Genomic DNA, 56,508 nt, shown 5'->3' with positions numbered 1-56,508 from the left:
CGCCACGATCGGCATCGTCTCGACCGGACCGGGCTACACGTTGTTCGGCCTCTGGATGATGCCTGGGCCGGACGGTGGCGGCCTTTTCGGTACGGCGGCGGAAAAGGCGTACATCTTCTTCGGCCTGTTGATCGGCGTGGCTTTCGGGCCGGTGCAGGCGTCGTCGCGGTCCTACATGGCGCGCAGCGTCACGGCGGCAGAATCCGGCCGCTATTTCGGCATTTATGCGCTGGCCGGGCGGGCTACCAGTTTCCTGGCGCCGTTCATGGTCGCATCCGTCACCCTGGCCAGCGGCTCGGCGCGGCTCGGCATGGCGGTGATCGTGCTGTTCCTTGGGATCGGCATGGCGATCCTGGTCAAGACGCCCTATCCGGCGGACCGGCCAAGCCAATAGCTGCTTTTCCTTCTCCCATGTGGGGGAAGGAAAAGGCGCTAGACTAATGCCGGAAATGCCTGATCCCCGTAAACACCATGGCGATGCCGTGCTCGTCGGCGGCGGCGATGACGTCCTTGTCGTTCATCGAGCCACCCGGCTGGATGACGGCGGTGGCGCCGGCGGCGATCGCCGACAGCAATCCGTCGGCGAAGGGGAAGAAGGCGTCGGAGGCGACGACCGAGCCCTTGGTCAGCGGTTCGGCGAGGCCGGCGGCCTCGGCGGCGTCGAGTGCCTTGCGGGCGGCGATGCGTGAGGAATCGACCCGGCTCATCTGGCCGGCGCCGATGCCGACGGTGGCGCTTTCCCTGACGTAGACGATGGCGTTGGACTTGACGTGCTTGGCGATGCGGAAGGCGAATTTCAGGTCGGCCATTTCGGCCGGCGTCGGCGCCCTCCTGGTCACCACTTTCAGTTCGAGGTCGTCGACGACGGCGTTGTCCCGGCCCTGGACGAGCAGGCCGCCGGCGACGGATTTGACCGTCGTGCCCGGCGTGCGTGGGTCCGGCAGCCCACCGGTGACCAGCAGGCGCAAATTCTTCTTCGCCGCGACGATGGCCGCTGCCTCGTCGGTGGCGCCGGGCGCGATGATCACCTCGGTGAAGGTCTTGACGATCTCTTCGGCCGCCTCGGCGTCGAGGATGCGGTTGACGGCGATGATGCCGCCGAAGGCCGAGACGGGGTCGCAGGCCAGCGCCTTGGCGTAGGCCGCCTTCAGCGAGGCGCCTTCAGCAACGCCGCACGGGTTGGCGTGCTTGATGATGGCGACGGCGGCGGAAAGGTCGGGGTCGAACTCGCCGACCAGTTCGAAGGCGGCGTCGGTGTCGTTGATGTTGTTGTAGGACAACTGCTTGCCCTGCAGCTGGCGCGCCGTGGCGACGCCCGGCCGCTTGTCGCCGTTGACGTAGAAGCCGGCGCTCTGATGCGGGTTCTCGCCATAGCGCATCACCTCGACCAGCCTGCCGCCAAAGGCGCGCCACGTCGGGTGTTCGATCTCGAGCGCCTCGGCGAACCAGCCGGAAATCGCCGCGTCATAGGTGGCGGTGCGGGCAAAGGCCTTGGCCGCCAGCTTCTTGCGGAAATCCAGCGACAGCGAGCCGATGTTCATCTCCAGCGCGTTCAGCACCGAGGCGTAGTCGCCGGGATCGGTGACGATGGCGACATAGGCGTGGTTCTTGGCCGAGGCTCGGATCATCGCCGGTCCGCCAATATCGATGTTTTCGACGATCGATGCGTAGTCGGCGCCGGAGCGGCGGACCTCCTCGAACGGATACAGATTGGAGACGACGAGATCGATCGGCTCGATGCCGTATTTGCGCATCGCCGCGGAATGCTCCGGGTCGTCGCGCACGCCAAGCAGCGCGCCATGCACGCTGGGATGCAAGGTCTTGACGCGGCCATTCATGATCTCGGGAAAACCGGTGAGTTCGGAGACGTCGCGCACCGCCAAGCCCGCGTCAGTGATCGCCTTTGCCGTGCCGCCGGTCGAGACCAGCTCGACACCGGCTGCTGCCAGTGCTTTGGCGAAATCGATGAGGCCGGTCTTGTCGAAGACGGAGAGCAGGGCGCGGCGCACGGGAACGAGGTCGGGTGCGGGAATGTTCTTGGCGGCGACGGCCATGGGCTGGCGGCCTTTCACGGCTGGTGTGATGGATGCCCGCGCCCGTAGCACAGGATGCCCGGAAATCAAACCGGCGGTCAGGTAGGCTCAGTTGTTTTCCGGGTAGCCGGCGATGCTGGTGCGCGTCAGCTGCCAGTGGACTTCGGCGACTTCCGAGGCCTTGAAGGCAAGCACGATCTGGCGGCTGCGGCGCGGGCCGCCAAGACCGGCGAAATAAATCGATTCCTCGACCTCCGGCACCACTTCGCTAGCGGTGAACACCCAGGTGTCGGCCTGATCGGCGGCCAGCACCAGGCGATCATGCTCGTCCTGCAGCAGGTTGATGTCGGGGTGGACGTGGAAGCGGACGGTGACGAGGTCGCGGCCATTGTTACGGATCGCCGCATTGCCGGGCCGCTGGAAGCGGTCCCTGCCGGCCAGCACATTGCCGTTGGACGACAGTTTCAGTTCGCGCTCATGCAAGAAGCCGAAGCGCGGGACATAGCCGTCATGGCGGGCGATGAAGCCCTGAACGCCTTTCTGGTCGGTGCGCTTGCACTGCACATGCTGCGGGCCGCCGATCAGCGGCGAACCGAGCAGGTCGTTGACGCGCAGCGAATGGCTGAAGCGTGCCGACGAGGTGTCGTTGATGGTGGCGGTCGAGTGCGCGGCGGTGGCGCGCGCCAGCGGCCGGAATTCCGCCGCGCCATAGGTGTCGATACCGGCGTTGACGATGTAGTGCTGGCGGCCGGACGACAGTTCGAAGGCGAGGCAGCTGGCGTGTGCGGCGTTGGACACGTCGACCGGCGGCGGCAGGCCGGTGTCGGCGATGACCGTGGTGCCGCCCATCGACAGGCGCTCATAGCCGGAATGCGGCGCATGCAGCAGCGGTGCGCCGGCGGTATCATCGTGGCGCAGTATGGTGGCGATGCGGTCGTGGATGGTGGCGCCCATGCCGTTGAAGCGGGCGAGGCTGCCATCCTGATGGCGGAAGAAGCGCAGCGCCGGCAGCATGCGGTCGATGGCCCCGATCAGTGCCTGCGGCGGCGTCTCCGCCTGGTTGGCATAGGTCTGGCGCAGCGGCAGAAGGTCGGCGAGGATTTCCAGCACGACCATCGGATTGCGCGAAATGTGGCCGCCGTCGGCGAGGATCTGGCGGTCGAGTTCCTCGGCAAGGTTGCGGGTCGCGCCGCGCAGCGCCGATGCCGGCGCCGGCAGGGACAAAGCGGCGAAGGCGAGCGCGATGCGGGCGCGCAGCCTGTCCTTGCCGTCGGGCATTTCGCGGGCCATCGACCTGAGGTAGCGGATCTGGACGGCAACCGACTTCAGGAAGGCGCGGTAGAAGGGGAACTCGGCGCCCTGCAATACGACTGAGGAGTGCTGCAGCCAGGCGATGATGCGCTTGGCCGTCGTGCCGGGCTCCCAGGCGATGCCGGAAATATGGCTGCCATGCATGGCGATCCAGTCGGAGACCAGGGCGCGGGCATTGGCGGCGGCAAGCTCGGTGCCGGCGGCGCGCATGTGACGCAGCCAGCGAAAGCCGTGCAGCGTCTTCTGCCAGCCATGATTGGGCACGTTGATCTGGAACGGCGACTTGCCGCCGGTCTCGACCAGATGGCCCGACAGGGGATAGCGGCCGGAGTAGATCTCGAGTGCGATCTGCGGGTCGGCAAGGCGCAGGTCCGGCGGTGCGATCAGCACACGTTCCGGTGTGCGGCCGGAATAGCGCCAGCGATAGACCGGCCCAGCACGCAGGCGCCGGCGCGTTTTGCGCCAGAACTCCTTCGCGACAAGCGTCCACAGACGCGTCGTGCTGCTGGCAGCAAGTGCCAAAACCCCTCCTAATCGTCCACTACCCCGGCGCAGAGTTTACATGATTGCATGACTCGTGCGAAGGCGAATTCCATGGGGCGGTGTCGGTTCACGCGGTTCTGCCCCAGACCCTCCCTAAAAAAGTCAGTAAATCCGGTAAGTTAACTCCTTAGCCGGCTCGGCGGATGCGAGCGGCGAAGAAGCCATCGAGACCGGAAATCCCGGGTGAACCAAGGTCAAGATCGGCTGGCGTGGTGCGCAGCGTGCCTTGCGGCGTCAGGAACGGATCGATGCCGGCGATCTCGGCTTGCCGCAGGGGATCGTCGGCTATTCCAGCCGTGCCGGCCAGAAAGGCACGATAGAGGTCTTCGCCCTCAAGTGGGTCCAGCGAACAGTTGGAAAAGACGATCCTGCCGCCGGGTTTCACTAGCGTGACGGCACGGGCGAGCAGCCGGCGTTGCAGGTCGGCGAGTTTTTCGGCATCGGCCGCCGTCTTGGTCCACGGCACATCGGGATGCCGCCGTACCGTGCCGGTCGACGAGCAGGGCGCATCAAGGAGAACGGCGTCGAACAATTCCTTCGGCTCGTATTTGAGCAGGTCGGCCTGGACGATCTCGGCGGACAGACCGAGTCGGTCGAGATTCTGCGTCAACCTTACCAGCCGGTTTTTCGAGGTATCGATGGCGGTGACCTTGGCACCGGCGAGAATGAGCTGCGCGGTCTTGCCGCCGGGGGCGGCGCAGAGATCGGCGACGCGAAGCCCTCTGACATCGCCGAACAGCCGGGCCGGCAGACTGGCCGCGGCGTCCTGGACCCACCAGGCGCCGTCGGCAAAGCCGGGCAGTTCGGTGACGGGTCCAACGAGATTCTCCACACGGACCGTGCCGGTCGGCAGGACGATACCGCCGAGCTTTTCGGCCCAAAGCTCGGGATCGGCCTTGACCGAAAAATCGACCGGCGCCTCGACGCGGTGGACTTCCAGGATCTGCCTTGCCTTCTCTGGGCCGTAGGTGGCCTTCAGCCGATCGGAAAACCATTTGGGCGCTTCGTCGGTAGCGGCAAGGGCGACTGGCAGTTCCGTTTCCTTGGCGCGCGCCAACGTGCGCAGCACGCCATTGACGAGGCCGGAGAAGCGCACCGTGCGCGGATCGGACTTGGCATGGGTCACCGCAATGTCGACGGCGGCGCTGTCGGGAATGTCGAGGAACAGGATCTGTGCCGCCGCCACATGCAATATGTGCGACAGCGCGGTGGCGTTGGGCGGCAGCGGCTTTTCCAGGCGCCGTGCCAGCAGCCCTGATATGGTCATGCGATAGCGCAGTGCTGTAACCAGAATGGCGCGGACGAGGCCGCGATCACGCAGGTCGAGCGCCTTGTATTGCGGATGGCCGTTCTCGTGGTCGGTCAGCCCGTCGAGCGGTGTCCTCGCATCGATGACGGCGGCAAGCAGGCGCGCCGCCGCCTTGCGGGCGGCGAGACCGGCAACGAAGTCGCCGCCGTCTCTGTGTTCCTGATCACCTGAAACTGTGCGTCGAGGTTCTCTGTCCGCCACGCTCACGACCACCGGCCCTTGGGCCCGGTCGGGTTGCGACCCCACGGGTTGGATTTCGGCTTGGCGGGCTCCGCCGGCTGCTCAGGCCGTGCTGCCTGATCCCACGGGCCTGATGGCCGCTGTTCGTCCGCTGGCGGCGGCGTCGGAGCCTGGCGGGGCGCTTGAGTGCCGCTGCCGGGCATCTGCCGCGCCATCGCCTGCAAGGCAGCGATACGGTTCTCTGTGGCAGGGTGGGTGGAAAACAGACTGTCCATGCGCTCGCCGGAAAGAGGATTGATGATGAAGAGATGCGCGGTTGCCGGATTGCGCTCGGCATCGGGGTTGCGGATGCGTTCGGCGCCACGAGCGATCTTGTCAAGCGCCGATGCCAGCCAGAGCGGGTGTCCACAGATTTCGGCACCACGCCGGTCGGCCTCGTATTCGCGGGTCCGGCTGACCGCCATCTGTACGATCATCGCGGCAAAGGGCGCCACGATCATCGCCGCCAGCACGCCGACAAAGCCGAACGGGCTGTTGTTGTCGCGGTTGCCGCCGAAGAAGAGGGCGAAATTGCCGAGCATCGAAATGGCGCCGGCAAAGGTGGCGACGATTGTCATGGTCAGCGTGTCGCGATGCTGCACATGGGCGAGTTCGTGCGCCATCACCGCTGCGACCTCTTCAGGCGTCAGCGCCTGCAACAGGCCGGTGGAGGCAGCCACCGCCGCGTTCTGCGGATTGCGGCCGGTGGCGAAGGCGTTCGGCTGCGGATTGTCGATCAGGTAGGTCTTCGGCATCGGCAGGCCGGCCTGTTTGGCCAGCGACTGGACGATGGCGTAATATTCGGGCGCGCTCTTTTCATCGACCTCGATGGCGCGATTCATCGACAGCACCATCTTGTCGGCATTCCAGTAGCTGAACAGGTTGGTGCCGGCGGCGAACAGGAAGGCGATCATCATGCCGCCGGTTCCGCCGATCAAAAAGCCGACGCCCATGAACAGCGCGGTCATCGCAGCAAGAAGCATGGCGGTGCGGATGGTGTTCATCGTCTGCTCCTGTCCGGGGAATAGCGAAAAGGGGTCGATCGTCGTGGGCTCATGGCTATATGATGGGAAACACCGGTTCCTGTTTCAATCCGCTGGAAATATCGCATGAACGACGAGACCAGTAAAATAGAGGCCGACCCTGGCCATGGCGTCGAGCCAAAGGCGTTGACACCGGAGGCCAGACGCGCGCTCGCGGAAGCCGAAGCAAGGCGTGTGAAGTATCTGGAAAAGGAAGCCGCGGCGCCGAAGGAGATCGGCGGTCGCGGCGGCAAAGAGCCTGGGCGCTACGGCGACTGGGAGGTAAAGGGCCTGACCAGCGACTTCTAGATGCTGCCTAAGCGGCGCTGCGCTGCGGCTCAAGCGCTATCCAGCCACGCTCGTCGATGGTGATGCCGATCGTGTCGTAGCCTGCGATCGCGGCATGCTGCGTTGGCAATGGATGCTTGTGCGTGGCGTTGATGACCATGACCGCCGCGCCCGCCGCCTCGGCTGCCGTGATGCCGGCCGGAGCATCTTCGAACACGAGGCAATCGCGCGCGTCGAAGCCGAGCCGTTCTGCGCCAAGCTGGAAGCAATCGGGCGCCGGCTTGCCACGGGAAACATCTTCCGCCGCGACGAGGATGGCCGGGACAGGGATGCCGGCGGCCTGCATGCGCAAGAGCGCCAGTTCGCGCGGCGCGGAGGTCACGATCGCCCAGCGCTCGGACGGCAGCGAATTGAGAAATGCGGCTGCGCCGGCGATCTGGAGGATGCCGTCCAGATCGGCCGCCTCGGCCTTCAGCAGCAGATCAGCCTCGTACGCCGGGTCGACGCCTGGGAGTGCCAGGCCGGTGATGGTCTCGATCGCCCGCACGCCATGGATCGTCGGCAGGAAAGCGGCGACATCGAGGCCCTGGCGGTGTGCCCAATCGCTCCACACCCGTTCCGCCGAGGCGATGGAATTGATGAGCGTGCCGTCCATGTCGAAAAGGAAGGCCGCGAATTTTCTGCCTGAATACATGATTTTCCTTGAGTCCAGGGGGAGCGCTTGTGGCGTTCCCGAACCTAACGTCTCGGCCACGTCAGGGGAAGACACGGACCGGGCTTTTCAATCGGCCCAGGGAACCACGGCATCCATCCCCGCGTTTGAACTGTTTTCCACGACGATCGAAGGGGGACTGCGATGCTGATCCGGCTCGGCTACGAAATCGCCATCGAATGCACAGCGGCTACCCCGGTTGTTTCGCTGCTCGAGATCCACAAGGACAGGCAGGCTGACATCAAGCGGCAGACGCGGGTGCTGACATCGCCTGCCGTGTCGACCAGGCTCTACCACGATTTGTATGGCAATGCCTGCCGCCGGTTCACGGCGCCCGCCGGCGGCTTTCGCATCCTTTACGACGCGGTTGTCGAGGACAGCGGCGAGACGGACGAGGTCAACACGCTGGCCAGGGAAGTGCCGGTGGCGGAACTGCCCGACGAGGTGCTCGGTTATCTCCTGGGCAGTCGCTATTGCGAGACCGACCATCTGAGCGGCCTGGCCTGGCAGCTCTTCGGCCATCTCCCGCCCGGCTGGGCGCGGGTGCAGGCCATCGTCGACTATGTCCACAACCGGCTGTCGTTCGGCTACGGTTATGCCCGGTCGACCCGCACCGCGGCGCAGGCGCATGAGGAGCGGGTCGGTGTCTGCCGCGACTTCGCCCATCTGGCGATCACGCTCTGCCGCTGCATGAATATTCCGGCGCGCTATGTGAATGGCTATCTCGGCGATATCGGCGTGCCGGCCGATCCGGCGCCGATGGATTTCTCGGCGTGGCTGGAAGTGTTCCTCGACGGCAAATGGTACACGTTCGATCCTCGCCACAACACGCCGAGAATCGGCCGTATCGTCATCGCGCGCGGCCGCGACGCCACCGACGTGCCGCTGCTGCACAGCTTCGGCCCGCATCGGCTCAGCCTGTTCAAGGTGTGGACCTACGAACAGGAAGGCAACCTGTTCAACCCGCCCTATCACGGCATCGACAGGACCGTCAGTGCGCAGATGCTGGCCTAAACACGTCCTGCAACCTCGGGACAGATGGTCCGCTTCGGCACACAAGCCTTGTGCCGCAACAGGACGTCGCCGGACATCCCGCGATCCTGGGGTCAGATGATGGTAAGCGGTTTGTAAACAAAGCCGCAGCCGTGTCTTTTTGTTTACCGATCGTTCACCTTTGGGAAGCTCGAAACCAAACAAAAACAACGAGTTGTTGCTGAGCAGCCAGCCCTCCGGCGCGCAGCGGCGTCATCCGGCTGGAATCCTGCATTGCCCTGTCTGCGGCGACGAGGCCGAGGCAAGCGGAGGCTGTAGGATGCGGAGTTACGGGGGTCTTGTTCACGCGGTCGGCGGGTTTGCCAGAGATCGCGGTGGAAATTTCGCAGTCCTGTTCGGCCTTAGCGCCTCGGTCTTGGCGCTAGCTGTCGGCTTCTCGGTCAACGTATCGCAGCTCTACAATGCCAGATCGAGCCTCCAGAGCGTGGTCGATGCTGCGGTCACGTCGACGGCACGCGATCTGACGACCGGCGCCATCAAGGAAACTGATGCCAACACATCGGTTCAGGCTTTTCTCGACGCCAACAGAACGGCGGGCATCCTGCAGGCCGATCAGGTCGTGCTCGACAAGCTGACTGTCAACAGGACCGCCAAGACGGTTCAGGCCGACGCCCATGTCGATGTCGCGCTGTACTTTCCGATTTTTGGCACGGGCGACATGAAACGCGTCACCGCTTCCACAACGGCGCTCTATTCGGACAAGACCATCGAAGTGGCGATGATGCTCGATGTGACCGGGTCGATGGGGCCGAACGCCTGGTCCAAGACCAATAAGATCGCTGACCTGCAAAATGCGGCTTCCGGGGCTGTCAGCGATCTTCTGGACAACAACATCGATGCGAAAAACCCACGCGTGCGCGTGGCGATTGTTCCCTATGCCGAAGCGGTGAATGCCGGCGGTCTCGCTGACGGCGTCTTCGTCGAGACGAGCGGCGGGCCGGATCTGCCGCCACCTGTGGATGCTCCGGTTTCGGTGTCTGTGACACCAGCACCGGACAAATGTGCCACCGAACGCAAGGACAAGGATGGCTACGCCGACACGTCATCCGACGGACCCTACACATCGCGGTGGGACAACAACGACAAAGAGTATCTGGCCAGAATCAATCGGGATGATCGTATGAGAACGTGCCCGACGTCGGAACTCATCCCGTTGTCGGCCGACGAGGAGAAACTGCTCGATACGATCGATGATTTCAGCGCGGCTGGCGTGACCGCCGGCGGCATCGCCGTGCAGTGGGGCTACTATATGCTTTCGCCCTCGTGGCGCCCGACAATCGTCAATGCCGGGCTCGGTGCGGGTCCCGCCAATTTCGACAAGAGGAAAGTCGCCAAGGTCGCCATCCTGATGACGGACGGTCAGTTCAACACAGCGTTCGCCGGCAGTCGCGGGGCGCCAAAATCACAGAACGCGGGCCAGATGTCGCGTGGCAATGCCGAAGATATCTGCGATGCCATGAAGCGTGACGGCATCGAAATATTCACGATCGGCTTCGACCTGAACGATCCGACCATGACGGCGACGGAACGAGACCAGGCGAAAAGCGTGCTCCAGGATTGCTCCACGGCGGACACATCCTCGCTTAAGCATTATTACGAGGCCGCAACCGGTGCGGAACTGAAGCAGGCGTTCGATGACATCGTCCGGAACATCGAGAAGGTCACCGTTGCCAAATAGGCTCTCGATAGCTGCAATTCAGTCGTGAACGGCCCAAACGGAAAAGGCCGCCGCTTCTTTCGAAGCCGGCGGCCTTCCGTGTTTCCGTCCGTGGCGCGACCCTATGGCGATGACCTATGGGTCAGCCGCCGCGCATCTCGCGCCTTAACGGGAAGACTGCTTCCCGAAAGTGCAATCCGCTGAGGCCACGTTCTGGAAAACGAAATCACTCGACATCGGATCACCTCCTTTCGATTTGTTGAACACATACTCATGATGGGGTGCGTTGCAGCAAAAGACAAGGCGCAGGTTTGAAAAAGTCGGGTAGGTGCTTTTGGCACGACAGTGGGTTGCGGGCTGTCGGCCGGGCAGGCAAGATCATGGCATAGAGCCGAGCCGGCAATCCGGATCGGCCCCTCTGGGAGGGATGCATGGATGCAGCCGAGAGAGCGGCTCGGATCGTGCGGACGGTTGTCGAGACGCTGAAGCCGGGATTTGCCGTCAGGCTGTGGACTGGGGAGCGGATCGGCCCCGCCACTGGTCCGGTGCTCACCATCAACGACCAGGACATCGTCTGGCAAGTGGTGAAGCGACCGTCCCTGTCGACGCTGATCGACATGTGGATTTCCAAGACGATAGACATCGAAGACGGGACGATTTTCGACTTCTACGCCCTGCCGTCGCAAGGCAAGCTCAGAACCAAGATCAAGTCTCTGCCGAAAATGGCGATCCTGCGCGACCTGCCTTCCGTGCTTTTGGCACGCAAGCAGATGACTGCGCGGACCGATCTGTCGGGTCGCAACCCTTATGTCAGCGGTTCGAGCCAGGAAGCGATCCAGCATCACTATGACATTTCGAACGCTTTCTACCGGCTCTTCCTCGACGAGCGCATGGTCTACAGCTGCGGCTACTTCAAGGATTTCGCCAACAGCATCGATCAAGCGCAGATCGACAAGCTCGACCATATCTGTCGCAAGCTCCGGCTGAAGCCTGGCGAACGACTGCTCGACATCGGCTGCGGCTGGGGAGCGATGCTCATCCATGCCGCGAAGAACTATGGCGTCATCGGCCATGGTGTCTCGCTGTCGGAGGCGCAGACCGAGCTGGCCCGTGAGCGCATTCGCGCCCAGGGGCTGGAGGACCGCATCACCATCGAGATCAAATCCTATGCCGAACTCACCGGCAGCTTCGACAAGATCTCGTCGATCGGCATGTTCGAGCATCTGGGGCTGGCCAACCATGCGACCTATTTCTCGACCGTTCATCGCCTGCTCAAACCGGGCGGCATCTATCTGCATCACGCCATCACCAGGCGCAGCAAGGGCGACATGAAGAAGACCTTGCGCAAGGGTCCGGAGTTCAAGGCGCTGATCAAATACATCTTCCCCGGCGGCGAACTCGACACGATCGGCATGACGCTCGGCAATCTCGAAGCCCACGGCTTCCTCGTCTACGATGTCGAGAACCTGCGCGAGCACTATGCCCGCACCTGCAGGCTGTGGGCCGAGCGTCTGCACGCAAGGTTCGACGAGGCAATCGCCGAGGTGGGCGAAGCCAAGGCGCGGCTGTGGCTGCTTTACCTGACCGGCTGTTCGATCACCTTCGAACGCGCCTCGGCACAGATTTTCCAGACCGTCGTCACCAAGCGCGCGCGCGGCACGAGCGGGCTGCCGCCGACGCGGGCGGATCTGTATCGGTAGCTTACAGGAAGCGCATCGTGTCGCCGGCCTCAACGCTGGCCGGCCGATCGACCGTGCAATAGACGCCGAGATTGTGCGCGTTGTGGCGGACCAGATTGCGCAGGATGCCAGGATCATTGTCGAAGCCATCCTGGGCTATGATGGTGAAACCGCAGCGGCGACAGGGTTCCGAGATGGTCAGCAACAGGTCGCCGATCGCCAACTTGCGGCCGATCCATTCCGTCTCTGGAAACGACCCTTCGATTGCCGCCATGTCGACGACGATGTTGGGACGAAAACGGCGCGGGTCGGTGGCGCCCTCTGGATGCAACGCCTTCAGGCGCGCCAGCGACGCCGTGGTCAACAGATGGATCGGCGCCTTGCGATAGCGCTCCGCCGTCAGCGGGCCGGAATAGCCTGAGGCGGCGTTCTCGCGGCGAAACGGCCGGATCGAGGCTTCGAAGCCGAGATAGGCCGACACCGCGCGGTCGCTCTCGATACCCGGCGCAGCCAGCCAGTCGCCGTTCGGGACGGCGATCTCGAGTTCGCGGGCAGGCGACAGCCGGGTCCGGATGCGCGGCACGTTGTGCCATTTCGCCTCGCGATCCGGTCGTGCGATCTCATTGTCGGTCGCGTCAACAAGGCCGAACATTCTGTCGCCGTCGATGCTTTCGACCTCGACCGAAATCGCCTCCAGGCGCTCGCCGGCAAGCGAACTTGCCGGATAGCGCCACAGCTCACTGACAGTGCCCAGCGCGGTCTGCATCAGCTCTTCTTGTTTTGCCGGTTAGCGATCAGGTCTTCGACGACGGCCGGATCGGCAAGCGTCGAGGTGTCGCCGAGGGCTGAAAAATCGTCCTCGGCGATCTTGCGCAGGATACGGCGCATGATCTTGCCGGAACGTGTCTTCGGCAGGCCGGGCGCAAACTGGATCTTGTCGGGCGAAGCGATGGCGCCGATGTCCTTGCGGACATGGGCGATCAGCTCCTTGCGCAATTCCTCGCTCGGCTGCTCGCCGCCCATCAGCGTGACGTAGCAGTAGATGCCCTGGCCCTTGATGTCGTGCGGGTAGCCGACGACGGCGGCTTCCGAAACCTTGTCGTGGCTGACCAGTGCAGATTCGACTTCCGCCGTGCCCATGCGATGGCCTGAGACGTTGATGACGTCGTCGACGCGGCCGGTGATCCAGTAATAGCCGTCGGCGTCGCGGCGGCAGCCATCGCCGGTGAAGTACTTGCCCTTGTAGGTGGAGAAGTAGGTCTGCATGAAGCGGTCGTGGTCGCCATAGACGGTGCGCATCTGTCCGGGCCAGGAATCGGCGATGCACAGATTGCCGTCGGCGGCACCTTCCAGCACCTTGCCTTCGCCGTCGACCAGCTGCGGCTTGACGCCGAAGAAGGGCCGCGTCGCCGAACCTGCCTTGAGGTCGGTGGCGCCGGGCAGCGGCGTGATCAGGATGCCGCCGGTCTCGGTCTGCCACCAGGTATCGACGATCGGCACCTTGGCGTTGCCGACGATGTTGAAATACCACTCCCAGGCTTCCGGATTGATCGGCTCGCCGACCGAACCCAGCACGCGCAGCGATTTGCGCGATGTCTTCTTCACATGGGAGTCGCCGGCGCCCATCAGCGCGCGCAGAGCCGTCGGCGCGGTGTAGAAGATGTTGACCTTGTGCTTGTCGATGACGTCCCAGAAGCGCGACTGCGACGGATAGTTCGGCACGCCTTCGAACATCAGCGTGGTGGCGCCGTTGGCGAGCGGGCCGTAGACGATGTAGCTGTGGCCGGTGACCCAGCCGACATCGGCGGTGCACCAGTAGATGTCGCCGTCATGGTAGTCGAAGACATATTGGTGCGTCATCGAGACGTAGACGAGGTAGCCGGCGGTGGTGTGCAGCACGCCCTTCGGCTTGCCGGTCGAGCCCGACGTGTAGAGGATGAACAGCGGATCCTCGGCCTTCATCTTTTCCGGCTTGCACTCGGCCTTCACCGTCGCGACCTCGTCATGGTACCAGACGTCGCGTCCAGGCACCCAGCCGGTCTTGCCGCCGGTGCGGCGCACGACCACCACCTTTTCGACTTTCGTTCCGGCTTTCGCGGCGATCTCGATCGCCTTGTCGGTGTTTTCCTTCAGCGGGATCGGCTTGCCGCCGCGCAGGCCCTCGTCGGCGGTGATAACGAAGGTCGACTTGCAGTCGTCGATCCGGCCGGCCAGCGCATCCGGCGAAAAGCCGCCGAAGACGATCGAGTGGATGGCGCCGATACGCGTGCAGGCCAGCATCGCATAGGCGGCTTCCGGGATCATAGGCATGTAGATGGTGACGCGGTCGCCCTTCTTGACGCCGTGCTTCTTCATCACATTGGCAAGCCGGCAGACATGCTCGTAAAGCTCGTTGTAGGTGATCTTCTTGTCGTCGTAGGGATTGTCGCCTTCCCAGATGATAGCGGTCTGGTTGCCGCGCTTCTTCAGGTGCCGGTCGATGCAGTTGACCGAGACGTTGGTCAACCCGTCCTCGAACCACTTGATCGAAACCTTGCCGTTGAAAGAGGTGTTCTTGACCTTGCTGAAGGGCTTGAACCAGTCGATGCGCTTGCCGTGCTTGCCCCAGAACTTGTCCGGGTTCTTGACGCTGTCGGCATACCATTTCAGGTAGGTGTCATTGTCGATCAGCGCGTTCTTCTTCCACGCCGGCTGGACGCGATGGACATGAACCTCGGACATTTCTTCACTTTCCTCCCGAACCAATCCGCCGGCTTGAAACGCCGGCGGGATCGCGGCGAAGCGGCCGCGAATTCGGCGGCATTATTACCAGTTCGCCCGTCATCGCAATATTAGACGTTGGATTCGCGCGGCGGGATGCCGCAGCCTTCCCTTTTGCTTCTGTCAGCACTCCGACGAGTTCGCTGCTAACTGCATGTTTTCGCGCGGAAAACCCGTTTTCGATCAGGAAAAATCAATAGACAGTTAAGCAACGGTGCGCACACTCTGACGTTGGGAGGAAAGGAGACTCAACCAGGGACCGCCCAAGGGGACTGCCATGCGCGACCATTCCGAAATGGACCTGATGCTCAAAGGCTATGGCTTGACCACGGCCAAGATTCTCTATCACTTTCCCGACCACCCGCATCTGCTGCAGAGCTACATCTGGCAGGATTATGACCTCGCTCCGGAATTTCCGGTGCTGATACGGTTCATCGAATTCTGGAAGACCAGGCTCGACGGGCCGCTGCATTCGATCAGCTACACGCACCAGAAGCTGATCGCGCCGAATGAGTGGCGCAAGGTGGATGGCGAGTTCGTACTGCACTAAGAGCAGTAGGCAGGCATTTTATCGACCATTAGTGGTTGGCGCAAACGCCCATCGCGTCGTCATCCACGGGCGAAGCAAGGAGCGAAGCGACGCGGCGCAGACCCGCGGATCCATGCCGGGACTCCGAAGCGTCACAACGGTGCAGAATTCTGCTCCGCTGCACTTTACGGCCAAGGTCGCGGCATGGATCCTCGGGTCTTCGCGACGCCGCTTCGCGGCTGCTCCGCCCGTGGATGACGAAGTTGAGGGGCTACGGCTACTCCCCAATGTCTATGGCGGTCCCGGAACGTAGGACTGCGACTTAATCACACCGCCGGCGGGTTCAGCCGAGCAAAGCCTTCTTGCCGCCGATAGGAGAAATACGGGTAGGGCGCGGTGACTTCGCTTGCCGCGTCGAGTTTCCTGATCTGCTCCGGCGTCAACGTCCAGCCGACGGCGCCGAGGTTCTGGCGCAGCTGTTCCTCGTTGCGCGCGCCGATGATGACCGACGACACGGTCGGGCGCTGCAGTAGCCAGTTGATGGCGATCTGCGGCATGGTCTTGCCGGTTTCCTCGGCCACGGCGTCGAGGGCATCCATGACCCGGTAGAGATGCTCGTCCTCGACCGGCGGTCCGAAGCTCGCTGTGTCGTGCAGCCGGCTCTTTTCCGGCAAAGGCTGGCCACGGCGGATCTTGCCGGTCAGGCGGCCCCAGCCGAGCGGGCTCCACACCAGTGCGCCGACGCCCTGGTCGAAGCCGAGCGGCATCAGCTCCCATTCATAGTCGCGGCCGACCAGCGAGTAGTAGACCTGGTGCGCGATATAGCGCGGATAACCATGCTTGTCGGCTTCCGCCAGCGACTTCATCACTTGCCAGCCGGAGAAATTGGAGACGCCGACATAGCGCAGCTTGCCGACGCGAACCAACTCGTCCAGCGTCGACAGAACCTCCTCGATCGGCGTGCCGGCATCGAAGGCATGCAGCTGCAGCAGGTCGATATAATCGGTGCCGAGGCGCCTCAGCGCATCGTCCACGGATCTGATCAGCCGCGAACGCGATGAGCCGTAATCAGCCGGACCATCGCCCATCGGCAGCGAGGTCTTGGTCGAGATCAGCACGGCCTCGCGGCGGCCTTTTATCGCTTCGCCAAGCACCTCTTCCGAAGCGCCGTTCGAATAGACGTCGGCGGTGTCGAACAAGTTGACGCCGGCCTCCAGGCAGATGTCGATCAGCCGCCGCGCTTCCCTGGCGTCGCTGTTGCCCCAGGCGCCGAACAGCGGGCCGGAGCCGCCAAAGGTTCCCGCGCCGAATGAGAGTGCGGGCACTTTCAGGCCCGATGCACCGAGACGTCGATAGTCCATCTTTTTACTCCTGGTGGTGTGGAATGAAGGGTGTCGAAAGCGGGTTTGCAGAGGACTGTCACGACCGGATGGAGGCAGGCTCGCCGAGCGCCGGAGTGCGATCGAGACGCAACGCCAGTCCCGCCACACCGAGTGCCGCGAGCGGCAGCAGGGCGGCGACCCAGGTGAGGGAACCCAGGCCAAGGCCATGGGCAATCACCGCACCACCAAGCCAGGCACCTGCCGCATTGCCGAGATTGAAGGCGGCAATGTTGAAGGACGAGGCGAGGCTCTGGCCGGCACCTTGCGCCTTTTCCAGCACCCACATCTGCAGCGGCGCCACGGTGGCGAAGGCGGCAGCGCCGAGCAGGCCGACATAGATGACGGCCATCACCCGGCTGTGGATGGCGAAGGTCATGGTTGCTAGCACCAGTGCCAGCACCACGAGACTGCCCAGCACGGCCGGCACCAGCCAGCGGTCGGCGACCTTGCCGCCTAGAAGGTTACCGGCGATGAGGCCGCCGCCGAAGACGAGCAGGATCGGCGATACGGCCGCTTCCTTGAAGCCGCTGATCTCGGTCAGCAAAGGAGCGATATAGGTGAAGACGGCGAAGACGCCGGCATAGCCGAGCACGGTGGTGGCAAGACCGAGCAGGACGGGCGTGCGGCGCAAAACGGTGAGATCGGCGCGCAGGTCACTCTTTTCGGGCGCCGTCCGGCTGCGTGGTACCAGAGCCAGGATGACGGCGAAGGCCGCCAGACCGACCAATGTCACCGCCCAGAAGGTCGCCCGCCAGCCAAAGGCCTGGCCGAGCCAGGTGCCGAAGGGCACGCCGAGGATGTTGGCGATGGTCAGGCCGGTGAACATCAGCGCGATCGCCGAGGCCTTCTTGTTGGGCGCGACCAGGCCGGTGGCGACGACTGAGCCGACGCCGAAGAAGGTGCCATGGGCAAAGGCGGTGATGATGCGGGCGCCCATCAGCGTCCAGTAGTCGGGCGCCAGCGCACAGGCGAGATTGCCAAGCGTGAAGATCGCCATCAGTGCCAGAAGCACGGTCTTGCGTGGCCAGTTGCCGGTGGCAATGGTCAGCAGGGGCGCGCCGATGACGACCCCGAGCGCATAGCCCGAGATGAGCTGGCCGGCGGCCGAGATCGAAACGCCGAGATCCTCGCTGACATCGAGCAGCAGTCCCATGATGACAAATTCGGTGACGCCAATGCCGAAGGCACCGGCGGCAAGCGCGTAGAGAGCAAGAGGCATGGTGAGTTCCACTTCGATGACGAAGAGCGCCGTCCGCGCCCCGACCCCTGAGATCGTGTTGCCATGCATTGTGAACCAGACTTGCCTTGGGCACATTTTCTGTGAAATAGATTCACAAATGGCCAGGCCCGACATCAATCGCTCCGGCGAGATCGAAGTGTTCGTGCGCGTCGTCGAGGAAGGCAGTTTTTCCTCCGCGGCACGCGCCTTGCGCATGACGCCGTCGGCGGTGAGCAAGCTGATCGCGCGGCTGGAGACCCGGCTTGGCGCGCGGCTGGTCAGCCGTTCGACGCGAAAGCTGCAACTGACGCCGGAAGGCACCGCGTTCTACGAGAGCAGCCTGCGCATCCTCGCCGACATGGCGGCGGCCGAGCAGGAGGCAGCGGCGGGTGCGGCACCGCGCGGACGGTTGCGCGTCAACACCTATGTGCCTTTCGGAGTGCATCGGCTGATCCCGCTCCTGCCGCGCTTCCTCCAACGCTATCCGGAGATTTCGGTCGATCTGGTGCTGACCGACAGCGTCATCGACCTGATGGCGGAACGCGCCGACGTCGCCATCCGTGCCGGGCCGCTCGGCGAATCACGGCTGGTGGCGCGCAAGCTCGGGCAAAGCCCGGTGGTCGTCGTTGCAGCACCTTCCTACCTCGAAACGCATGGCATGCCGCTGACGCCAGCCGACCTCGACAGACACAACCGCATGGGCTTTGGATTCGTGCGGCATGTCGATGGCTGGCCGTTCCTCGACGCGGAAGGCCGCGCCATCATGGTTCCGATCACCGGCAACACGCTGGTCAGCGATGGCGAGGCGATGCGGCTGATGGCGCTGGCTGGCGCGGGCATCGCCCGGCTGGCGCGCTGGCATGTCGCCGCCGACATCGCTGCCGGCAGGCTGGTGTCGCTGCTGGAGGCATTCAATCCCGGCGACGAGGAGCCTACCCACGCCGTCTATGTCGGCCAGGGCCGGCATCTGCCGGCGCGGGTGCGCGCCTTTCTCGATTTTCTGGGGGAGAGCGTTCGGCTGACCTAGATATTTCTCGGGAGCTGATCGGCTCCCGAGATTTCTGGTTGAGCGTTATGCTTTCGGCGTGAACGGCGCCGGGCGCCGGCCCGTTGCCTGACGCTCCAGCATCCAGCCGGGGTATTCGGACGGCAGGGCGCTGACCTCGTCGAGACGAACCAGATCGTCGGTGTCGAGCTTCAGCTGGGTCGCGGCAAGGTTCTGCTCCAGCTGCTCCATGCGGCTGGCGCCGATGATGACGCTCATCACGAAAGGCTTGGCCAGGACATAGCCGAGCGCCACCGTGGCGACGCTCACATCGTGCTTTTTGGCGATTTCGCGCATGACGGCAACGGCCGCCCAGGCGCGGTCCTCATTGACCGGCGGGAAGTTGAAGCTGGCGCGGCGGCCTTCGCCATTACCCGGCGCGCCGGGGCCATATTTGCCGGACAGCAGGCCGCCGGCCATCGGCGACCACACCATCAGGCCGAGCTTCTCCTCGTTGAGCAGTGGGACGATTTCGCGCTCGAGGTCGCGGCCGGCGATCGAGTAATAGGACTGGACGGTCTCGAAACGGGCTAAGCCCTTGCGCTCGGCGATGCCGAGCGCCTTGGCAATGCGCCATGCCGCCCAGTTGGAGACGCCGACATAGCGGACCTTGCCGCTGGCAACGAGATCGTCCAGTGCCCGCAACGTCTCGTCGATCGGCGTAACGGTGTCGGTGCCGTGCAACTGGTAGAGATCGATATGGTCGAGTTGCAGCCGCTCCAGGCTGGCGTCGACCGAATCCATGATGTGGCCGCGTGACGAGCCGCGTTGGTTGGGGCCTTCGCCCATGGCGCCATGCGCCTTGGTGGCGACGACCACGTTCTGCCTGTTGACGCCGAGATCCCTGAGCGATTGACCAAGCAGGCGCTCGGACTCGCCAAAGGAGTAGACGTCGGCCGTATCGAAGAAATTGACGCCGGCGGCGAGCGAATGGGCAACGATCTCGTTGACGCCCTTCTGGTCGAGGCTGGCGATCAGGCCCCATTGGGCATTCTGGCCGGCGGCGCCGAAGGTCATTGTGCCGAGGCACAGTTCAGAGACGAACATCCCCGTATTTCCAAGCTGGTTGTAGCGCATGGTGGCGGCTCCAGAGAGTTTGTGATGACGCAAAGCAAATAGGAACGGTACGTTTCGTTTCCAGTCCTGGAGCAACGGGCCTGTCGGATTGGCCCAAAGGCCGTTGCGCCTCAGCGAGTGCCGAAGATCGCCGAACCGACCCGGACGCTGGTGGCGCCGAAGGCGATTGCTGTTTCGTAGTCGCCGGACATGCCCATCGACAGTTTGGTGACGCCGGCCTCATGCCCTAGCTTTTCCAGCAAGGCGAAGTGGGGGCCGGGGTTCTCGTCGGCCGGCGGGATGCACATCAGGCCTTCGATGGCGAGGCCATGCACATCGCGGCAGCGGGCGACAAAGGCCACCGCGTCGCGCGGCTCGATGCCGGCCTTTTGCGATTCGGAGCCGGTGTTGACCTGGACGTACAGTCTTGGTGCCCGGCCCTGCCTTGCGATCTCCTTGGCGAGTTCGGCGGCGATCTTCTCGCGATCGACCGTCTCGATGACGTCGAACAGCGCCACAGCCTCTTTTGCCTTGTTCGACTGCAACGGACCGATCAGATGCAGTTCGATGTCGGGGAATGAGCCCTTCAGCGCCGGCCATTTGCCTTGCGCCTCCTGCACGCGGTTTTCGCCGAAGACGCGCTGGCCGGCCTCGATGATCGGGCCGATGTCAGCGGCGTCAAAGGTCTTGGAAACCGCGACCAGCGTCACGGCGCCAGCTTCGCGACCGGCCTCGTGCTCGGCGGCGGCGATCTTCGCCTTGACCGCGAAAAACTGCTGAACGACGTCGCCCATATGCAAATCCTGCTGTTTTGACCGGCGTTTTTGTCAGACGCGATACCCATATGGTTGACGGGTTTGCCAAACCATGGTGAACACCCGGACCACATTCCCTGAACTGCCGTGCCGTCGCCCGCAGTTCGCGCATGCTTTTAAGTGAAAAACGTCCCATGGCAACCGAACGATACAATCCGCGCGCGTCAGAGCCCAAATGGCAGAAGGCCTGGGACGCCAAGAAGCTGTTTGAAGCGCACAATGACGATCCGCGCCCGAAATACTACGTGCTGGAGATGTTCCCCTACCCATCGGGGCGCATCCATATCGGCCATACCCGCAACTACACGATGGGCGACGTCGTAGCGCGCTACAAGCGGGCCAAGGGTTTCAACGTGCTGCATCCGATGGGCTGGGACGCCTTCGGCATGCCGGCCGAAAACGCGGCGATGCAGAACAAGGTCCATCCCAAGGAATGGACCTACCAGAACATCGCCACCATGCGCGAGCAGCTCAAGGTCATGGGCCTGTCGCTGGACTGGGCGCGCGAATTCGCCACCTGCGACGTTGACTACTACCACCGCCAGCAGATGCTGTTTCTCGATTTCGTCGAGAAGGGGCTGGTGACGCGTAAATCCTCCAAGGTCAACTGGGATCCGGAGGACATGACCGTGCTCGCCAACGAGCAGGTCATCGACGGGCGCGGCTGGCGCTCGGGTGCGCTGGTCGAACAGCGCGAACTGACGCAGTGGTTCTTCAAGATCACCGACTTCGCGCAGGATCTGCTGGACTCGCTCGACGGCCTCGACGAGTGGCCGGAAAAAGTGAAGCTGATGCAGCAGAACTGGATCGGCCGCTCGGAAGGCCTGCTGATCCGCTGGCCTCTGGCTGTTCCAGATGCTGGCAAGATTAGCAACGGCGAGCATGAGCTGGAAGTCTATACGACAAGGCCCGACACCATCTTCGGCGCCTCCTTCATGGCTGTCGCCGCCGATCATCCGTTGGCCAAGAAAGCTGCCGAGAGCAATCCGGAGCTGGCGAAGTTCATCGAGGAAGTCCGCCATATGGGCACCTCGGTGGCGGCGCTGGAGACGGCTGAGAAGAAGGGTTTTGACACCGGCATCCGCGTCGTCCATCCGTTTGACGACAGCTGGACGCTGCCTGTCTATGTCGCCAATTTCGTGCTGATGGAATACGGCACCGGCGCCATCTTCGGCTGCCCGTCCGGCGACCAGCGCGACCTCGACTTCGCCAACAAATACGGCCTGCCGGTGATTCCTGTGGTGATGCCGGAAGGCGAGAATCCGGCGAGCTTCCAGATCATCGATGAAGCCTATGACGGCGACGGCGTGATGATCAATTCACGCTTCCTCGACGGCATGAAGCCGGATCGGGCTTTCGCCGAGGTGGCAAAACTGCTGGAGCAGAAGACCATCGGCAACCGGCCGATGGCCGAGCGCAAGGTGAATTTCCGCCTGCGCGACTGGGGCATTTCGCGCCAGCGCTACTGGGGCTGCCCGATCCCGATGATCCATTGCGAGGATTGCGGCGTGGTTCCGGTGCCGAAGGCCGACCTGCCGGTCAAGCTGCCCGACGATGTCGATTTCGACCGGCCGGGCAATCCGCTCGACCGGCATCCGACATGGCGGCATGTGAAGTGCCCGCAATGCGGCAGGGATGCGCGGCGCGAAACCGACACGATGGACACGTTCGTCGATTCGTCCTGGTATTTTGCCCGCTTCACCGCACCGTGGGCGTATGAACCGACCGATCCCAGGGCGGCGAATGAATGGCTGCCGGTCGACCAGTATATCGGCGGCATCGAGCACGCGATCCTGCACCTGCTCTATTCGCGCTTCTTCACCCGCGCCATGCGTGAGACCGGCCATGTCGATCTGGCCGAGCCGTTCAAGGGCTTGTTCACGCAAGGCATGGTGGTGCACGAAACCTATCGCGTCGGCTCGGCATCGAATGGCCGCTGGCTGGCGCCCACCGAGGTTCGGCTGGAGGATGTCGACGGCAAACGCAGCGCCATCGACATCGCCACCGGCGAGGCCGTCACCATCGGCCCGCTGGAAAAGATGTCGAAGTCCAAGAAGAACACGGTGAGCCCGGAAGACATCACCGATGGCTACGGCGCCGATACGGCGCGCTGGTTCATGCTCTCGGATTCGCCGCCCGAGCGCGATGTCGAATGGACCGACGATGGCGCCGCAGGCGCGCATCGCTTCATCCAGCGCATCTGGCGCCTGGTGTCGACGGCGGCCGAGACGCTAGCCGGCATCAAGCCTGTGGCGGCCGGCAGCGGCGAGGCCGCGGTGGTTTCCAAGGCCGCGCACAAGATCCTGAAGGCGGTCGGTGAGGATATCGAGAAGCTCGCTTTCAACCGCGCCATCGCCCGCATGTACGAACTGGCCAACGCGCTGACCACGCCGCTCAACGAGGTGGCCGAAGGCAAGGCCGATGCAGCGCTGAAAGGCGCCTGCCGGCAGGCGGTGGAGATTCTCGTGCATCTGATCGCGCCGGTCATGCCGCATCTGGCCGAGGAGTGCTGGGAAACGCTCGGCGGCGCCGATCTGGTTGCCGAACGGCCGTGGCCGGTCTTCGATCCGGCGCTGGTCGTCGACAACGAAGTCACCTATCCGGTACAGGTCAACGGCAAGAAGCGGGGGGATTTGACAATTGCCCGCGACGCGGACCAAGGTGCGGTCGAAAAAGCGGTATTGGCTCTCGACTTCGTGCAGAAAGCACTCGAAGGTAAGGCTCCGCGCAAGGTGATCATCGTGCCGCAGAGGATCGTCAATGTCGTTGCCTGAGCCGGAAAAGACAAAGTTGAGCCGTTTGCTGCGCCGCATCGCGCTTGCCGGCCTGGTCGGCTCGCTCGTGCTTGTCTCGGCCTGCACGGTGCGGCCGCTCTATTCGAGTGCGCCGCTGTCGGGTTCGCAAGCCAGCGCCAGTGCCGAACTGGCGTCGATCGGCATCAAGCCGGTCGGCTCGCGTTACGGCCAACAGGTGCGCAACAATTTGATTTTCGGGTTTGGACGAGGCGCCGGCGAGCCGGCCTCACCGGCCTATTCGCTCACTCTCGGCGTGACCGAAGCCGTCGAGTCCTCGGCACTTGTGCAGGTGGGAACCGACCAAGACGAGCCGACTGCCGGTTCCGTGACGCTGACCGGCACCTATACGCTGGCCGATGCGAAGACCGGTGTGGTGATCGCATCCGGCAAGCGTTCGATCACCTCCTCCTTCGACAGGCCGCGTCAGGAATTCGCCGCATACCGGGCGCAGATCGACGCCGAGAATCGCGCCGCGCGCGAATTGGCGGAAGCGCTGCAGCTGTCCATTGCCCAGGATCTGGTCAGGCACAGCAAGACGGCTGGCTAGCACGGCTCATCGTTTCACGGAAACGGCCTGGGTCCCAAGCCTTATGGGATGATCGTGAGACCACGATCAGATTCCCGAATCGGGATCGTCCGGCATCGCCTCGATACGCCGGTTCCCCACGGCACAGCGAGCGGATAGCGCCACGGGCGTGTGCGCTGTGAGACGACGATCATGCCGCGTCGCTCGCAGAGCCTGTCACGCGGATTTTGCTGCCCAATGATCGTCGGCGATCCATCCGGGAAGCAACTGTTAACCACTCGCTCCCTATTGCTCGACAGACATTTCAAAGTGAGTCTTGAGAATGGAAGCCAGGCGTTTTTCCCGGGTCAATTTATCGAAGGCAGCATCGCCCGATGATCCCGAGGGGAAGCGTCTCGACGGCATCAGCGACAGGGGCGGTCAGCGAACGCATTCAGCTGCGACAGGCGATGTTGATCGGCCGGCGCACAAGGGACTGGATGGCCGGCAGCCCGGTACACACCAGGCCGGCTATTCCGCGCCGGTTGTCGATCTCGGCGGCAACAGGCGGCCCTATATGGAGCCGAGGGGTGGCTCGGAGGCGAGCAACGTGCCCTCGAAAATCGGCGATATCGAAAGTCCTGCTTGGCAAGAATATTTCTTCCTCGCCCCCAACGTGCGGTTTACCCGCACTCCGGACTATGAACCCAAAAAGCATCGCCAGCAGCACGACCGTCTTGTCGAGCAAGGCGATACGGACGCACTCCCAAGACAGCAGGCAGTCGCGCCAACGATGGTCGGTCAGGCATCTTCGACGCCCTCGCTCCTGGCATTGCCGGCATCGGTAAAAAGCCCCGCCTCCCAGCCGCTGGCCGACCGCGGAGCCGCAACGCAAAGGCCGTCACCGCCGGCTGCGGCTTTCGTTCCCCCGGGGCGCGCTGGAGAGAAGGCGCGAGCCGTTGCGCCGGTGCCGGCCGCAACGGGACGAGCGTTCACGCGCGCAGTTGCCGCTCCGGGCGCCCAGATCAAACCGGCTGCTCTCGAAAAACTGCGCTGGCCCTATCTTTCGGATCACGCCTTCTTCGAGGCTATGGCGCCCTATCTGGTCGATGTTTCGTCCCGGCAAGCCACCACAACCTCGCCTGCACCGGTCGCGGCGGTGCCCGTCGCAGCTGCGCGGGCCGACATCCGCCTGCCGGCAGTGACCGATGCCACCTCGCTGTTTCGTGTCATCGAGTGCCTTCCGGGTCAGGCCTCGAAGCCGTTGCCGGACGTTTTGCCGGCTAACTCGAACGAGGCTCTCGCTCAGCCTGAAGTGCCAGCGAGCAACGCGTCACTGCAGGCCCAGCCCGCTGCAATCCCCGCTGCGGCGCGCGATGCCGTTCCCGTGCCCGCCCTCGCAAGTGCGGACGCCACCGTCAGGGTTGCAGCCGCGCGACCTTCTTCACGCTTGCCTCGGACCGGCAAAATTGTGCCATCTACGTCAGGCGATCCCTATGAGCTTCCCCCGGAAGACCTGTTGCAGCAGCCCCCGGAGGGACAAGGCTTCTACATGTCGCAGGAGCGGCTCGAGCAAAATGCCGATCTGTTGGAAAGCGTGCTCGAAGATTTCGGGGTGCGCGGCGAGATCATTCATGTTCGCCCAGGCCCGGTCGTCACGCTCTATGAGTTCGAGCCGGCGCCGGGTGTCAAATCCTCTCGCGTCATCGGGCTTGCCGATGATATCGCCCGCTCCATGTCTGCGATTTCGGCGCGCGTCGCCGTTGTGCCTGGCCGCAATGTCATCGGCATCGAGCTTCCCAACGAGACCCGCGAAACCGTCTATTTCCGTGAGCTGATCGAATCGGAGGGCTTCCGCAAGACCAGCTGCAAGCTGGCGCTTTGCTTGGGCAAGACAATCGGGGGCGAGCCTGTCATCGCCGAGCTGGCGAAGATGCCTCATTTGCTGGTGGCCGGAACCACCGGCTCCGGTAAGTCGGTTGCCATCAACACCATGATCTTGTCGTTGCTCTACCGGCTGAAGCCGGAAGAATGCCGGCTGATCATGGTCGATCCCAAGATGCTCGAACTCTCCGTTTATGACGGCATCCCGCATCTTCTGACGCCCGTCGTCACGGACCCCAAAAAAGCCGTCACCGCACTCAAATGGGCGGTGCGCGAAATGGAGGACCGGTATCGCAAGATGGCGCGGCTCGGTGTGCGCAACATCGACGGCTACAACGAGCGCGCCGCCGCTGCGCGCGACAAGGGCGAGACCGTTGTCATGACTGTGCAGACCGGCTTCGAAAAGGGCACCGGCGAGCCGCTTTTCGAACAGCAGGAAATCGACCTTGCGCCGATGCCCTACATCGTCGTCATCGTCGACGAGATGGCCGACCTGATGATGGTCGCCGGCAAGGAGATCGAAGGCGCCATCCAGCGTCTGGCGCAGATGGCGCGCGCTGCCGGTATTCACCTGATCATGGCAACGCAGCGCCCCTCGGTCGATGTCATCACGGGCACGATCAAGGCCAATTTCCCGACCCGGATTTCCTTCCAGGTTACATCCAAGATCGACAGCCGCACCATCCTGGGCGAGCAGGGCGCCGAACAACTGCTTGGCCAGGGCGACATGTTGCACATGATGGGTGGCGGGCGCATTTCCCGCGTGCATGGGCCCTTTGTTTCCGATGCGGAGGTCGAGCATGTCGTCGCGCATCTGAAGGCGCAGGGCCGCCCTGAATATCTGGAAACCGTTACAGCCGACGAGGATGAGGAAGAAATCGAAGACGACCAGGGTGCGGTCTTCGACAAGGGGGCCGTCGCAGCCGAAGACAGCGATGCCATCTACGACGAGGCGGTCAAGGTGGTGGTGCGCGACAAGAAGTGTTCGACGTCCTACATCCAGCGCCGCCTCGGCATCGGCTACAACCGCGCCGCATCCCTGGTCGAGCGCATGGAAAAGGAAGGATTGGTCGGCACACCCAACCATGTCGGCAAACGCGAAATCATCATGGGACGGCGCCAGCAGGCGGCCGCGCCTGACGATGACAGCGCGGATTGACCGGCGGGCTCCTTTGGCGGCGTGGCCTGAAGCGCATTAAAAAAGGCCGGTCACCCGGCCTTTTTTAGTTGAAAGTGGTGTGGCCTCAGCCGATCTTCTGGCCGGTCTTGGCCCAGTCGGCGAGGAACTGTTCCAGGCCCTTGTCGGTCAGCGGGTGCTTGACCAGCGCCTTCAGGGTCGCCGGCGGTGCGGTCACAACATCGGCGCCGATGAGTGCTGCCTGCTTGACGTGGTTCACGGTGCGCACCGAAGCGACGAGGATCTCGGTCTGGAAATCGTAATTGTCGTAGATCTGCCGGATCTCCTGGATCAGCTCCATGCCGTCGATGCCGATGTCGTCGATGCGACCGACGAAGGGCGAGATGAACGAGGCGCCGGCCTTGGCCGCCAGCAGCGCCTGGTTGGCCGAAAAGCACAGCGTGACGTTGACCAGGCGGTTCATCTCGGTGCGGATCGTCTTGCAGGCCTTGAGACCGTCCAGCGTCAGCGGCACCTTGATGCAGACATTGTCGGCGATCTTGGCCAGAACCTTGGCCTGCTGCATCATTTCGGAATATTCGGTGGCGGTGACTTCAGCCGAGACCGGACCCTTGACGATGTCGCAAATCTCTCTGGTGACCTCGGAGATCTTGCCGCCGGATTTGAGGATCAGCGACGGGTTGGTGGTGACGCCGTCGAGCAGCCCCAGATCGTTCAGCTCACGGATATCCTTGACGTCGGCGGTGTCGACAAAAAATTTCATGGCGGGTCTCCTGGCGATTTTGTCGTGCTGGGAAAGGCACGTTCAGAGTTGCTCTTTGATCTAGACCAAAGTCGGGGCAAGGTCACGCTTCATGATCGAAGATTCGCCCTTTGTCGCAGCCGCACCGGTGCTGGTGCCGATGCCCGCCGAACGCCCCTACACCTATGCCGTGCCGGCCGGCATGCGCGTGGTGCCGGGCTCGATCGTGCGCGTGCCGCTCGGTCCGCGCCAGGTCGCCGGCATCGTCTGGGATGGCGCGGTCGAGAAGGTCGACGCGAAGAAGCTGCGCCCCATCGAACAGGTCTTCGACTGCCCGCCGATCGACCGCACTATCCGCCGTTTCGTCGACTGGGTGGCGCAATACACGCTGTCGCCGCCAGGCATGGTGGCGCGCATGCTGCTCAGGGCGCCGGAAGCTTTCGACCCCGAACCGTGGATCGAGGGGCTGCAGCGCACGCTTCTCGTGCCCGACCGCATGACGAGCGCAAGGGAGCGCGTGCTGGAGACGGCCGAAGGTGGGCTCGCCTGGACGCGATCCGGCCTTGCCCATGCCGCGGGCGTGTCGTCGACGGTGATCGACGGGTTGAGGGCGCAAGGCGTGTTCGAGACGGTGATGATCCCGCCGCGACCGGTGGTGGCCGCGCCTGATTCCAGCTACGCCATACCGGAACTGATGCCGGACCAGAGCGACGCGGCGCTGATGCTGCGCGCCAATGTCGCAGCCGGTGTGTTCAACGTCGCGCTGCTCGACGGCGTCACCGGTTCGGGCAAGACGGAGGTTTATTTCGAGGCGGTGGCGGCTGCGCTCGACCAAGGCAAGCAGGTGCTGATCCTGCTCCCGGAAATCGCGCTGACGCATGCTTTTCTCGAACGCTTCCAGCAGCGCTTCGGCGCCAAGCCGGGCGAATGGCATTCCGATCTGCCGCCGCGGATGCGCGAAAAAGTCTGGCGGCAAGTGGCGGAAGGCGGCGTGCGCGTCGTCGCCGGCGCGCGCTCGGCGCTGTTCCTGCCGTTCAAGGAGCTCGGCCTGATCGTCGTCGACGAGGAGCACGACCCTGCTTACAAGCAGGAGGATCGCGTCTTCTACAATGCGCGCGACATGGCCGTGGTGCGCGGCCATATCGGCAGCTTTCCGGTCGTGCTGGCGTCGGCGACGCCGTCGGTCGAAAGCCGGGTCAATGCCAGCCAGGGCCGCTACAACAGGGCCGTGCTCTCAGCTCGCTTCGCCGAGGCGGCGCTTCCGCATCTCAAGGCGGTCGACATGCGCCGCGCGCCGCCGGCGCGCGGCGGCTTCCTGTCGCCGGTGCTGCTCGACCAGATGCGCCAGACGCTGGAGAGGAAGGAGCAGTCGCTCCTGTTCCTCAACCGGCGCGGCTATGCGCCGCTGACGCTGTGCCGGGTCTGCGGCCACCGCTTTGGCTGCCCGGTCTGCTCGGCCTGGCTGGTAGAGCATCGCTTTCGCGGCCAGCTGGTCTGCCATCATTGCGGGCACAATGAGCGCCGCCCCGAGGCTTGCCCGGAATGCGGTACGCTCGATCATCTGGTTGCCTGCGGACCGGGCGTCGAGCGCATCGCCGAAGAGGTCGTTACGCATTTTCCCGACGCGCGCACCATCGTCTTGTCGTCGGACCTGATGGGCGGCGTGCGGCGGCTGCGGCTGGAGCTGGAGGCGATCGCTGATGGCGAGGCCGACATCGTCATCGGCACGCAGCTCGTCGCCAAGGGCCACAACTTCCCCAACATGACCCTGGTCGGTGTCGTCGATGCCGATCTCGGCCTTGCCAATGGCGATCCGCGCGCCGCCGAGCGCACCTTCCAGTTGCTCAGCCAGGTGACCGGCCGCGCTGGCCGCGCCGGCAAGAAGAGCCTTGGCCTGCTGCAGACCTTCCAGCCCGACCATCCGGTGATGCGGGCGATCGTCTCCGGCGACGCCGAGGCTTTTTACGAGCGCGAGATTGCCGAGCGCGAACGGGCTGCCCTGCCGCCTTTCGGCCGGCTCGCCGGCGTCATCGTCAGCGCGGTGACGCGAGCGGAAGCCGAGGGCCATGCGCGCGGCCTGCGCCGCGCCGCGCCCGAGGCCACCGATCTGTTCGTGCTGGGGCCGGCGGAGGCGCCGCTGTCCTTGCTCGGCGGCCGCCACCGCTTCCGCCTGCTGATCCAGGGCGAACGGCGCGCCGACATGCAAGGGTTTATTCGTGCGATGCTTGCCAACGGGCCGAAGCAGCGCGGCTCGGTTCGGGTGCAGGTCGATATCGACCCGCAGAGCTTTTTGTAGCGGCATCCTCTCGATCACGGGCCGGCGCACAAGAAGCCTTGAAGTACCCTTCAGGTTCCCGATTTTGTAATGTTAAGAATACCGATCACATCGAGGGCGGCTCAAAATTCGACGTCTCGCGACGGCGAGTCATTTCGCTCAAATTCGATGCCGCCCGGATACTGAAGCAAAATGTCCGCCAAGTTTTTCTGGCTGTCTTGCGGGTAAAACCTTCGGCGCTCATCAACCGGGACGACCATGGCGGTCGGCTTGCCGTCTCTCGTGATGATGGTTGGTTCCCCATTTCCCGCAGCCTCGACGATTGCCGAGAACACCGCCTTGGCCTGCCGAAGCTCAATGGTTTTCACGACGACCTCCTTATGGTCTCATATGTTCATAGTACCGGGATTGCCAGGAAGAGGAACAGCCGTCATGAAAACCCTTGGCCTGCTCGGCGGCATGAGCTGGGAATCGACGGCCATCTACTATCGCCTGCTCAACGAGATCGTGCGCGAGCGGCTGGGCGGCCTGCATTCGGCCAGGCTTCTGCTGTGGTCCTTTGACTTTGCCGAGATCGCCGAGCGGCAGCATCATGGCGACTGGGACGGCGCCGGCATGCTTCTCGTCGAAGCGGCGCGCAAGCTCGAGGCGGGCGGCGCGGAAGGTCTGCTTTTGTGCACCAACACCATGCACAAACTGGCCGACCAGGTGCAGGCGTCGGTGTCGATTCCGCTGATCCACATCGCCGATGCCACCGCGATGGCGGTCAAGCGCGCCGGCATGCAGCGCCCGGCGCTGCTGGCGACGCGGTTCACCATGGAACAGGATTTCTACAAAGGTCGGCTCGCCGAGAAATATGGCTTGAGCCCCGTCGTACCCGATGCCGCCGGGCGCGACATGGTCCATCGCGTCATCTATGAGGAACTGTGCCAGGGCATCGTCACGGAGATCTCGAAGGCGGCCTACATCGCCGAGACCGAACGCCTGCGCCGCGAAGAGGCGGTCGACAGCGTCATCATGGGCTGCACTGAGATCACCATGCTCATTGGCCAGCAGGATTTCGACATCCCGGTCTTCGACACGACGCGCATTCATGCCGAGGCGGCAGTGGAATTCGCGCTGGGCTGACAGGCTTCCGCAAATTGCCGAACCCATCTGGCGCCAGCCCTTTCCTTCGCTAGAATGCCCGGAATTTCAAAACAGGCATTTCGAGGGGACAAGATGGATTTTGCGCTTCCGTGGCCGACGAGCCAGGGCGAATGGCTGGCCTGGTCGAGCGCCGTCGTCACCGTGCTGCTCGGGCTTTTGTTTTTTCTGGCACCTAACCTCGCCTTTCGTGCCCTGCGCTTGCAGGTCAAGCCCGAGAAGGCTGCGGCGATCGCCGAGGGGCGCGGCAGGATGTCGGGCTTCTATCTGGGTGTCGGCCTGTGTTGCATCCTCTTGGCGCAGCCGCTGATCTACATGGCGCTTGGCTTCTCCTGGCTGTTCACCGCCTTTGGCAGGCTGCTGTCGATGATGTCGGATGGCGCCAACACGCCTTTCAATTGGGTTTCCATTGTGGTGGAATTGGTGCTGGCGGCATTGCCGCTCGCCTTTGCCTTCGGCTTTCTGCCTTGAATCGTTGGGTATTCCGCGATGGAAGACGGGTGACTTTCGCCGGATGCGACAATAGTGCCTGAAAACCATGCGGAACGACGCATTGCGGTCTTAAAATGCCTGTGCTAGACGGCAATCGACTTTCGGCCGGGGATAGCGGAAGCCGCGCCTCCGTGCTCGAAAAAATGCAGTAAGGTCAAAGATTTAGCCAGAGTTTTTGCTCGCGCCAACAATCTACGGCCTGTCAGACAAGAGAAAAGACGGTCCGTGGCTCAATCGTCATCGCCAATCTCAGGTGTCGCAGAACGCTATGCGGGTTCGCTGTTCGAACTCGCCTTGCAGGCAAATTCCGTGGCCAAGGTCGAAGCCGACCTCAACAGCTTCGAAGCCATGCTCGCGGGCAGCGCCGACCTTACCCGACTGATCAACAGCCCGGTGTTCTCCAGCGAGGACCAGGCCAAGGCCATCGCGGCAATCGCCGACAAGGCCGGGATCACCGGCCTCACCGGCAATTTCCTGCGCGTCGTCGCCCGCAACCGCCGGCTGTTCGCCGTTCCCGGCATGATCAGGGCGTTCCGCCAGATCGCCGCCGAACATCGTGGCGAGACCGCTGCTGAAGTCACGTCGGCGCATGAGCTGACCGCGGCCCAGCAGACCGAACTCAAGGCGGCGCTGAAGAGCGTTGCCGGCAAGGACGTGGCCATCTCCGTCACCGTCGATCCGTCGCTGCTCGGCGGGCTGGTGGTCAAGATGGGTTCGCGCCAGATCGATACGTCGCTCAAAACCAAACTCAATTCGCTCAAGCTTGCACTGAAAGAGGTCGGCTGATGGACATCCGCGCCGCGGAAATTTCCGCAATTCTGAAAGACCAGATCAAGAATTTCGGCAAGGAGGCCGAGGTCTCCGAAGTCGGACAGGTGCTGTCCGTCGGTGACGGTATCGCCCGCGTCTACGGCCTCGACAATGTCCAGGCCGGCGAGATGGTCGAGTTCCCCGGCGGCATCCGCGGCATGGCGCTCAACCTCGAAGCCGACAATGTCGGCGTCGTCATCTTCGGCGCCGACCGCGACATCAAGGAAGGCGACATCGTCAAGCGCACCGGCGCCATCGTCGACGTTCCCGTCGGCCCCGGCCTGCTCGGCCGCGTCGTTGACGCGCTCGGCAATCCGATCGATGGCAAGGGTCCGATCAAGGCAGTCGAGCGCAAGCGCGTCGACGTCAAGGCGCCCGGCATCATTCCGCGCAAATCGGTGAACGAGCCGATGTCGACCGGCCTCAAGGCCATCGATGCGCTGATCCCGGTCGGCCGCGGCCAGCGCGAGCTGGTCATCGGCGATCGCCAGACCGGCAAGACCGCCATCATCCTTGATACGATGCTCAACCAGAAGTCGGTGCACGACAACGGCCCCGAGAAGGAAAAGCTCTACTGCGTCTACGTCGCCGTCGGCCAGAAGCGCTCGACCGTCGCGCAGTTCGTCAAGGTGCTGGAAGAGCGCGGCGCGCTCGAATACTCGATCATCGTCGCCGCCACCGCTTCCGATCCTGCGCCGATGCAGTTCCTGGCGCCGTTCGCCGGCGCCACCATGGGCGAATATTTCCGCGACAACGGCATGCACGCGTTGATCAGCTACGACGATCTGTCGAAGCAGGCCGTCGCCTACCGCCAGATGTCGCTGCTGCTACGCCGTCCGCCGGGCCGCGAAGCCTATCCGGGCGACGTCTTCTACCTGCACTCGCGCCTGCTCGAGCGCGCCGCCAAGCTCAATGACGATCTGGGCGGTGGTTCGCTGACCGCGCTGCCGATCATCGAAACGCAGGCCAACGACGTGTCGGCCTATATCCCGACCAACGTGATCTCGATCACCGACGGCCAGATCTTCCTTGAAACCAACCTGTTCTTCCAGGGCATCCGTCCCGCGGTGAACGTCGGTCTGTCGGTGTCGCGCGTCGGTTCTGCCGCGCAGATCAAGGCGATGAAGCAGGTTGCCGGCTCGATCAAGGGCGAGCTCGCGCAGTACCGCGAAATGGCGGCCTTCGCGCAGTTCGGCTCGGATCTCGATGCCGCCACGCAGCGCCTGCTCAACCGCGGATCGCGCCTCACCGAACTCCTGAAGCAGCCGCAGTTCTCACCGCTGAAGACGGAAGAGCAGGTCGCGGTGATCTTCGCCGGCGTCAACGGCTATCTCGACAAGCTGCCGGTCAACCAGGTCGGCAAGTTCGAGCATGGCCTGCTCAGCCACATGCGTTCGGCCGGCAAGGATGTTCTCGACGCCATCCGCAAGGAAAAGGCGCTGTCGGATGATCTGCGCGCCAAGCTGAAGGCCGAGATCGACGCTTTCGCCAAGACCTTCGCCTGAGCGAATTGCAAGACGGGATCAGGTTTGAAGCATGCCTTCATTAAAAGACCTTCGTAACCGTATCGCCTCGGTCAAGGCGACGCAGAAGATCACCAAGGCGATGCAGATGGTCGCCGCGGCGAAGCTGCGCCGTGCGCAAGAGGCCGCGGAAGCGGCGCGCCCCTATTCGGAGCGCATGGGTTCCGTGCTGGCCAACATCACCCAGGCAATCGGCGGCGGCGGCGATGCCCCGGCGCTGATGACCGGCACCGGCAAGGACGACGTGCATCTGCTCGTCGTCTGCACCGCCGAGCGCGGCCTGTGCGGTGGCTTCAATTCGCAGATCGCCCGCCTTGCCCGCGACCATATCCGTAAGCTTTTGGCGGACGGCAAGCAGGTCAAGATCATCTGCGTCGGCAAGAAGGGTTTCGACATCCTGCGCCGCGACTATGCATCGATGATCATCGACCGAGTCGACCTGCGCGAGGTCAAGACACTCGGCTTCGTCAATGCCGATGCCATCGCCAAGAAGGTCATCCACCTCTTCAACGAAGGCGGCTTCGACATCTGCACGCTGTTCTATTCGCAGTTCAAGTCGGTGATCAGCCAGATCCCGACCGCGCAGCAGATCATTCCGGCCGGCGTTGCTTCGGCTCCGGCCGAGGCGACGGATGGCGGCAACGCCGTCTACGAATATGAGCCGGAGCCGGGCGAAATCCTCTCCGACCTCATTCCGCGCAACATCTCCGTGCAGGTTTTCCGGGCGCTGCTCGAAAACGTGGCCGGCGAAATGGGTGCCAAGATGAGCGCCATGGACAATGCGACGCGCAACGCCGGCGATATGATCAACAAGCTGTCGATCACCTACAACCGCCAGCGGCAGGCGCAGATCACCAAGGAACTGATCGAAATCATTTCGGGCGCCGAGGCGCTCTAAGCGCGGTTCGCGGGTTATCGACCCGCGACCGGACCGCGTGAGAAACAAAGGACGAAAAAGGGTAAAGACGATGGCGAAAGCAGCGACCCCCCAGAAGGCAGCCCCCAAGGCCGCAGCCGCGAAGACCGCAGCCCCCGTGAAAGCGGCGGCAAAGGCTCCAGCAGCAGCCGCGAAGGCGGCCCCAGCCAAGGCGGCAGCACCGGCGAAGGCCGCAGCTGCCAAGACATCGGCAGTGTCCAGCAAGGCAACTGGCGTTGTCGGCAAGGTTCGCCAGGTCATCGGCGCCGTCGTCGACGTGCAGTTCGGCGATCACCTGCCGGCGATCCTGAACGCGCTCGAGACGACCAATGTCGGCAACCGCCTGGTGCTCGAAGTTGCCCAGCATCTGGGTGAAAACACCGTGCGCTGCATCGCCATGGACTCGACCGAAGGTCTGGTTCGCGGCCAGGAAGTGCGTGACACCGGCGCGCCGATCACCGTGCCGGTCGGCCCGGGCATGCTCGGCCGCATCATCAACGTCATCGGCGAGCCGGTCGATGAAGAAGGCCCGGTCGACGCGACCGAAATGCGCTCCATCCACCAGCCGGCTCCGACCTATGTCGAGCAGTCGACGGAAGCACAGATCCTGATCACCGGCATCAAGGTGCTCGACCTGCTGGCTCCCTACGCCAAGGGCGGCAAGATCGGCCTGTTCGGCGGCGCCGGCGTCGGCAAGACCGTGCTGATCCAGGAGCTGATCAACAACATCGCCAAGGCGCATGGCGGCTATTCGGTGTTCGCCGGCGTCGGCGAGCGCACCCGCGAAGGCAACGATCTCTATCACGAGTTCATCGAATCCGGCGTCAACAAGAAGGGCGGCGGCGAAGGCTCCAAGGCCGCACTGGTCTATGGCCAGATGAACGAGCCGCCGGGCGCGCGCGCCCGCGTCGGCCTGACCGGCCTGACGGTTGCGGAATATTTCCGCGACCAGGGCCAGGACGTGCTGTTCTTCGTCGATAACATCTTCCGCTTCACGCAGGCGGGTTCGGAAGTGTCGGCTCTGCTCGGCCGCATCCCGTCGGCCGTGGGCTATCAGCCGACGCTCGCCACCGACATGGGCGCGTTGCAGGAACGCATCACCACCACCACCAAGGGCTCGATCACGTCCGTGCAGGCCATCTACGTGCCAGCCGACGACTTGACCGATCCGGCACCGGCGACCTCGTTCGCCCACCTTGACGCGACGACGACGCTGAACCGCGCCATCGCCGAAAAGGGCATCTACCCGGCGGTTGACCCGCTGGACTCGACCTCGCGCATGCTCGACCCGCTGGTCGTTGGCGACGAGCACTATGGCGTCGCGCGCCAGGTGCAGTCGATCCTCCAGCGCTACAAGTCGCTGCAGGACATCATCGCCATCCTGGGCATGGACGAGCTGTCGGAAGAGGACAAGCAGACCGTGGCCCGCGCCCGCAAGATCGAGCGCTTCCTGTCGCAGCCGTTCTTCGTCGCCGAAGTGTTCACCGGCGCGCCGGGCAAGCTGGTCGACCTCGCCGACACCATCAAGGGCTTCAAGGGCCTCTGCAACGGTGACTATGATCACCTTCCGGAAGCTGCCTTCTACATGGTCGGCGGCATCGAGGAAGCGGTCGAGAAGGCACAGCGCCTCGCGGCTGAAGCGGCATAAGAAGCGAATAGCGAATAGGGAGTAGCGAATAGGGAATATGGGCCGGCGAATTCTTCTTCTGACTATTCGCTACTCGCTATTCGCTATTCGCTAAATTGATCATGGCTGAAGCTTTCAAGTTCGAACTGGTGTCGCCGGAGCGCCTGCTTGTTTCCGAGCAGGTCGAATCCGTCGTCATTCCGGGCGCCGAAGGCGAGATGACCGTGATGGCGCATCACGCCCCGGTCATGACCACGATCAAGCCGGGCGTCGTCACGGTGAAGACCGCGGCGGGTGGCGAAGAGCGCTACGTGGTGTTCGGCGGCTTCGCCGATATCGTTCCGGCCGGCTGCACGCTGCTGGCGGAATCGGCGGTCGCGGTGAAGGATGTCGACCGCGCCGATCTCGCACGCCGCATCCAGGAAGCCAAGGAAGACGCCGCCGACGCCAAGGACGACCAGGCTCGCAGCAAGGCGGAGCAGTTCCTTAGCCAGCTCACGACGCTGGAAGGTGCCATACTGCCGGCCTAAGGCCGGCTATTTCCTCGTCATCCAGGGTAGCGCGAAGCGGAGCGTAGTGTCATGCCGTGGCACTGGTAGCGCAGAACGATCGTTCTGTAGCGATCCTTCGCGCCCCCCTCTGTCCTGCCGGACATCTCCCCCACGGGTGGGGAGATCGGCTGTCGCCGCGGCTTTCGCCAATCTCCAACGTTGCAGGATTAGCGCTGGCATCGAAGCTGCCAATCTCCCCCTTGTGGGCATATGCGCTAAGATAGCTTCGGCATGGACTGAAATTTGCGCTTTCGTGGTGGCTCACGCCATCGATGTCGCAAGGCATGGAGATTTTGGCGCAGGGCTGCCAAGGGAGGTTGAGCAAAGATCGCTGCGATCAGAGAGGCGACGATCTGGCGGGTGGCGCGCCACAGCAGCGGGCGCCCGTCGCTCAAGGGGGAGAGACACCCAACTCCTGCGAAAGGGGTTCGGTCACAAGCGCGATGAGGAAGTGGGCAAGAATCCAAGGCTTTGCGATCCTTGGGTCTTTGGCTGGAGGCGCGCGCAGTCCGATCAGGCTCTTCAGACGCTTGAAGGCGAGCTCGATGCGCCAGCGCATGCGATAGAGCTTGAGAACTGTGCCGGAGGGAAACTCCTCCTGGTCAAGCGAGGTCACAAGGATGACAAAGCCGGCGGCAATCAGCGTCTCCGGTTGAACCTGCTTGCCCTTGGCCTTGGCTTCCTTGTTGATTTTGCGCCGCGCTTCTTGTGTCGCAGCCTCGGATTTGCGCAAGGCGATCAGGCGCATCTTCAGGGGCTCGCCCTTCTTGAGGCCCAGCCAGACAGGCGTTTCGATGACCTCCTCCCGGCAGCTCTTCAGGTGGCCGATGAGATCGAACGCCTTGCCGTTGGCGTCGAGCCATCGCACATTCTTCCACGGCGCGCGCACGACAACGTCGCCGTCTTGCGCCATGACCTTTGCGATCCGCTCGGCCTGCAGATAGGCGCGGTCGCCGATGCGGATCTCGCCCGGCACCACCGGCACGCGGTCGATCAGCTCGGCCTCGCTCTGGTCGGTGATCTCGAGGAAATCGAACTGCTCGCGCTCAAGATCGAAGGCGCAGTGCATACGCCAAAGGCCATTGTTCTTCTTCTCATGCACACCCGCCTTGGCAACCGATGTCGCATCGAGGATGCGGATCAGCCGGCCCTTAGGCAAGCCTTCCTCCTCGCGCTTCAAAAGGTGCCCGATCAACTGCTGCAGCCACGGCCCTGCATTGCGCAGCCGGCCGAGCAACGCCACGTCCGAGATGTCGGCGATCCCGCTTGCCGCCGCCCAGGCCACGACGCCCCGCATGCCCACCTTGCCAAGGCAGTAAGCCAGTGTCAGGCGCAACAGATCAGTAGCCGACCTGACGCCCCGCGGCCGCAGAAACGCCTTCGTCTCGCGGGCACTCCCTGCAATCAACTCTTCACCGCCGAGGAGCTCAATCGTCTCGGCCCAGCCGTCATCTACAAGCGATTCGTGAGTCATCGCAGCGTAGAATCACAACCGATTCCCCACTGCAACACCTATCTTAGCGCATATGCCCTTGTGGGGGAGATGTCCGGCAGGAAAGAGGGGGGCGCTGTCCCGCCGACGTTATAATCGTCAACTCATAGCTCAGGATTGCTCGCTCCGTATGCCGAGTGCGGCGAGCGCAAGGGCTACCCCACCTTGCCGCAGATGGACCAGGTGGGCGGAGGTGAATTCAATCAGCGTCTGGCGCTCGGTGTGGCCCTTGGCGAAGCCGGCGAGGTCGACCACAGCCGCCACCATCGCTTCCGTCAGCAGGCTTCGTTCAAAAAGCGCTGCCAATGGTACATCGAACGGATCGGTGAAATGGCTCTCCGGCAAGGTCTTGCCGCGTGCCTCGCAGGCCGCGATCCAGGCGGCGATCACCAGCGTCAGGTGTTCGGGTACAGAACCGGTTTCGATGCATTCCAAGGCGGAGGCGACGATGCGCTGCGGCAGTTTCTGGCTGCCGTCATTGGCGATCTGTGCCGTGCGGTGAGCGAGTGCCGTATTCGAAAACCGCTCAGCCAGTTCAGCCGTATAGCTCGCCGTGTCGAGCCCGGCATCTTTCGGCAGTGTCGGGATGGCCTCGGCCCAGAGCGCATCGACAAAGGCTCGTATCGCCGGATCGGCGAAGGCGCGGTCGACGGTGGCATGGCCGCTAAGCAGACCGAGATAGGCGATGGCCGAATGCGAGCCGTTGAGCAGCCTGAGCTTCATGTCCTCGAACGGCCTGACGTCGTCGACCATGGTGACGCCGAACTGTTCCCACGCCGGGCGGCCCTCCGGGAAATTGTCCTCGACCACCCATTGGCAGAACGGTTCGGTCATGACAGGCCAGGCATCCTCGACACCGAGTTCTTCAGCGATCCGCGCCCGGTCGGCATCGGTGGTTGCCGGCACGATGCGGTCGACCATGCTTGAGGGAAAGGCGACCGCATCGGCGATGTGTTTGGCGAGCCCGGCATCGCCCTCCGTGCCGAGCCTTGTGTCGCGCAATTCGGCGAATTCGGTCAGCAGCCGGTGCAGCGTGGCGCCGTTGGCGGGCAGGTTGTCGCAGCACAGCACGGTGAAGGGCGGCGTGCCGGCGGCGCGTCGCCGGGCAAGCGCCTCGATCAGGAAACCATGCGCCGTCTTCGGCATTTCCCGGTTAGCCAGATCGTGGACGATGTCGAGATGAGCGGCGTCCAGTCTGCCGCCCGCGGCTCTCAGATAGGCCTTTTCGGTGATCGTCAGCGTGACGATGCGGGTGCGCGGATCGATCAGTGCGGCCAGAACAGCGCCGGGATCCTCCGGGGCCACCAGCATCGCGCCGATCGAGCCGATGACCTGAAGTTTTTCGGTCCCACTGCTTCTGATCGCCAGTGTGTAGAGCCCATCCTGCGGCGTGAGCGCGTCGCGCGTGTCGGCGCTGCGCAGCGAAACGCCTGTTATGCCCCAGCCTGTCTCGCCTGCCGCTAGGCAGTCGTCGACATAGGCTGCCTGATGGGCGCGATGGAAGGCCCCGACGCCGAGATGCACGATGCCCGGGACGACGCTGCTGCGATCATACGAAGGTGTCGCGATCGAAGCCGGCAATGCCCGTGCCGTTTTCGAGGAAAGGCGATTGCTCGTCGTGGCGCGGCTGGTCTGATCAGATGGCATGAAATCGCCTCGGGGAGTGGGTCGGCAAGCGGCGTAACATCCGATCTCATGCCACACAATGGGTCGAAAAGTCATCATACAACAATCTAATTTTTGTATGTTGACATTATTTCTTGTCGACCCTACCGATAGCGCCTCTGGGAGGATTACGTGGCACTGACCGATGCGGATTTGCTGTTTCCCGCCGAGGCGCAATCGCGCTCGATCGCCCGCGATCTCTATGCCGGGATCAAGGACCTGCCCCTGGTCAGCCCGCATGGTCACACCGATCCGCGCTGGTATGCGCTGAACGAGCCGTTCCCGGATCCGGCGCAACTGCTCATCGTCCCGGATCACTACATCTTCCGCATGCTGTTCAGCCAAGGCGTCCGCCTTGAGGATCTCGGCGTGGCGAGGCTGGACGGCGCGCCGGTCGAGACCGACGGCCGGACGATCTGGCGGTGTTTTGCCGAGCATTATCATCTGTTTCGGGGCACGCCGACCCGGTTGTGGTTCGATCATGTGCTCGCCGATCTGTTCGGCATCGACGAACCGCTGACCGCCGCGACCGCCGACCGCCACTACGACACCATCGCGACCCTGCTGCAGTGGGAGAATTTCCGTCCGCGCGCGCTGTTCGAGCGCTTCAACATCGAGGTCATCGCGACAACGGAAGGCGCGCTCGACGATCTCAAATGGCACCAGATGATCCGCGACAGCGGCTGGCAGGGCCGCGTTGTCACCGCCTATCGGCCGGACGCTGTCGTCGATCCCGACTTCGAGGGGTTCTCGGCCAATCTCGACAGGCTTGGCGAAATCACCGGCTGCGACACAGGCAGCTGGGCCGGCTATCTCGATGCGCATCGCCAGCGGCGTGCCTTCTTCAAAAGTTTTGGCGCGACCTCGTCCGACCATGGCCATCCGACGGCCGAGACCGCAAATCTTTCGGATGCGGCGGCGCAAGAGCTGTTCAATCGGGTCCGCCGTGGTTCCGACGACGAGCGCGAACGAAAACTGTTCCGCGCCCAGATGCTGACCGAGATGGCCAAGATGAGCCTTGACGACGGGCTGGTGCTGCAGATCCATCCCGGCTCCTGGCGCAACCATTCGCCTGCAATCTTCCAGAAGTTCGGCCGCGACAAGGGCTTCGATATCCCGACCCGGACCGACTATGTGACGGCACTGAAGCCGCTGCTCGACTGCGTCGGGCTGGAGCGCGACCTCACCGTCATTCTCTTCACGCTCGACGAAACCAGCTATGCGCGCGAACTGGCGCCGCTGGCCGGTGCCTACCCGGCGCTGAAGCTTGGGCCGGCCTGGTGGTTCCACGACAGTCCGGAAGGCATGCGGCGCTTCCGCGAGATGACCACCGAGACGGCCGGCTTCTACAACACCGTCGGTTTCAACGACGACACCCGCGCCTTTCCATCGATCCCGGCGCGTCACGATGTGGCGCGGCGGGTCGACTGCGCCTATCTGGCGCGCCTCGTCGCCGAGCATCGGCTGCGCGAGGACGAGGCGCATGAGCTGGCACGGGAACTGACCTATACGCTGGCGAAAAAGGCGTATCGGCTCTGAAGGGGCAACTCGCCCGCAATGCAAAAGGGAGGAAACCATGTTGCATTTTTCAAGACTGGCGGGAGCTGCGCTACTCGCCGCCGCACTGATGGCCGGAACGGCAAGCGCCCAGACGGTCCTGCGCTCGTCCGACACCCACCCGGACGGCTATCCGACGGTCGAGGCAGTCAAATATTTCGGCGAGCTTGTAAAGGAGCGTACGGCCGGCCGCTATGCGGTCGAGCTCTATCATTCCGCGCAGCTCGGCGAGGAAAAGGACACGATCGAGCAGGTTCGCACCGGCGTGATCGACCTCAACCGCATCTCGATGGCGCCGTTCAACGGGCTCATTCCCGAAACCACTGTGCCCTCGCTGCCCTACATCTTCCGCTCGGAAGACCATATGCACAAGGTCATGGACGGGGCGGTCGGCGACCAGATCGCGGCGGCGTTCGAACAGGTCGGGCTGGTGCTGCTCGCCTTTTATGACAGCGGCGCGCGCTCCTTCTACAATTCGAAGAAACCGATCAACTCATTAGCCGATCTGGCCGGCATGAAGTTCCGCGTCATCCAGTCCGACATCTTCGTCGACATGGTGGCGGCACTCGGCGCCAACGCGACGCCGATGCCGTATGGCGAGGTGTATTCGGCGATCGAGACCGGGGTCATCGACGGCGCGGAAAACAATTTTCCGAGCTACGACACCGCCAAGCATGCGGAAGTCGCCAAGTTCTATTCGCTCGATGAGCACACTATGGTGCCGGAAGCCTTCGTCATGGCGAAGTCGAGCTGGGATAAGCTGACGCCGGAGGATCAGGCGATCTTCAAGGCGGCCGCCAAGGAAAGCGTCGCCAGGCAGCGCGAGCTGTGGACCGCCAAGGTCAAGGAATCGCGCGCCAAGGTCGAGGCGGCCGGTTCGCAGATCACGACGCCGGACAAGCAGCCCTTCATCGACGCCATGGGTCCGGTCTACGAGAAGCACGTCAAGGACGACAAGCTGAAGGCCATGGTCGAAGCCATCAAGGCCGTGCAGTGATCAAGCGGCGGCGCGGGCATTCCGCGCCGCCATCCTCTTGCGGAGAGAACCGGTGACCCCCAGCCCAGAACACAGACCGCCCCTGTCCGGCGTCGCGCGCGTGATGACGCGCGTCAGCACAGCGGCGCTATGGGTCGCAGGCATCGGGCTGGTGCTGATGACCGCCTTCGTCGCCTGGCAGGTGTTCGGCCGTTATGTTCTGAACCGCTCGCCAAGCTGGACCGAGCAGGGCTCGGTGATGCTGATGAGCTGGTTCATTTTCCTCGGCGCTGCCGTCGGGGTGCGCGAGAACTATCACCTCGGCTTCGACGTCCTGCTCTACGCGCTGCCCAAAGGCGGCAAGCGTTGGCTGCGGATGATCTCGGACTTCGTCGCGCTCACCTTCGGCATCGGTATGATCTGGTATGGCAGCCAACTGGTCGCATTGACCTGGGGCGCTACCTTGCCGTCGCTCGGCATATCGGGGGGCTGGGACTACGTCCCGCTGGTCGCGGGAGGCGTGCTCGTCGTGCTCTTCACGCTGGAGCGCATCGTGCTTCGTCTCTCCGGTGCGCCGATCGACGATGTGCTCGATGAACTGCCGCCGGCGGAAGTCGCAACCGAACTCGACACGGCGAACGTGAAGGTCTGACGCCATGGAACTCTGGATACTCTTCGGCGTCTTCACCCTTCTGATGCTTATCGGCACGCCGATCGCTTTCTGCCTCGGCGTCGCAAGCTTTGCCACCGTCCTCTACATGGGCCTGCCGCCGCTCATCGTGTTCCAGCGCCTGAATTCCGGCATGAGCGTCTTTTCGCTGCTGGCCATTCCCTTCTTCATCTATGCCGGCGACTTGATGGTGCGCGGCGGCATCGCCAGCAAGATCGTTGCCTTCGCCGGCTCGCTCGTTGGCCATTTGCGCGGCGGCCTCGGGCAGGTCAACATTGCGACCGCTACACTGTTCGGCGGCATTTCGGGCTCCGCGGTGGCCGAGGCAGCGGCGGTCGGCGGCTTGATGATCCCGCAGATGAAGGCGCGTGGATATGGAGCGGATTACGCCGTCAACGTCACGTCGATGGCGGCGCTGATTGCGCTGCTCCTGCCGCCGTCGCACAACATGATCATCTACTCGATCTCGGCAGGTGGAAAGATCTCCATCGCCGACCTGTTCACGGCCGGCATCATTCCGGGCCTGCTGTTGGCCCTGTCGCTGATGATCACCGCCTATTTCGTGGCGCGCTCCCGCGGCTATCCGACCGAGCCGTTTCCGGGCTTCACCGCCGTCGCGCATCTCTTCGCTGTCGCGGTGCCCGGCCTGCTGCTGATCGCGATCATCTTCGGTGGCGTACGATCGGGCGTTTTCACGGCGACCGAGAGTTCCTGCGTCGCGGTCATCTATGCGTTGCTCGTTACTGTCTTCGTTTACCGGCAGATGACTTGGGAAGGTTTCGTTCATGCCACCCATGGTGCCGTGCGCACCACGGCCATGGTGCTGCTCATCATCGGCATGGCGGCGGCGTTCTCGTGGTTGATGGCCTTCCTGAAAGTGCCGGCAGCGCTCATAGCCTCCATGAACGCGATCTCGGACGATCCGCTGATCGTGCTTCTCCTGCTCAACGTCTTGATGCTGTTCCTCGGCACCTTCATGGACATGGGGCCGACGATCATCATCTGCACGCCGATCTTCCTGCCCGTGGCGCAAGCCTACGGCGTCGACCCGGTGCATTTTGGCGTTATCATGATCCTCAACTTCGGCATCGGGCTGAACACGCCGCCGGTGGGCGCTGTGCAGTTCGTGGCGTGCGCAGTGGGCAAGATATCCGTCTGGGAAGCGATGCGCTCGATCTGGCCGTTCTATGGGGCCGGCCTCGTGGTACTGGGGCTCGTCACTTACATTCCGGCCATTTCGCTCTGGCTACCGAGCGTCTTCAAATAGGGGGCGACATGGCATCGGACACCGCAGCCGACCTCAGGGTCGAGAGAAAACCCAAGCTGTCGGAGACCGTCGTCGCGGCGATCCGCAAGCAGCTGCAAGCTGGCGAGATTCAGCCCGGCCACAAATTGCCGACCGAGGGCCAGCTGACCGAGACTTTCGGCGTCAGCCGCACCGTCATCCGCGAGGCGCTGGCCAAGCTTGCCGCCGACGGGCTGGTCGAACCGCGCCAGGGTGCCGGCGTCTTCGTCACCGAGCACATCTCGACGATGTTCGGCGCGCTAGCCGCCGACATGGGCAGCAAGGATTCGATCGCGCTCAACGTGCTCGAGGTGCGCCTGGCGATCGAGATCGAATCGGCCGGACTCGCCGCCATCCGCCGCAACGCGGCGCAGGAGGCGGCAATCCAGGAAGCCTTCTTCGAGTTCGAGCGGCTGCTGCTTGCCAGCGAGCCGACCGGTCCGGCCGACCTTGCCTTCCATCGCGCGATCGCCAGTGCCACCAACAACCCGTTCTATGTCGAGATGCTCGACGTGCTCGGCCGGCGCGCCATTCCGTGCGACGTGACTTCGCCCTGGTCGACCGAACTGGTGCAATCCGACAGCTACCAGCGCGGGCTGCAGCGCGAGCATCTGGTGATCCTCAACGCCATCACCTCTGGCGATGCCGAGGCAGCGCGCGAGGCGATGCGGGCGCACCTCACCGCCAGCCAGCAGCGTTACCGCGAGCGCCTGCATGCGCGTCAGGCCTTTTATGCCAGTTCGGTCAAGGCCGCTGCCGGCGAATGACCCATCTCAAGTCAGGACAGTCATGAGCCAGAGCCATACCGACTATACATCCCGCTTTGCCATCGACCCGGCCGCCGCCGCGGCGATGGGGACCGATGAATTGCGTCACAATTTCCACATTGACGGCCTGTTCCAGCCGGGCCGCATCAGCCTGACCTACACCCATTACGACCGCATGATCGTCGGCGGCGCCGTGCCGACCGGTGCGCCGCTGCCGCTGGAAGCGATCAAGCCGACCGGCACCAAGAACTTTCTCGATCGGCGCGAGCTGATCGCCGTCAACATCGGTGGCGCAGGTGTCATCAAGGCCGGCGGCCAGTCCTTTGAACTGCAGGCGCGCGACATGCTCTATCTCGGCATGGGCACCAATGACGTGTCGTTCGCCTCAGAGGACAAAGACGTGCCGGCGAAGTTCTATCTGCTCAGCGCGCCGGCGCATCAGGCCTGGCCCAGTCGGTTGATCCGCATCGGAGATGCCAAGCGTCTCGACCTCGGCAGCAAGAATACCTGTAACGAGCGTTCGATCTTCCAGTTCATCCATGCCGAGGGCGTGAAAACGTGCCAGCTGGTGGTCGGCATGACCCAGCTGGCGCCGGGCTCTATCTGGAACACGATGCCGTGCCATGTGCATGACCGGCGCATGGAGGCCTATCTCTATTTCGACCTGGCCGAGACGGCACGCGTCTTCCACTTCATGGGCGAGCCGGACGAAACGCGCCATCTGGTGATGCGCAACGAGGAAGCGGTGCTGTCGCCGGGCTGGTCGATCCATTCGGGCGCCGGCACCTCCAACTACGCTTTCATCTGGGCGATGGCCGGCGACAATGTCGACTATACCGACGTCGATCCGGTCACGATGGGCGATCTGCGGTGAGCGATCCTTTCAGCCTGGCCGGCAAGCGTATTCTGGTCACCGGCGCTAACACCGGCATCGGCCAGGGTATCGCCGTGTGCGTCGCACGCGCGGGCGGCACGGTGATCGGCGTCGGCCGCTCGTCGATGGACGATACGGCAGACAAAGTCGCTGCAGTGGGCGGGCAATTCGAGGCGGTCAGCGCCGACCTTGCCGACACGTCGGCCGCCGGCCCGTTGCTCGAGCGGATCTGGGACGAAAGCGGTCCGCTCGACGGGCTGGTCAACAACGCCGGCATCATCCGGCGCGCCGATGCTGTCGATCTCAGCGAGGCCGATTGGGACGACGTCATGGACGTCAATTTGAAGACGGTCTTCCTGCTCTGCCAGAGCTTCGCCAGGCAGGCGCTTGCCGGCGGACGCCAGGGCAAGATCGTCAACATCGCCTCGGTGCTGAGTTTCCAGGGCGGCATCCGCGTTGCGTCCTACACCGCCTCGAAGCACGGTGTGCTCGGCATCACCCGGCTGCTCGCCTGCGAATGGGCGGCAAAGGGCATCAACGTCAACGCCATCGCGCCGGGCTATATCGAGACCAACAACACGCAGGCGTTGCGCGCCGATCCCGATCGCAGCGCCGCCATCCTGGCGCGTATCCCGGCCGGCCGCTGGGGCGAGGCGGGCGACATTGGCGATGCCGCCGTGTTTCTCCTGGCACCGGCGTCCAACTATATGCATGGCGCGGTGGTGCCGGTGGATGGCGGCTGGCTGGTGCGATGAGGAGATGACGATGAGCACAAAGATTTTCGCGCATGCCGGCGAGGGCGCCTGGACGGCGACGCCGGACGGCAACAGGCGACGCGTTCTCCTGCACACCGATGAATTGATGCTGGTCGAATTCGGCTTCGACAAGGGTGGCATCGGCGCCCTGCATTCGCACCCGCATGTCCAGGCAAGCTACGTTGCCGAAGGCCGCTTCGAGGTGACCATCGACGGCCGGACCGAGATCATTGGGACGGGTGGCGGCTTCATCGTGCCGTCGGGCCTAGTGCACGGCGTCAAGGCGCTGGAAGCAGGGCGGCTGGTCGACAGCTTCACACCGCACCGGGCCGATTTTCTCTCTCTTTGATTTGACGCAATTCCCAAGGGAAAGCGCTATGCGCTTTTCCCGGGAAAACCGCTTCACACTTTTCCTGGAATTGCTCTAGCCAAGGATAGGAGATCGAGCAGGGAAGACCCGCGCCCCAAAAGAGGCGCGGGTTGTTGCCTGGGCGCTTGTGGCGCCGCGGTACTCAAGACATGACCGCAGGATGCGAAACCTGCCGCATGATGGTGAACATAGGCTTAACGCGCCGGGTGTTCGCGATGGCAGTGGCCGCGCTTGGTCAGATGATATGCCGGAGCAGGCTGAAAAGCCGCTCGAACGTCTTGCCGTAGGGCGGACGCAACATGGCGCCCGCACTCAGCCGCGATTGCAGGAAAACCGGCTTCTCCTTGCTGAAGGTGCGGAAACCCCATTCGCCGTGATAGGCGCCCATGCCGCTGGCGCCGACGCCGCCGAAGGGCTGGTTTTCCTGCACCAGATGCAGCATGCAGTCGTTGATGGTGACGCCACCGGCGACGGTCTCGTGCAAGATGCGTTGACGGTTGCCGCTGTCGCGGCCGAACCAGTAGAGCGCCAGCGGCCGGTCCGCCCGGTTCACATGGGCGATCGCCTCGTCGATCCCGGCATATTCGACGATCGGCAGCACCGGCCCGAAAATCTCTTCGCGCATCAGCCGCAGGTTCGAGCTGGCATTGCAGACCAGGGTCGGCAGCAGCTTTCGGCTTTTGGCGCCCAGCTCTTCGCCGGCCGGGTTGATTTCGGTGACATCGGCGCCGGCATCGCGCGCCTCGGCTATCATGTCGCGCAGGCGCTGGTGGTGCCGCTCGCTGATGATGGCGGTATAATCGGGGTTGTCGCGCAGGGTCGGGTAGAGCTTCGCGATCGCCGTTGCGAGCTTGGCAGCGACCGTGCCTGCCTGTCCCTTCGGCACCAGCAGATAATCCGGCGCGATGCAGGTCTGCCCGGCATTCAACAGCTTGCCATAGGCAATGCTGGATACCGCCGCATCGAGGTCGCAGGATGGATCGAAGATTGCCGGCGACTTGCCGCCGAGCTCGAGCGTGACCGGGGTCAGGTTAGCGGCCGCCGCGATCGCGACCTGGCGGCCGACCGATGTCGAGCCAGTGAATAGCAGATGATCGAAAGGCATCGATACGAAGGCCTTTCCCATGTCGGCATCGCCAGTGATGACGCTGAGCTCATCCGGTGCGAAATGCTCGGCAACGAGTTTGGCCAGCAGCGCCGAAAACGCCGGCGTCAGTTCGGAAGGTTTTATGAGCACGCGGTTGCCGGCGGCAAGTGCGGCAGTCACCGGCGCGACGGCGAGCTGGAAAGGATAATTCCAGGGCGACACGATGCCGACGACCCCGAGCGGCTGTGGAATGAGGCGATTTCTGCCCGGCAGGAACGGCATGGTGGTGGCAACGCGACGTTCGCGCATCCAGCCCCTGACATGGGACAGCGCGTGGCGGATGCCGGCGCGCACGACAAACAGTTCCGCAAGCCGCGTCTCGTGCGCGGAGCGGCCGCCGAAGTCGGCATCGATGGCGGCACAGATGTCGGCCTCGTGCCGCTCGGTCAGCGCCAGCAGGCGTTTCAGGCGATCCTTGCGGACACTAACGTCCGGAAAAGGCTGCGCCTCGAAGGCGGCGCGCTGCAGCTGGAACCGTTCGCCGAGAACATCCTGTCTGGTCTGCAGCATCGCGCCCTCCCTGGCCTGTCGGGCCGAGCTTACATCGTGGTGCGTGGCGGAATCCAGCGGGGATGCGGGTGTCCTAGGGGAAGCCATGCTTCGCCGAGCCGTCACTCGGTCAACCGGCTTCCGGGGATCGCTGCAAGCTTCTGGCGACGAGCGCCATGATAGTCTCATACAGCTCGTCCCGAGCCTGCCCGGCGCTGATATCTCCCATCGCGGCCGCGTCGGACACGGCATCGGCCGCGCCGAGCATCGCCCAAAGGCTGGCGGTTGCTACCCCGGCCTTTCCCGCGAAGGGGGCCAGCACGCGGCGGCATTTCTCGATGAAGCCCGCGCGATAGTCGCGTTTGACCCTTTCGAGTTCCGGCGAGCCGGCTAGGGCCGCGATCACGCCGGGAATCTCGCGGCCCTGGAGCAGGACGCAATCGACATAGGAGGACGCGATGACGGCTGCCTTGCTTGCCAGCGTCGGCTCGCTGTCCTGCAGGGCGGCGTCCATGAGCGCCGTCTGGCGCGCATCGAAATCCTGATAGAGCACCGTCAGAAGGCCGGCGCGCGTGCCGAAATGATCGTAGACGACCGGCTTGGCGACCTCTGCCTGCTCTGCCAGCCGGCCGAGTGAGAGCGCCTCCGTGCCTTCTTCCCGTACCAGTTGCCATGCGACGCGAAGCAGTTGCTCGTGCCGCCCCTGCCGTGACAGGCGGCGCCTCGTTTTCACTTCCGGAACAGGTTTCGCCACGCTTGACACTCTTATATACAAAAAGTAACTTACTAAAAGTATATAAGCGAGCCCGCTGTTCCGCAAATGATTAAAAGGACCTGCCATGCACGCGCTCATTGTCGTCGCACACCCCAATCCCGGCTCGCTCACGCATGCCCTGGCCAGGCGCGTTGCCGAGGGGATTTCCGAGGCAAACCCGCTCCACACCGTCGAATTCGCCGACCTCGCCGCCGAACAGTTTGATCCGCGCTTCACATCGGGCGATATCGGCGCCCATCTGCGGCAGATGACGGCACCAGACGACGTTGCCGCCGAGCAAGCGCGCCTCGACCGGACCGACGCGCTGGTCCTGGTCTACCCCGTCTACTGGTGGTCGATGCCGGCCTTGCTCAAGGGATGGATCGAACGCGTGTTCGCCAATGGCTGGGCCTATGATGATGCCGACGGGAAGCTGGTCAAGAAGCTTCAACACCTCCCGGTTCATCTCGTCGCCAGCGCCGGGGCCGATCAGCGAACCTATGCGCGACACGGCTATTTCGGCGCCATGAAGACGCAGATCGACCACGGCATCTTCGATTATTGTGGCGCGCGTGTTGTCACCTCGGAGCTGCTGATCCAGCCCGATGCCCCGGATTTGAATGCGCTGCTCGATACAGTTCAGCGCATTGGGCGCAAGGTTTTTGACACGCCGAGAGAGGAGAGCGCCGCCAAGGCGGCATAGTCGGGTAGCCTGGGTGATGCCGCCGTCGACCGCCAGCCCATGGCGGTTCTCCATCAGCGCATGTCCCATATAGCAGAGCTTCGCCGGCCGGCCGTCGCCCTTCTTGTAGAGCCGCGCCTGCGGATCGCTCGTGCTCTGGTGCGTGTCGTTAGAGCGCTTCTCCTTATGAAAGCCGCGCTCGGCGTTGCGGCCAGCACCGTCCGGATCATTGTCGCCGCCATCCTTGCGCCGGAAGCTCTTGATCGAAGCCCAGGCGTCGATCAGCGTCCCATCCACCGAGAAGTGGTCCGAGGACAAAAGCCGCTTCACCTTCGGCTGTGCAAGAACCGCGCGCAGGAACTTCGCCGCGATCTCGCCTTCGAGCAGACGCTCCCTGTTCTTGGTGAAGCTCGAATGGTCCCAGGCCGGATCATCAATGCCAAGACCTACAAACCAGCGGAACAGAAGATCGAACTCCATCCGCTCCATCAACTGGCGCTCAGAGCGGATGCCGTAGAAGGCCTGTAACAGCATCGCACGCAGTAATCGCTCCGGCGCTATCGACGGGCGGCCGAGCCCAGGCGGATAAATCACCGCGAAATCGCCGTCCATCTCCGCTAGCGCCGCGTTGACGATTTCCCGGATCGTGCGAAGCGGATGATCACCCCGAACGCGCTCCTCAAGATCGACATACGAAAACAGCGACCCTGTCCGCTCGTCCAATCCGCGCATCCACGAATCCCCAATCGATCAAGGATCAGTGAATCACGCTCCCAACAACTGCGCTAGCACTTCTTCAACAGCCTGCTAGGACGTCGCCGACAGGATCATTGGGTTTCTGCAAAGGGGCGTTGTGGTTGGATGACGGCTGCGCTACTCCAAAGCGTCATGCAGAGAGTCGTTTTGACCGGTTTCCACATCCTCGCCAGTCCACGAAATTCCAGTCCGGTGTCTGCCTGATGCAGGCCCCGGCTATGAACGTCGCGGCGGAGGATCCCAAGCGGCGCGTCCTGAAGGACGTGTTTGGTTTTGATGATTTTCGCCCCGGTCAGGCCGATGTCATGGATGCGCTGCTGGCCGGGCGTCATGTGCTGGCCGTCATGCCGACGGGTGCGGGTAAATCGCTCTGCTACCAGGTTCCGGCGCTGGTTCTGAGCGGGCTCACCATTGTCGTTTCGCCGCTGGTGGCGCTGATGCAGGATCAAGTCGCCGCCTTGCGCCTTGCCGGCGTGGCGGCCGATACGATCAATTCCTCGATCGACCGCGATGCCAACATCGCCGCATGGCGGCGCGTTGCTTCAGGCCAGACTCGCCTGCTCTATCTCGCGCCGGAGCGGCTGATGACCGAGCGGATGCTCGACGCGCTGGCCAGGCTCGATATCAGCCTGATTGCCGTCGACGAGGCGCATTGCATTTCCCAATGGGGCCCGGCGTTCCGGCGCGAGTATGAGGACCTGTCGCGGCTGCGCGGCATCTTCCCCAACGTGCCGATCATCGCGCTGACGGCGACGGCGGACGAGGGCACGCGCACCGACATCGAAGCGCGGCTGTTTGCCGAGCGCGTCGAGACCCTGGTGCTGGGCTTCGACCGGCCGAACATCAAGCTTGCCATCGAGGCCAAGCAGGACAGCAAACGGCAATTGCTGCGCTTCGTCGAGCGTCATCCCGGCCGCAGCGGCATCGTCTATTGCCTGTCGCGCAAGAAGACGGAGGAGGTGGCGGCCTTCCTCGAGAAGAACGGCGTCACCGCGCTGGCCTATCATGCCGGCATGAGCAAGGAGGCGCGTGACGCCAACCAGAACAGCTTCATGACCCTGTCGGGTGTCGTCATGGTGGCGACCATCGCCTTCGGCATGGGCATCGACAAGCCTGACGTCGCCTATGTCTTCCACACCGACATGCCGGGCAGCCTGGAGGCCTACTACCAGGAGATCGGCCGCGCCGGCCGCGATGGGCGGGACGCCGAGGCGCATATGCTGTTCGGCCTTGGCGATATCCGCATGCGCAGGATGTTCATCGACGACGAGGACGCGCCGGCCGAACACAAGAGGCGTTCGCATGGCCGGCTCGACACGCTGATCGGCTATTGCGAGACGGCGCAGTGCCGTCGCCAGGTGCTGCTCGGCTATTTCGGCGAAGAAGCGCAGCCTTGCGGCAATTGCGACACCTGCCTCGACCAGGCGCCGCGCGCCGATGGCGGGGCGGAGGCGCGGATCATCCTGGCGGCCATCGCGCAGAGCGGCGAGCGTTTCGGGGCCGGCCATGTCATCGACATCCTGCTCGGTCATGAAACCGAGAAGATCCTCGCCAGGAACCACCAAAGGCTCGCCAGCTTCGGCAGCGGACTGGCGCACAAGAAGGACTTTTGGCTGTCGCTGATCCGGCAACTCGTCGCGGGCGGGTTTCTGATGCCGGATCCGGCCGGTCATGGCGGCCTCGCCATCGCCGATAAAGGCCATGCGCTCGGCCGTGCCGAAATGCCGTTCCACTATCGTGTCGAGGTGCGCAGCCGCGCCTTGCGCAAGATGCGAACGGCCGAAGGGTCGGGCATGAACGCCGAGGGTATCGATGCGTCACTGCTGGCCGCGCTCAAATCCTTGCGCCTGCGGCTCGCCAAGGAGCGCCAGGTGCCGGCCTATGTGGTGTTCTCCGATCGCACGCTGATCGACATGGCCGAGCGCCGCCCGCGCGACCTCGACGCCTTCGCCGAGGTGAACGGCGTCGGTGCGGCGAAGCTGAAGGAGTTCGGCCAGGCTTTTCTGAGTGCGATTGCGGTGCATCAGGCGGGTGGAACGGGCTGAAGACCTGTTGTGCGTCGTCACATCTGTACGGACATCCCGCCGTCGACAGTCAAGACATGTCCGTTGACGAAGGAGGCCGCATCGCTGGCGAGGTAAAGTGCGGCACCGGCGATTTCATGCGGCCGCCCCCAGCGCTGCAACGGAACCCGCTGGCGGGCGAAGGCAACCATATCGGGATTTTCCGCCAGTTCGGCATTGGTCTCGGTTGCGAACATTCCTGGCGCAATGGCATTGCTCGTCACCCCGTGCGCGCCATACTCGACGGCCATGCTGCGCATCAAGCCCGTCAGTCCCTGCTTGGCGGCGGGATAAATGGCATCGCCTGGCCGCGCCATCTCACCGACGATCGAGGTCACCGCGATCAGCCGGCCATAGCCCTGCGCTTTCATGATTTCCGCCGCATCGCGTGACAGCGAGATCGCCGACAAGAGATCCGTCTTGATCAGATCGAGGATATCGTCGTCGTCGAAAGCGACCAGCGGCCTCCTGTCGCGGGCGCCGACATTGTTGACGAGGATGTCGAGCCGGCCTCGGGTTTTGCGAATATCGGCGATCGTTGCGCGACCCGCCCCAATGTCGGCGATGTCGAAGACCGCCGCCTGCGCACTGCCGTCATTTCCGGTGATGGCGGCGACAGCGCCGTCGAGTGTTGCGGCGGTGCGTCCGGTCACCACAACATGGGCTCCGGCCTCGGCAAAGGCGCGCGCGATCTCAAAACCGAGGCCGCGTCCGCCGCCGGTGATCAGCGCCACACGTCCTTGCAGGGAAAATCGGTCGAAAATGCTCACAGCAAGCGGCCTCTGCACGCATCGGACGGGAACCGATCCCATGCGGCGATCGGCGGCTTGTTTCCAGCCTACCGTTCAACCGAAGCCGGTCAAATGAACTTAATGCGCGGGCGAATGCGTTTTGCCTGGAAGTACCGGTCTATGTGCTGGTCTGCGACCGCGCGCTGATCGACATGGCCGAGCAGCCCGAAGTCAATGGCATTCGTGTCGCCAAGCTCAAGGAGTTCGGCGCGGTTTTTCCGGGCGCGATCGCGGTGCGGGAATCGGAAGCCTGGCGACGCTATTTTTTGCTGACGATGCCGCTTTTTTATGCACGACTTGGACCGTCTGCCCGGTTACTTCAATGATCCTGTTGCCGACAGGGACATCGCGCTGCGGGACGGCGCGAAGCTGACGCTGTCGGGCCGTGCCGCCTGGGCAATCAACGGCAGCACCGACTGCAAGGTGACAGCGACGTTCCAGAGCCTGCCCGGCGCGACGTTCACCATCGACGGAGCCGAACCGGATACCAACGCCGCCCTCCTCAATGCGAGCGCGACATACACATCCGGCTCCGGCCTGTTTGCTTCGCTCGGCTTCCAGGGCGAGTTCTCGGGCAATGTTCAGAGCTATGCCGGCAAGGCTAAGGTCGGGATCAGCTGGTAGCGAATACGCGCATGGCCGGGGGCAGCGTGATCTACCCGATGTGTGACGAAGTTCCAGCGGTCTTGATCAATTCGTCCTCGTCCCTCACTCCATGTCGGTAAGCGGCAACGATTTCCTCAGCTATGATTTCCGCCTCCAACGAATGGTCGTCTACCAGACGTTGACGACATGCCTCGTCGAACACGCGACTCAATAGAGCCAACTCCTTGGCGCTCAGGATGCCGTATTTTAGTGCTTGGTCGGTAACGGACATTGCCCAGTCCTCCGCAACCTTGGCCGAGGACGGTCAGCCCTGTCCTCAAGGCCCGGGTCCAATGATACCACAATTGGCGTTCGTGCGGAATAATTTGGTCGAGCGAAGCGCACCCCATCCGACACGCGGCAATCCTCGACAGCCCCAGACCCGTCGGGGCGCAGGCATGGGGCACACCTGATTTTCGCCATCCCGCTAGGCGGCTGAGTATTCTAACTTATTGTGGTATTTGGAGAATGGCGGAGAGGGAGCCCGCCTGTTCCCGTAAACTATTGAAATTGCTAGTGCATTAGACTTGCTATTTGCCGCATTTACCCTATTTTCCGTACCACGGTTATGGCAACGGGAATCGATGTGGCGCGCAATAAGCTTTCCGAAACACGGATTCGAAACCTTCCGATTGGCATCCACAGCGATGGCGATGGCCTGTTCTTGCGCGTGCGAAAGGAGGGAAGTCGGCAGTGGTTTTTCATATTCAGGCGCGGCGATAAGCGGAAGGAATTGGGTCTTGGCGGACACGGCCAAGGTACGGCTCCTGTAAGCTTGGTGTTGGCTCGCGAAAAGGCTGAGGCCATCCGTCAGCGACTGGCTCGAGGCGAAGACCTCGTTGGTTCGAAGACATTCTTGGATGTCATGGAAGACGTGATCGCTGTGAAAGAGGCGGGCTTCCGCAATGAGAAGCACAAGGCGCAGTGGCGGATGACGCTCGATACCTACGCCGAGCCACTCCACAAAAAACAGATATCCGAAATCACCCGCGACGATGTGGTCGAAACCCTGAAGCCGATCTGGAGCAAGATACCTGAAACGGCAGATCGGACACGCATGCGCATTGCTGCCGTCATTGACCATGCGAAGGCGCGGGGACTCTATGTTGGCGATAATCCGGCCGATTGGCGAGGTGGGTTGAAGGAGCTATTGCCGGCGCGAGGAAAGCTCACCAGGGGCCACCATGCAGCAGTGGGCTACAAGGACCTGCCCGCTGTTATCGCGCGCTTACGGGCCGCTGCTGGTGTTTCTGCGCGGGCTGTGGAGTTCGCCGCTCTGACTGCTGGACGAAGCGGCGAGGTGCGTGGTGCCGTGTGGGACGAGGTCGATCTCGATGCCGCGCTATGGACCGTGCCTGCAGAGAGAATGAAGGCGGCACGTGATCATGGGGTGCCACTTTCCGAACGCGCGGTTGATATCCTACGCGGGAGAAAGCAAGAGGCCACCGGAGACCTTGTTTTCGAGGGCGGCAAGGAGGGCGCACCGATCAGCGACACCGCAATGGTGAAAGCCCTGCGTGCCGCGGGGGCAGGCGATGCGACGCTGCATGGGCTGCGGAGTTCGTTCCGCGATTGGTGTGGCGACCATACCGAGTACCCGCGCGAAGTGGCCGAAGCGGCGTTGGCCCACGTCATTAAGGACAAGGCCGAAGCGGCATACCGTCGAGGGACCGCGCTGGAGAAACGCAGGGCTATGATGAGCGATTGGGCACAGTTTCTGGAAAGTCCGCAGAG

The 56,508-nt window shown here is 63.5% G+C and carries 51 protein-coding genes and 1 pseudogene (3 of these 52 running past the window's edge); 31 read left to right on the top strand and 21 right to left on the bottom strand.

The genetic code is table 11. The features are described 5' to 3' along the window. Positions 1 to 394, top strand: partial view of an MFS transporter gene (locus ACFOJ9_RS31665; RefSeq protein WP_378984992.1) — the 3' portion only. It extends 983 nt beyond the left edge of the window; the window shows 394 of its 1,377 coding nt (coding positions 984–1,377); its start codon lies beyond the left edge, outside the window; it ends in the stop codon at positions 392 to 394. A gap of 43 nt (positions 395 to 437) precedes the next feature. Here ACFOJ9_RS31665 and purH read toward each other — a convergent pair whose 3' ends face one another. From purH to htpX, 4 genes are all read right to left on the bottom strand, one after another. Next, positions 438 to 2,054, bottom strand: coding sequence for a bifunctional phosphoribosylaminoimidazolecarboxamide formyltransferase/IMP cyclohydrolase (purH, locus tag ACFOJ9_RS31660; RefSeq protein ID WP_378984990.1), 1,617 nt, complete (start codon positions 2,052 to 2,054; stop codon positions 438 to 440). Positions 2,055 to 2,141: 87 nt separating this feature from the next. Continuing rightward, the gene (locus ACFOJ9_RS31655; protein WP_378984988.1) at positions 2,142 to 3,866 is read right to left on the bottom strand and encodes a heparinase II/III family protein; all 1,725 of its coding nucleotides are present in this window, start codon (positions 3,864 to 3,866) and stop codon (positions 2,142 to 2,144) included. Between the two features lie 148 nt (positions 3,867 to 4,014). Next, the gene (locus tag ACFOJ9_RS31650) at positions 4,015 to 5,403 is read right to left on the bottom strand and encodes an RsmB/NOP family class I SAM-dependent RNA methyltransferase (RefSeq protein ID WP_378984986.1); all 1,389 of its coding nucleotides are present in this window, start codon (positions 5,401 to 5,403) and stop codon (positions 4,015 to 4,017) included. After that, positions 5,400 to 6,419 (bottom strand): zinc metalloprotease HtpX, encoded by a 1,020-nt coding sequence (gene htpX / locus ACFOJ9_RS31645; RefSeq protein WP_378984984.1) that lies wholly within the window; start codon positions 6,417 to 6,419, stop codon positions 5,400 to 5,402. Before htpX ends, ACFOJ9_RS31650 begins: the two co-directional genes overlap by 4 nt. Before the next feature lie 105 nt (positions 6,420 to 6,524). Here htpX and ACFOJ9_RS31640 point away from each other — a divergent pair, with 105 nt between their 5' ends. Further along, positions 6,525 to 6,746, top strand: coding sequence for a DUF1674 domain-containing protein (locus tag ACFOJ9_RS31640; RefSeq protein WP_378984982.1), 222 nt, complete (start codon positions 6,525 to 6,527; stop codon positions 6,744 to 6,746). Between the two features lie 7 nt (positions 6,747 to 6,753). Here the strand turns inward: ACFOJ9_RS31640 and ACFOJ9_RS31635 are convergent, their stop codons facing one another. Beyond that, the gene (locus tag ACFOJ9_RS31635; protein ID WP_378984980.1) at positions 6,754 to 7,419 is read right to left on the bottom strand and encodes an HAD-IA family hydrolase; all 666 of its coding nucleotides are present in this window, start codon (positions 7,417 to 7,419) and stop codon (positions 6,754 to 6,756) included. 162 nt (positions 7,420 to 7,581) lie between these two features. On the opposite strand from ACFOJ9_RS31635, the gene ACFOJ9_RS31630 reads away from it, so the two are divergent. The 3 genes from ACFOJ9_RS31630 to ACFOJ9_RS31620 all read left to right on the top strand — a co-directional run bounded on the left by ACFOJ9_RS31630 (position 7,582) and on the right by ACFOJ9_RS31620 (position 11,847). Next, the gene (locus ACFOJ9_RS31630; RefSeq protein ID WP_378984978.1) at positions 7,582 to 8,451 is read left to right on the top strand and encodes a transglutaminase-like domain-containing protein; all 870 of its coding nucleotides are present in this window, start codon (positions 7,582 to 7,584) and stop codon (positions 8,449 to 8,451) included. Positions 8,452 to 8,749: 298 nt separating this feature from the next. After that, positions 8,750 to 10,168: a pilus assembly protein TadG-related protein gene (locus ACFOJ9_RS31625; protein WP_378984976.1), complete on the top strand. Its 1,419-nt coding sequence runs from the start codon at positions 8,750 to 8,752 to the stop codon at positions 10,166 to 10,168. A 410-nt stretch (positions 10,169 to 10,578) separates the two neighbouring features. Next, positions 10,579 to 11,847 carry a class I SAM-dependent methyltransferase gene (locus ACFOJ9_RS31620; RefSeq protein WP_378984974.1) on the top strand — a complete coding sequence of 423 codons (1,269 nt, stop codon included), beginning with the start codon at positions 10,579 to 10,581 and terminating at the stop codon, positions 11,845 to 11,847. Position 11,848: 1 nt separating this feature from the next. Here ACFOJ9_RS31620 and ACFOJ9_RS31615 read toward each other — a convergent pair whose 3' ends face one another. Beyond that, on the bottom strand, positions 11,849 to 12,592 hold the full coding sequence (locus tag ACFOJ9_RS31615) for an MOSC domain-containing protein (protein ID WP_378984972.1): 744 nt from the start codon (positions 12,590 to 12,592) through the stop codon (positions 11,849 to 11,851). After that, positions 12,592 to 14,547: an acetate--CoA ligase gene (acs, locus tag ACFOJ9_RS31610; protein ID WP_378984970.1), complete on the bottom strand. Its 1,956-nt coding sequence runs from the start codon at positions 14,545 to 14,547 to the stop codon at positions 12,592 to 12,594. The genes ACFOJ9_RS31615 and acs overlap by 1 nt, the downstream gene beginning before the upstream one ends. A gap of 316 nt (positions 14,548 to 14,863) precedes the next feature. Here acs and ACFOJ9_RS31605 point away from each other — a divergent pair, with 316 nt between their 5' ends. Further along, the gene (locus ACFOJ9_RS31605) at positions 14,864 to 15,136 is read left to right on the top strand and encodes an usg protein (RefSeq protein ID WP_378984968.1); all 273 of its coding nucleotides are present in this window, start codon (positions 14,864 to 14,866) and stop codon (positions 15,134 to 15,136) included. A 305-nt stretch (positions 15,137 to 15,441) separates the two neighbouring features. On the opposite strand, the gene ACFOJ9_RS31600 is transcribed toward ACFOJ9_RS31605, so the two are convergent. Continuing rightward, positions 15,442 to 16,476 carry an aldo/keto reductase gene (locus ACFOJ9_RS31600; protein ID WP_378984966.1) on the bottom strand — a complete coding sequence of 345 codons (1,035 nt, stop codon included), beginning with the start codon at positions 16,474 to 16,476 and terminating at the stop codon, positions 15,442 to 15,444. Positions 16,477 to 16,534: 58 nt separating this feature from the next. Continuing rightward, positions 16,535 to 17,716 (bottom strand): MFS transporter, encoded by a 1,182-nt coding sequence (locus tag ACFOJ9_RS31595; RefSeq protein WP_378984964.1) that lies wholly within the window; start codon positions 17,714 to 17,716, stop codon positions 16,535 to 16,537. Between the two features lie 118 nt (positions 17,717 to 17,834). Between ACFOJ9_RS31595 and ACFOJ9_RS31590 the strand changes: the two genes are divergently transcribed. Further along, a complete protein-coding gene (locus tag ACFOJ9_RS31590) occupies positions 17,835 to 18,743 on the top strand; it encodes a LysR substrate-binding domain-containing protein (protein ID WP_378984962.1) in 909 nt (302 codons plus the stop codon). A gap of 45 nt (positions 18,744 to 18,788) precedes the next feature. Here the strand turns inward: ACFOJ9_RS31590 and ACFOJ9_RS31585 are convergent, their stop codons facing one another. After that, complete coding sequence (locus tag ACFOJ9_RS31585; protein ID WP_378984960.1) at positions 18,789 to 19,838, bottom strand: aldo/keto reductase; 1,050 nt, start codon at positions 19,836 to 19,838, stop codon at positions 18,789 to 18,791. A 110-nt stretch (positions 19,839 to 19,948) separates the two neighbouring features. Next, entirely contained in the window at positions 19,949 to 20,611 is a 663-nt protein-coding gene (locus ACFOJ9_RS31580; protein WP_378984958.1) for a YggS family pyridoxal phosphate-dependent enzyme, read from the bottom strand. Between the two features lie 155 nt (positions 20,612 to 20,766). Here ACFOJ9_RS31580 and leuS point away from each other — a divergent pair, with 155 nt between their 5' ends. The 3 genes from leuS (at position 20,767) to ACFOJ9_RS31565 (ending at position 26,975) form a co-directional block, all read left to right on the top strand. After that, positions 20,767 to 23,406, top strand: coding sequence for a leucine--tRNA ligase (leuS, locus tag ACFOJ9_RS31575; RefSeq protein WP_378984954.1), 2,640 nt, complete (start codon positions 20,767 to 20,769; stop codon positions 23,404 to 23,406). Next, on the top strand, positions 23,393 to 23,974 hold the full coding sequence (gene lptE, locus ACFOJ9_RS31570; RefSeq protein WP_378984951.1) for an LPS assembly lipoprotein LptE: 582 nt from the start codon (positions 23,393 to 23,395) through the stop codon (positions 23,972 to 23,974). The genes leuS and lptE overlap by 14 nt, the downstream gene beginning before the upstream one ends. Positions 23,975 to 24,275: 301 nt before the next feature. After that, a complete protein-coding gene (locus ACFOJ9_RS31565) occupies positions 24,276 to 26,975 on the top strand; it encodes a DNA translocase FtsK (protein ID WP_378984949.1) in 2,700 nt (899 codons plus the stop codon). Positions 26,976 to 27,060: 85 nt separating this feature from the next. Here ACFOJ9_RS31565 and fsa read toward each other — a convergent pair whose 3' ends face one another. Then, positions 27,061 to 27,717, bottom strand: coding sequence for a fructose-6-phosphate aldolase (gene fsa / locus ACFOJ9_RS31560; protein ID WP_378984947.1), 657 nt, complete (start codon positions 27,715 to 27,717; stop codon positions 27,061 to 27,063). 91 nt (positions 27,718 to 27,808) lie between these two features. On the opposite strand from fsa, the gene ACFOJ9_RS31555 reads away from it, so the two are divergent. Continuing rightward, entirely contained in the window at positions 27,809 to 29,992 is a 2,184-nt protein-coding gene (locus ACFOJ9_RS31555) for a primosomal protein N' (protein WP_378984945.1), read from the top strand. A gap of 101 nt (positions 29,993 to 30,093) precedes the next feature. On the opposite strand, the gene ACFOJ9_RS31550 is transcribed toward ACFOJ9_RS31555, so the two are convergent. Next, entirely contained in the window at positions 30,094 to 30,339 is a 246-nt protein-coding gene (locus tag ACFOJ9_RS31550) for a type II toxin-antitoxin system Phd/YefM family antitoxin (protein ID WP_378984943.1), read from the bottom strand. A 64-nt stretch (positions 30,340 to 30,403) separates the two neighbouring features. Between ACFOJ9_RS31550 and ACFOJ9_RS31545 the strand changes: the two genes are divergently transcribed. The 7 genes from ACFOJ9_RS31545 to ACFOJ9_RS31515 all read left to right on the top strand — a co-directional run bounded on the left by ACFOJ9_RS31545 (position 30,404) and on the right by ACFOJ9_RS31515 (position 37,015). Then, the gene (locus ACFOJ9_RS31545) at positions 30,404 to 31,099 is read left to right on the top strand and encodes an aspartate/glutamate racemase family protein (protein WP_378984941.1); all 696 of its coding nucleotides are present in this window, start codon (positions 30,404 to 30,406) and stop codon (positions 31,097 to 31,099) included. A gap of 93 nt (positions 31,100 to 31,192) precedes the next feature. After that, entirely contained in the window at positions 31,193 to 31,588 is a 396-nt protein-coding gene (locus ACFOJ9_RS31540) for an AGROH133_08824 family phage infection protein (protein WP_127294213.1), read from the top strand. A gap of 246 nt (positions 31,589 to 31,834) precedes the next feature. Continuing rightward, positions 31,835 to 32,395 carry a F0F1 ATP synthase subunit delta gene (locus ACFOJ9_RS31535; protein WP_224686977.1) on the top strand — a complete coding sequence of 187 codons (561 nt, stop codon included), beginning with the start codon at positions 31,835 to 31,837 and terminating at the stop codon, positions 32,393 to 32,395. Then, the gene (atpA, locus tag ACFOJ9_RS31530) at positions 32,395 to 33,924 is read left to right on the top strand and encodes a F0F1 ATP synthase subunit alpha (protein WP_023811756.1); all 1,530 of its coding nucleotides are present in this window, start codon (positions 32,395 to 32,397) and stop codon (positions 33,922 to 33,924) included. The genes ACFOJ9_RS31535 and atpA overlap by 1 nt, the downstream gene beginning before the upstream one ends. Positions 33,925 to 33,955: 31 nt before the next feature. Beyond that, on the top strand, positions 33,956 to 34,840 hold the full coding sequence (locus ACFOJ9_RS31525; protein WP_023811757.1) for a F0F1 ATP synthase subunit gamma: 885 nt from the start codon (positions 33,956 to 33,958) through the stop codon (positions 34,838 to 34,840). A gap of 70 nt (positions 34,841 to 34,910) precedes the next feature. Further along, a complete protein-coding gene (gene atpD / locus ACFOJ9_RS31520; RefSeq protein WP_378984937.1) occupies positions 34,911 to 36,506 on the top strand; it encodes a F0F1 ATP synthase subunit beta in 1,596 nt (531 codons plus the stop codon). 101 nt (positions 36,507 to 36,607) lie between these two features. Then, positions 36,608 to 37,015, top strand: a complete 408-nt coding sequence (locus ACFOJ9_RS31515) for a F0F1 ATP synthase subunit epsilon (protein WP_096451372.1) — start codon at positions 36,608 to 36,610, stop codon at positions 37,013 to 37,015. A 412-nt stretch (positions 37,016 to 37,427) separates the two neighbouring features. On the opposite strand, the gene ACFOJ9_RS31510 is transcribed toward ACFOJ9_RS31515, so the two are convergent. Both ACFOJ9_RS31510 and ACFOJ9_RS31505 read right to left on the bottom strand, forming a co-directional pair. Then, positions 37,428 to 38,510: a transposase gene (locus ACFOJ9_RS31510; RefSeq protein ID WP_056580349.1), complete on the bottom strand. Its 1,083-nt coding sequence runs from the start codon at positions 38,508 to 38,510 to the stop codon at positions 37,428 to 37,430. A gap of 129 nt (positions 38,511 to 38,639) precedes the next feature. Further along, the gene (locus ACFOJ9_RS31505) at positions 38,640 to 40,175 is read right to left on the bottom strand and encodes a mannitol dehydrogenase family protein (RefSeq protein ID WP_378984935.1); all 1,536 of its coding nucleotides are present in this window, start codon (positions 40,173 to 40,175) and stop codon (positions 38,640 to 38,642) included. A 150-nt stretch (positions 40,176 to 40,325) separates the two neighbouring features. Between ACFOJ9_RS31505 and uxaC the strand changes: the two genes are divergently transcribed. The 8 genes from uxaC to ACFOJ9_RS31465 all read left to right on the top strand — a co-directional run bounded on the left by uxaC (position 40,326) and on the right by ACFOJ9_RS31465 (position 47,426). Next, complete coding sequence (gene uxaC / locus ACFOJ9_RS31500) at positions 40,326 to 41,732, top strand: glucuronate isomerase (RefSeq protein ID WP_378984933.1); 1,407 nt, start codon at positions 40,326 to 40,328, stop codon at positions 41,730 to 41,732. Between the two features lie 37 nt (positions 41,733 to 41,769). Further along, a complete protein-coding gene (locus tag ACFOJ9_RS31495) occupies positions 41,770 to 42,747 on the top strand; it encodes a TRAP transporter substrate-binding protein (RefSeq protein WP_378984931.1) in 978 nt (325 codons plus the stop codon). A 103-nt stretch (positions 42,748 to 42,850) separates the two neighbouring features. Continuing rightward, entirely contained in the window at positions 42,851 to 43,378 is a 528-nt protein-coding gene (locus ACFOJ9_RS31490; RefSeq protein ID WP_378988171.1) for a TRAP transporter small permease, read from the top strand. A 4-nt stretch (positions 43,379 to 43,382) separates the two neighbouring features. Further along, positions 43,383 to 44,663, top strand: coding sequence for a TRAP transporter large permease (locus ACFOJ9_RS31485; RefSeq protein ID WP_352611358.1), 1,281 nt, complete (start codon positions 43,383 to 43,385; stop codon positions 44,661 to 44,663). Between the two features lie 8 nt (positions 44,664 to 44,671). Continuing rightward, entirely contained in the window at positions 44,672 to 45,448 is a 777-nt protein-coding gene (locus ACFOJ9_RS31480; RefSeq protein WP_378984928.1) for a FadR/GntR family transcriptional regulator, read from the top strand. Positions 45,449 to 45,470: 22 nt separating this feature from the next. Next, entirely contained in the window at positions 45,471 to 46,322 is an 852-nt protein-coding gene (kduI, locus tag ACFOJ9_RS31475; protein WP_378984926.1) for a 5-dehydro-4-deoxy-D-glucuronate isomerase, read from the top strand. Then, a complete protein-coding gene (gene kduD / locus ACFOJ9_RS31470) occupies positions 46,319 to 47,077 on the top strand; it encodes a 2-dehydro-3-deoxy-D-gluconate 5-dehydrogenase KduD (protein ID WP_378984924.1) in 759 nt (252 codons plus the stop codon). Before kduI ends, kduD begins: the two co-directional genes overlap by 4 nt. A 10-nt stretch (positions 47,078 to 47,087) precedes the next feature. After that, positions 47,088 to 47,426 (top strand): cupin domain-containing protein, encoded by a 339-nt coding sequence (locus ACFOJ9_RS31465; protein ID WP_378984922.1) that lies wholly within the window; start codon positions 47,088 to 47,090, stop codon positions 47,424 to 47,426. Between the two features lie 256 nt (positions 47,427 to 47,682). On the opposite strand, the gene ACFOJ9_RS31460 is transcribed toward ACFOJ9_RS31465, so the two are convergent. Further along, a complete protein-coding gene (locus ACFOJ9_RS31460; protein ID WP_378984920.1) occupies positions 47,683 to 49,104 on the bottom strand; it encodes a coniferyl aldehyde dehydrogenase in 1,422 nt (473 codons plus the stop codon). A gap of 109 nt (positions 49,105 to 49,213) precedes the next feature. Next, on the bottom strand, positions 49,214 to 49,837 hold the full coding sequence (locus tag ACFOJ9_RS31455; protein ID WP_378984918.1) for a TetR/AcrR family transcriptional regulator: 624 nt from the start codon (positions 49,835 to 49,837) through the stop codon (positions 49,214 to 49,216). Between the two features lie 85 nt (positions 49,838 to 49,922). Here ACFOJ9_RS31455 and ACFOJ9_RS31450 point away from each other — a divergent pair, with 85 nt between their 5' ends. Further along, the gene (locus ACFOJ9_RS31450) at positions 49,923 to 50,540 is read left to right on the top strand and encodes an NAD(P)H-dependent oxidoreductase (protein ID WP_378988168.1); all 618 of its coding nucleotides are present in this window, start codon (positions 49,923 to 49,925) and stop codon (positions 50,538 to 50,540) included. Positions 50,541 to 50,543: 3 nt separating this feature from the next. Here ACFOJ9_RS31450 and ACFOJ9_RS31445 read toward each other — a convergent pair. Further along, positions 50,544 to 51,251: pseudogene (locus tag ACFOJ9_RS31445) on the bottom strand (IS5 family transposase); the annotation flags it as partial. A gap of 227 nt (positions 51,252 to 51,478) precedes the next feature. Here ACFOJ9_RS31445 and recQ point away from each other — a divergent pair. Continuing rightward, complete coding sequence (recQ, locus tag ACFOJ9_RS31440; RefSeq protein WP_378984916.1) at positions 51,479 to 53,320, top strand: DNA helicase RecQ; 1,842 nt, start codon at positions 51,479 to 51,481, stop codon at positions 53,318 to 53,320. A gap of 17 nt (positions 53,321 to 53,337) precedes the next feature. Here recQ and ACFOJ9_RS31435 read toward each other — a convergent pair whose 3' ends face one another. Continuing rightward, the gene (locus ACFOJ9_RS31435; protein ID WP_378984914.1) at positions 53,338 to 54,108 is read right to left on the bottom strand and encodes an SDR family oxidoreductase; all 771 of its coding nucleotides are present in this window, start codon (positions 54,106 to 54,108) and stop codon (positions 53,338 to 53,340) included. Between the two features lie 143 nt (positions 54,109 to 54,251). On the opposite strand from ACFOJ9_RS31435, the gene ACFOJ9_RS31430 reads away from it, so the two are divergent. Next, positions 54,252 to 54,455: a hypothetical protein gene (locus ACFOJ9_RS31430; protein WP_378984912.1), complete on the top strand. Its 204-nt coding sequence runs from the start codon at positions 54,252 to 54,254 to the stop codon at positions 54,453 to 54,455. Next, positions 54,418 to 54,753: a hypothetical protein gene (locus ACFOJ9_RS31425; RefSeq protein ID WP_378984910.1), complete on the top strand. Its 336-nt coding sequence runs from the start codon at positions 54,418 to 54,420 to the stop codon at positions 54,751 to 54,753. The genes ACFOJ9_RS31430 and ACFOJ9_RS31425 overlap by 38 nt, the downstream gene beginning before the upstream one ends. Before the next feature lie 31 nt (positions 54,754 to 54,784). Here ACFOJ9_RS31425 and ACFOJ9_RS31420 read toward each other — a convergent pair whose 3' ends face one another. Beyond that, positions 54,785 to 55,006, bottom strand: coding sequence for a hypothetical protein (locus ACFOJ9_RS31420; RefSeq protein WP_378984908.1), 222 nt, complete (start codon positions 55,004 to 55,006; stop codon positions 54,785 to 54,787). A gap of 354 nt (positions 55,007 to 55,360) precedes the next feature. On the opposite strand from ACFOJ9_RS31420, the gene ACFOJ9_RS31415 reads away from it, so the two are divergent. Further along, positions 55,361 to 56,508, top strand: partial view of a tyrosine-type recombinase/integrase gene (locus ACFOJ9_RS31415; protein ID WP_378984906.1) — the 5' portion only. 4 nt of this gene lie beyond the right edge of the window; the window shows 1,148 of its 1,152 coding nt (coding positions 1–1,148); it begins with the start codon at positions 55,361 to 55,363; its stop codon lies beyond the right edge, outside the window. After that, on the bottom strand, positions 56,466 to 56,508 hold the final stretch of the coding sequence (locus ACFOJ9_RS31410; protein WP_378984904.1) for a hypothetical protein. Its footprint extends 545 nt past the window's final position; only the last 43 of its 588 coding nucleotides appear in the window; the start codon falls outside the window, past its right edge; its stop codon occupies positions 56,466 to 56,468. The genes ACFOJ9_RS31415 and ACFOJ9_RS31410 overlap by 47 nt on opposite strands.

This window comes from Mesorhizobium cantuariense (assembly GCF_042647205.1).
In the GTDB taxonomy this organism is placed as follows: Bacteria; Pseudomonadota; Alphaproteobacteria; order Rhizobiales; family Rhizobiaceae; genus Mesorhizobium; species Mesorhizobium cantuariense.
Note: the sequence above shows the minus strand (reverse complement) of the source record. Positions and strands in the feature narration are given on the sequence as shown.

Bases quoted from the DNA above. Each gene is read 5' to 3' on its own strand.
- ACFOJ9_RS31495 (WP_378984931.1), top strand. From the start codon at position 41,770: ATGTTGCATTTTTCAAGACTGGCGGGAGCTGCGCTACTCGCCGCCGCA.
- acs (WP_378984970.1), bottom strand. From the start codon at position 14,547: ATGTCCGAGGTTCATGTCCATCGCGTCCAGCCGGCGTGGAAGAAGAAC.
- lptE (WP_378984951.1), top strand. From the start codon at position 23,393: ATGTCGTTGCCTGAGCCGGAAAAGACAAAGTTGAGCCGTTTGCTGCGC.
- htpX (WP_378984984.1), bottom strand. From the start codon at position 6,419: ATGAACACCATCCGCACCGCCATGCTTCTTGCTGCGATGACCGCGCTG.
- ACFOJ9_RS31620 (WP_378984974.1), top strand. From the start codon at position 10,579: ATGGATGCAGCCGAGAGAGCGGCTCGGATCGTGCGGACGGTTGTCGAG.
- fsa (WP_378984947.1), bottom strand. From the start codon at position 27,717: ATGAAATTTTTTGTCGACACCGCCGACGTCAAGGATATCCGTGAGCTG.
- ACFOJ9_RS31625 (WP_378984976.1), top strand. From the start codon at position 8,750: ATGCGGAGTTACGGGGGTCTTGTTCACGCGGTCGGCGGGTTTGCCAGA.
- ACFOJ9_RS31615 (WP_378984972.1), bottom strand. From the start codon at position 12,592: ATGCAGACCGCGCTGGGCACTGTCAGTGAGCTGTGGCGCTATCCGGCA.
- ACFOJ9_RS31545 (WP_378984941.1), top strand. From the start codon at position 30,404: ATGAAAACCCTTGGCCTGCTCGGCGGCATGAGCTGGGAATCGACGGCC.
- recQ (WP_378984916.1), top strand. From the start codon at position 51,479: ATGCAGGCCCCGGCTATGAACGTCGCGGCGGAGGATCCCAAGCGGCGC.
- ACFOJ9_RS31450 (WP_378988168.1), top strand. From the start codon at position 49,923: ATGCACGCGCTCATTGTCGTCGCACACCCCAATCCCGGCTCGCTCACG.
- ACFOJ9_RS31630 (WP_378984978.1), top strand. From the start codon at position 7,582: ATGCTGATCCGGCTCGGCTACGAAATCGCCATCGAATGCACAGCGGCT.
- leuS (WP_378984954.1), top strand. From the start codon at position 20,767: ATGGCAACCGAACGATACAATCCGCGCGCGTCAGAGCCCAAATGGCAG.
- ACFOJ9_RS31565 (WP_378984949.1), top strand. From the start codon at position 24,276: ATGGAAGCCAGGCGTTTTTCCCGGGTCAATTTATCGAAGGCAGCATCG.
- purH (WP_378984990.1), bottom strand. From the start codon at position 2,054: ATGGCCGTCGCCGCCAAGAACATTCCCGCACCCGACCTCGTTCCCGTG.
- ACFOJ9_RS31490 (WP_378988171.1), top strand. From the start codon at position 42,851: ATGACGCGCGTCAGCACAGCGGCGCTATGGGTCGCAGGCATCGGGCTG.
- ACFOJ9_RS31590 (WP_378984962.1), top strand. From the start codon at position 17,835: ATGGCCAGGCCCGACATCAATCGCTCCGGCGAGATCGAAGTGTTCGTG.
- ACFOJ9_RS31540 (WP_127294213.1), top strand. From the start codon at position 31,193: ATGGATTTTGCGCTTCCGTGGCCGACGAGCCAGGGCGAATGGCTGGCC.
- ACFOJ9_RS31595 (WP_378984964.1), bottom strand. From the start codon at position 17,716: ATGCCTCTTGCTCTCTACGCGCTTGCCGCCGGTGCCTTCGGCATTGGC.
- atpA (WP_023811756.1), top strand. From the start codon at position 32,395: ATGGACATCCGCGCCGCGGAAATTTCCGCAATTCTGAAAGACCAGATC.
- ACFOJ9_RS31585 (WP_378984960.1), bottom strand. From the start codon at position 19,838: ATGCGCTACAACCAGCTTGGAAATACGGGGATGTTCGTCTCTGAACTG.
- ACFOJ9_RS31605 (WP_378984968.1), top strand. From the start codon at position 14,864: ATGCGCGACCATTCCGAAATGGACCTGATGCTCAAAGGCTATGGCTTG.
- ACFOJ9_RS31635 (WP_378984980.1), bottom strand. From the start codon at position 7,419: ATGTATTCAGGCAGAAAATTCGCGGCCTTCCTTTTCGACATGGACGGC.
- ACFOJ9_RS31510 (WP_056580349.1), bottom strand. From the start codon at position 38,510: ATGACTCACGAATCGCTTGTAGATGACGGCTGGGCCGAGACGATTGAG.
- ACFOJ9_RS31485 (WP_352611358.1), top strand. From the start codon at position 43,383: ATGGAACTCTGGATACTCTTCGGCGTCTTCACCCTTCTGATGCTTATC.
- ACFOJ9_RS31600 (WP_378984966.1), bottom strand. From the start codon at position 16,476: ATGGACTATCGACGTCTCGGTGCATCGGGCCTGAAAGTGCCCGCACTC.
- ACFOJ9_RS31580 (WP_378984958.1), bottom strand. From the start codon at position 20,611: ATGGGCGACGTCGTTCAGCAGTTTTTCGCGGTCAAGGCGAAGATCGCC.
- kduI (WP_378984926.1), top strand. From the start codon at position 45,471: ATGAGCCAGAGCCATACCGACTATACATCCCGCTTTGCCATCGACCCG.
- ACFOJ9_RS31480 (WP_378984928.1), top strand. From the start codon at position 44,672: ATGGCATCGGACACCGCAGCCGACCTCAGGGTCGAGAGAAAACCCAAG.
- ACFOJ9_RS31460 (WP_378984920.1), bottom strand. From the start codon at position 49,104: ATGCTGCAGACCAGACAGGATGTTCTCGGCGAACGGTTCCAGCTGCAG.
- ACFOJ9_RS31420 (WP_378984908.1), bottom strand. From the start codon at position 55,006: ATGTCCGTTACCGACCAAGCACTAAAATACGGCATCCTGAGCGCCAAG.
- ACFOJ9_RS31640 (WP_378984982.1), top strand. From the start codon at position 6,525: ATGAACGACGAGACCAGTAAAATAGAGGCCGACCCTGGCCATGGCGTC.
- ACFOJ9_RS31465 (WP_378984922.1), top strand. From the start codon at position 47,088: ATGAGCACAAAGATTTTCGCGCATGCCGGCGAGGGCGCCTGGACGGCG.
- ACFOJ9_RS31525 (WP_023811757.1), top strand. From the start codon at position 33,956: ATGCCTTCATTAAAAGACCTTCGTAACCGTATCGCCTCGGTCAAGGCG.
- ACFOJ9_RS31515 (WP_096451372.1), top strand. From the start codon at position 36,608: ATGGCTGAAGCTTTCAAGTTCGAACTGGTGTCGCCGGAGCGCCTGCTT.
- atpD (WP_378984937.1), top strand. From the start codon at position 34,911: ATGGCGAAAGCAGCGACCCCCCAGAAGGCAGCCCCCAAGGCCGCAGCC.
- ACFOJ9_RS31505 (WP_378984935.1), bottom strand. From the start codon at position 40,175: ATGCCATCTGATCAGACCAGCCGCGCCACGACGAGCAATCGCCTTTCC.
- ACFOJ9_RS31425 (WP_378984910.1), top strand. From the start codon at position 54,418: ATGCACGACTTGGACCGTCTGCCCGGTTACTTCAATGATCCTGTTGCC.
- ACFOJ9_RS31555 (WP_378984945.1), top strand. From the start codon at position 27,809: ATGATCGAAGATTCGCCCTTTGTCGCAGCCGCACCGGTGCTGGTGCCG.